This is a genomic window from Pleurocapsa minor HA4230-MV1 (assembly GCA_019359095.1).
Taxonomy (GTDB): Bacteria; Cyanobacteriota; Cyanobacteriia; order Cyanobacteriales; family Xenococcaceae; genus Waterburya; species Waterburya minor.
The window spans coordinates 1-57465 of sequence record JAHHHZ010000029.1 but is presented as its reverse complement, the minus strand read 5'-3'; the positions used below and the strand labels follow the sequence as shown (position 1 = coordinate 57465).

Below are 57465 nucleotides of genomic sequence, written 5' to 3'. Positions count from 1 at the left end.
GGTGTCGCTTAAAAGGGGCAGAATGACAGTGATAGAGATGACAGCCAAAAGGTTTAGCATCAAATTCGTACACTACTTCTTCTCCTGGCATGGCTTCTAGCGTCCCAGGAACGCCATCTTGTCTGGCAGAATGAATACCGTGAAAGTGAATGGTGTGGGGATGTCGGCTTTTATTGCGGAAATTAATCTTAACGCGATCGCCTTCGGTTACTCTAATGGTAGAACCAGGAACTCGACCGTTATACGTCCAGGCGGGATAAAACACTCCAGGGGCGATTTCAATTTCTCGTTCTTCAACAGCAATATCATATTCTCGCCAAGTCTGACCGTTAGGTAATTGAGAGACTTTTCCCCCGTCCCAATCGGTTAAAATGTCGCGGGGACTAAAACCATTACGGTCATTGTCCACATCACCTACCGTAGTGCTGCCACCGTGAACCGCGCTGCTAGTAAAGTGGTTGTCGTGCTGTTTGGGGTTTTGAGCTAATGCCTTACTGGGTAAAAATTTGCCTAGGATATTTCCCCCTCCGAGCAATCCCATTCCCAACAGCGAGCGCCTGGAAACATCAAATGTCATTTTTGCTACTTTTCATATTCTTCTCATAATCTTAGCAGAAGCTAGTAAATATAAGTTATTTGAGTCATCATTGTTATTTAGAAAACTTGGATTGGACAAATTTCTTCTTGACTTTAGAGTTAACTCTAAGGTTTAAGCTAAATCTAGAACTCCAATTTAAAGAGGAAAAAGAGATGACAAAACGATTAGTAGAAGTGTTTATAGCTGGCTGTCCTTTATGCGATGAAACCGTCAAGCTGGTGCGAGAATTGACCTGTTCCAATTGCGAGGTAAAAATCTACGATCTGCACCAAGAGAGTGCAGCAGAAAAAGAAAAAAGGACACAATATGGAATTTATCGCGTTCCTGCGGTAGTAGTAAATGGCAAACTAGCAGAGTGCTGTTCCTCTCAACAGCCTGTATTTCGCGAGATGCTTGTAGCTGCTGGTATTGGTCAAGGTTAAGGCAAAATGGCAGGTAAAGAAGGCTGGTTGATTGGCGAATTGAGCGATCTCGTAGGGATATCGGCTCATACCATCCGTTATTATGAACGCTTGGGATTACTTGAACCTCCCAGACGCACCGAATCACAATATCGCATCTATGGTCAAGAAAATGAAGAACGCTTGCGCTTCATTCAAAAAGCCAAGAGATTTGGACTTTCCCTAAATGAAATAAAACAACTAATTGCTATTAGAACTCAAGGAACACCTCCTTGTGCTAGCCTCAAAACAATGGTTAAGCAACGCTTAGACGATTTAAACCGCCAAATTGAGGAAATGATGTCTTTACGTCAAGAATTAGCCAGTCGGTACGAGGAAATTAGTAAATTATTACCCAATGCGTCTACTCTCCCGACTGAAGAAATCTGTCAGGGTAAAATCTGCGGGCTAATCGAATCTATTGAGTGATTCAGCTAAAAATGATGAACCCTAAAACCGCTCTCATCGTTAGTATAAGTGGCACAATTCTGGTGGCTCTTTGCTGCTTTACTCCGATTCCAGTTATTCTTTTAGGAGCAATTGATTTGAGTGCGCTAGTAGGTTATCTTGACTACGTTTTATTGCCAGCCTTGTTGATCATGCTTGCCTTAACTGTTCTTTCCTATAGTCGTTATCGTCGTTGCTATGAGCGTCAGGAATAATTCATCATGACTGAAACTTGTTGTTGCCCTCCCCAGCAAACTTCCTGGGATAAAACTTGTCCTAGAAATGGAATGAAGGGAAAGAGGGTTCAAACTATTACCTTAAAAAGTTTGCTCATCCCTTCAGCTTTAGAAAACCTCAATCCATAATGTTCGACAACTAGCGCAAAACTATGAACATTAATGAAGTTAAAGTCAAAACTCAATACGATCGCCTTGCTGATATTTACGATTTACGCTGGCGCAACTACATCGTCAACACACTTACCTTCCTGCATAATTGGGAGGAGATTGAACCACAGTCTACAATTCTAGATGTTGCTTGTGGTACAGGTGAATTTGAACGACTTTTGCTCAATCAAAATCCGACACAGAAAATTACAGGAATTGATATATCAGAGAAGATGTTGAATATAGCCAGGGAAAAATATCGGGCTTATCCTAGTGTTAAATTTCATCAAGCTTCAGTTCATTCACTGCCCTTTTCTAGTCAATCTTTTGATGTGGTGGTATCAGCTAATGCTTTTCATTATTTTGATCGACCTCAAGTAGCATTAGCAGAAATGAAAAGAGTGCTAAAACCCAATGGCAAGGTAATTATTCTCGACTGGAATAAAGATTATCCAGTATGTAGAATCTGCGACTGGCTCTTACAAATTTTCGATCCCGCCCATCAACAATGCTATACACAAGAGGAATTACATAAGTTATTGATATCTGCTGAATTTAAAATTCACCGTGCTACTAAAGTTCGTTTTGGAGTTATTTGGGGACTGATGGCTGTTACGGTTTTATCATCTAAAATTAGCTGATTTTTGACATTCGCGATCGCACTACTAAACATTAATCATCAAACTACCCATCATGCCCAAATCCTCGTGATCTAAAACGTGACAGTGATAGACAGTTTTACCTGTAAAATCGCGGAAAGGGATGCGAATGCAAACAGTTTCACCTCTAGGCACTAGCACCGTATCTCGCCAAGCCAGTAATGATTCTGGTCGATCATTGCGACTAATAACCTGAAAAGCATTATTGTGAACGTGGAAGGGATGATCCATCATTCCTGTATTGGTTATTTCCCAATCTTCTACTGTATCTAGTTGTACTTGAGTATCGAGGCGATCGTGATTATAAGCTTCACCATTGATTAGAAAAGCCATGCCCACGGCGGGATTCATGCCATGATTGAGTTCAAAGCTTCTTACTGTTTGAGGTTCTGGCAATGCCGTAATTGAAGCAAGCTGGGTGGGAATTGAAAGAGACTGTCCTGGGGCTTCGTAGTTAATCGTTGATAAAACTATGGGTTCATCGCGGTTATTTCTGCCCATCATTCCACCCCCCATCATTCCCATACCAACGCGATCGTAAGGTAAATTTAGTAAGCGGTATTGTCTAGGTTCTTTGTCGCCTTTTACCAAAACTTCGGCTCGTTGTCCTGGTGTCAGTAGCAATTCGTTAACTTCTATAGGTTCGTTTAACGCACCTCCGTCAGTAGCAATTTGATAAAAGGAATGATCTTCTAAAGCCAGTCGATAAAAACGGGAAGTAGACGCATTGAGAATCCGCAAGCGCAGTAATCCTTGTTCGGGCAAAGAAAGACCAGGATTTACTTGTCCGTTGGCTGTAATTATGTCTCCTTCTCTTCCCATCATCAGCGACATATGGGCTGAATTGATTAGTCTGCCATTATTATCTACAGCAAAGTCTTGCAGTACCAAAAACTCTTCTTTGGCTGCTTTGATTTCGGGAATTTCGTCTAACTCACCGCGCACGATAAACAACCCTGCCAAACCCCCAAACAATTGTTCGGCAACTAAACCATGCAAATGGGGATGATACCAAAATATTCCTGCTGGATGATTTGATGGTATCTGAAATTCGTAAGTTAGTTTTTCTCCTGGTTGGATATGAAGAAAAACATTATCTGCATTACCCGTAATGGGAATGTGCAAGGGGTTTGAGTAGCAACTGATACTGCTGACTAACTTAACAAATACCAGTAGAGCGATCGCTGCAAGTAACAAATAATCGAAGTTAATCAGGAGCTAATTGAGCAAAGGAAGAAACACGAGTTTTAGCCAAAGGTACGCCTTCAAACCAGGCAAAAAGGCGAATCACATTCATTGCCGTTGCTGTCAGTATATGTTGTAAATGAGTCTTGTTCAAACCAAGATAACGACATTTACGTAAATCAAAACCACGAACACCTTGAGAAATTGTGCCTTCAATTCCTGCACGTTGATTGTATTGTTTCAACCACGTTTTTGTTTGTTGTTGTTTTCGTCTTTTAACTATAGCAAGATGCTCCTCTTTAGGACGTATCGTCAGTTTTCTTGGTTCAGTAAGTGAGCTAGTACACAAAGAACGGTGGGAACAGTTAAGACAAGCAGCTTTGGGAAATTTAATATTAAAAACTTTGTTCCCCCAAGCATCAAGACGAGGAGACCATTTCCGATTACTCTTTTTACCTTCTGGACAAGTTACCTGCTGGGTTTTCCAGTTGATTTTGAATTTACTTAAATCATAAGCTTCGGGGTTTTGAGATTGCCAACTAACGTTTTCACGAATTGCTCCGATGAGTTCGATCTTGTGGTTTTGTAGACTCTCTACCAATAAAGTGCCATCAACATAACCCGCATCGACTAGATGTTTTGTGGGTAATAATTCTTTGTCAGCCAAAGATTGATGAATCGATTCAGTTTGGTCTACATCAGCTATATGAGCCTCTGTAGTCTTAACATTAGTAATCAGATGAACGCGGTTTTTGTCACAAGTTTCTGTCAGATGTATCTTGTAACCCAGCCAAGTGGTATGTCGTTTGTTACCGTAACGAGCTTCCGTATCGTAAGGGGAATTACTTCTGATTCCTGCTGGTGGTAAATCTTTGTGACTGCGCCAATTAAGTTGACCATTCTCATTAATCCAGTATTGATGTACCCAGGCAATTCTCAAGGTTTCAATGGCTGGAATTGCTCTTAGCCATTGAGGTGTAGTTGGCTGATCGTAAATAGCCTCTAAAATTTTCATGCCATCTCGTCCGATTATTTGGGCATATTCATTACGAGCTTCTGTACCTCTAGGTAATCGAGATTCTTCAACAGGTTTGCTGTAACGGTCGAACCAGTCAGGAGTAACTAAATTTGATAACCAATCTGAATAGGCTATGGTTAAAGCATTTAAAGCACAACGTAATGTTTCACCAACATATTCGAGACGATTGAGATTACGAATCGCAGCCAAGATATGAGTCGAATCAGTTCGAGCTTTTCCTTTAGCTTTTATCAGTTGAAGTTGCTGACAACGTTCTAGGAGTTTGTCCAATATCAGTTTTTCTAGGCCCCCATTAAGCAATCGAGAACGAAATAAGGTCAGCACAGAAGAATCAAAGCCAGGTTCTGTTAAATCCATTCCCAAAGCATATTTCCAATCAATACGAGCAGCGACAGCTTCTACTGCTTCTCTGTCGGATAAATTAGCTATATACTGCATGACACAGATCAAAGCTAAACGCCCAGGATGCAGTGCAGGTTGACCTTCAGATGAATAAAGTTCGGCAAAGTCATTATCGTCATAAAATGTCCCCAATTCATCTCTGAGGGTCATGTAAAGATTCCCTTTGGGGAAGGCTTTGTGGGCTATTTCTTTGGTCAGGGGCGGAATAGTTTTTATGCCATGCGAATGTAGAACCATACTCTCTATGACCTCCCAGAACTTTTATTTTTACCTGTAAGCTTAATTTAAGTCATTTTGCGACATAAAATTCTTCAATTTGGCGATCGCTCTAATGGTCTTATGTTAAGTTCGTCAGCAGTATCAGTTGCTACTCAAACCCCGCTTCTAAGTCTAATTCTAATAATCCATCACTACTTTGATAAACACCGAATACATTAACAGATGAAGAGGCTAAAGGTTGACTAGAAATATCTTGACGCAACCAATTACCTACTAAAGCTGTCCCTACACCAGCAGCACCTAATGCAATAAACTGGCGACGGTTAATTTTAACCATGATTAATTTAAACTACTTTGTCTTAGTAAGATTGATATTCCTTAAATATTTCGACTTCTCCCTTGTCGTTAAACGCCAAGACTTGAAATGGTTGCTTGATATTTTGTGATTCCATTCCTGGTGTTCCTATAGGCATTCCAGGTACGGCTAAACCAGCTAATTCGGGTTTTTGAGTGAGAAAACGTTTAATGTCATCGACGGGAATATGTCCTTCCATAACATACCCATCAATAATGGTTGTATGACAGGAGGCTATTTCGGTTGGAAGCTTGTATTTTTGCTTTAAAGCTTCCATATCCTCAGTTTTAATATCTTTAACTTTAAAACCATGCTGTTTCGCGTGTTCGATCCATCCTCCACAACAGCCACAAGAGGGACTGCGATACACGGTCATTTCTGTCGTTTCTGAATAAGCTGGTTCGGTTTCTTTGTCCCAAACGCTAGTGAGAGTAGCTGTATTGGTATCTTGAGCGATCGCACTATTGTTACTGACACTTTTATCTTGAGTCGAAGTTAAATAAATTGCTCCTCCAACCATAGAGGCAATGGCAATTGAAGTGATACTTAGTTTAGATAAGAGTTTTGACATGATGAATTAAGCTGATAAGCAATCGTGTATTAGATTTCAATTGTAAACTCTCCATTCAGCTGGAGAGTCCAGTAAATTTATGAAAAAGAACGACTAGCCCAATTTCAAGAACCATTCTCTCAAATAAAACCAATTTCATGCTGATTTCATTTTTATTATCAATAATTGGTAAGTATAAAAACTTCTTAGCTTTTCACAGGTTAAATATATGCATATTAATTCAAAGATAAAACTAATAGCAATGGCGATGTTAACGTCTGTAGCTGTAGGCATTGGTAATGGAATAGCTTCAGCAGAATCAACAAACCAAAATAATGGTGAATCCCAAATGAACCACGAACAAATGATAAATTCTGATGGGAAATCAAAACCCATGCAGGAATGTTCCAACAACTCGAATGTAGAGATGAATCACGAACAGATGAGTTCAGAAGAACACCAAATGTCAATGCAACAGTGTGACGATAACTCTAATACAGAGATGAATCACGAACAAATGATGAATTCTGGAGAGGATGAGATGCCAATGCCAAACAATTCGCCAATGCCAGCTAAATAGCCAAATGCAGTAAGTACCTAAACACAAATAATTACACATTTGATGTTCCTTTTCCCTTTTCCCTTTCCCCTACCTCAACCGTGAAATTAATTTTGTGCAGCTACTTACAGCTAAGATAGGGTATGAGTTCAATTTTAAAGATAGTCTACAACCCTTCACTCGAGAGCTTGCAGACTATCTTTAAGTAGGGAAAAGGCACTAACCAGCATAAAAACAACTACTAATAAACTAGCTGCCGTATCTGCCCAAAGACAATTTAAATAAAAAATAGCTAACGCTGCTATTAACAAACTAAACGAACTTACACCATCGGCGATCGCATGAAAAAATACGCCCCGCACGTTCAAGTTATGGTGGCTTTCTTCGTAAAGTAAACTGGCATTTATTACTTTAACGGTCAGTCCTAATGCTCCTATTGCCAACATCGGTAAACCAGCTTCAGAGGCAGAAGCTTGGAAATTATGCGTAATTCCCCAAAGAATCGATCCTGCCACTGCTAAGAGAATAAAGCTATTAACGCAGGCAGCTACAGCTTCAATTTGCTGAGGTTTTAGTAGTAACTTAGTTTGAGTAGAATCTTCAACTAACCAAGCAGCAACTAGAGCAATAGCGATCGCAATTAAATCGACAAAAAGATGACCAGATAAAGCGATTAGGGATAAACTATGTACTCGAAATCCCGTAATTAACTCAGCTAAAAATAATCCGCTTCGCAGACATAAAACAATCCATAATAATTTCAGCGTTTGAGTTTTAGATTCTTCTAAAGGTATTTTCTTATAGCGATCGCTCTTGATTGGTATCATTAGCTATTTTCGTAAGTCATCTAAAATAATTTTTATCTCTTCTACTTGCTTGGTATTACCCTGCTGTTTATAGAGGTTTAAAGCTTGTTGGAAGGCGGTAATGGCTTCTTGATTACGTTTTCTTTCTTTTAATGCCAGTCCGAGGTGATAATAAGACTTAGCATCCTTTGGGGCGAGGGAAATCACCTGACGATGTTCGACGATCGCCATTAGGTAATCTTGCTGTTCTAAAAGAATATCGGCGATCGCTTTTCTGGCTGCAACAAGATCGGGTTCTCGGCTTGCTGTTTTACGATACTCGGCTAACGCGGATTCTGTATTGCCTTCTAGCTGAAGAATTCTGCCAATCTGAAAATGAATCTTGCCATCTTCAGGATTAAACTCGGCAGCCCGTTCAAAAGCTGCTATGGCTTTAGGGATATTGTTTAGATTCAACCAAGCAATTCCCAATTCAAGTTGAATTGCACTGTTAGAGGGAGCAAGTTCGGCTGCTCGCTGTAAAACTTCGATCGCCTTAGTAAACTGTCCTTTCTGGAGTAGAATTGTTCCCATTGTGCGATAGACGAGGGTATTATCTGGTGCGAGGGTAGTTACTCTTACAAAAGCATCCAATGCATCATCGTAGTTTTGTTGGCGTAGCAGCACCACTGCCAAACCTAAATGAGCATTTACCAGATTCGGATTGAGTTTGATGGTTTGATTGTAAGCATTGGCAGCTTCAGCATGAGCTTGAGAACTAGCGAGGCTATAAGCCAGTCCGTAATAAAAATAAGCATTGTCACTTTCTAGAGCGATCGCTTTTTGGAAAGCACTTGCTGCTGCGGGAAATTTACCTCGAACCGCTTGTAAATAACCGATTGCCGAAAAGACCCGTGGATTTTCTCGTTCTAAACTAGCTGCGTGTTGGTAAGCACTCAATGCCTCAGCCAGTTTACCCCGATCTAGTAATCCTTTGCCTTGACTTAAAAGTTGATTAAATTCTCGATCTGCTTGCCATTGTTCTAATGTCTCATTAGGTGAATGAGCATTAACAGGTAAAATTACCCCGACTATTCCATTTAAGAGAACGAGCTTAAATATTAGTAGTTTCACCTGCATTAGTTGTTTTCGATTAACGAGGGATAATTTTAGAGGTAAAGGTAAAAGAGGATGCATAAGTGATTCAATCAATGTTATTTTTCGTCATAGCTGGACTCTGCGAAATTGGTGGGGGTTATTTGGTCTGGCTATGGTTGCGAGAGGGAAAGAGTATTTGGCTAGCCCTAATCGGAGTTGCGATCCTGGGTTTATATGGCGCAGTTCCAACACTACAACCCACTAACTTTGGACGTGCCTATGCAGCATATGGTGGTGTTTTTATTGTGCTGTCTATCTCATGGGGCTGGCTGATCGATCGGATTAGACCTGATAAATTCGATCTGCTGGGTGGTTGGATTATATTACTAGGAGTGTTAGTCATGATGTATGCTCCCAGAAACTAACGAAAGTTTATCAACAATCTAATGTCCCTCTTCGGAACTATTTTTAAAATGGCGCTCGCCCTGATAGCCAGATAAATCTGCTAACTCTGCTAAAGTTTTTTCTCCTTGATACATTTTTCCTTTAATTTCCCAGGTAGGAAAACCTTGAATATTCGCTTTCATACAAAGGTCAGTTTGGGAATTTTCTCCCTGGGGATGGCACTCAATATAATTCAATTGGGCTGCTGCATCTTTACCAAATAACTGTTTTTGATTCTGACAATGAGGACAGGTAAAAGCCCCATACATTTTTGCATCAATTTGCTTTAAATGTTGTGCTAGATCGAGTTCCGCAGCACCAGAAGTAGTAGAAATAGCATAGCCGTTGGTAGTTTCAACACGAGGATTATTGACATTGGCATAAACGCCTAGTGTTCCTACCAAAACTAAGATCGTTACCATAACTCCCGTAAACAAAAGTTGTCCGAGATCTTCCCAATCGCGACCAATAATGGACAAAATAAACAGACAAGCTGAAAACAAAGCCGAAGCAATACAGTAAATACAAAGAGCTTTGATGACAAAGGCAAGTAAATACATTAAATAACTACTAAACACTACCATTGCCGTTCCACCCAGAAACAGAAACCAACTCGTCCACCGCTTCAAACTGGCGCGTAGTTGCTTTTTCTCTGGAGAAGTGAGCAACAAAGGCGCAATGGCAAAGATAATCATGCTCAAATAGCCTAAAAAACCAAATAGAGTCAAGGGTAAACCAAAAACAGTGGCATAAGGACTCGATAGCACGACATCGCAACCTCCTGTAGGACAAGCTGCTGCTCCTTCGGTTAGTTTAACTACTGTTAAATAACCTGTTCCTACCGCACCAATAGTAGCTATTCCTGCCATAATTGGACGATAATAGCGATAAATCCAAGGAATAGAACGCTGATGACGACGTATCATATTGAAAAACCTCTAGATAGTGAATTGATTAAATTTGAGCGAGTTTTAAGATGATAGTTGCTAGAAAAACTATTTCAAAACCCGACTGGCATTAAGAATCGCTAACAGTGCTACTCCCACATCGGCAAACACCGCTTCCCAAAGAGTTGCTATGCCAACTGCTCCTAGTAAGATAAACAGGGCTTTGACTACCATTGCCAGAATGATATTCTGCCAGACAATCGAGTGAGTTTTACGAGCAACACCTATTGCTTCTGTTACTTTTGACGGGGCATCAGTCATTAGTACTACGTCAGCAGTTTCAATCGCTGCATCCGAACCTAAAGCACCCATCGCTATTCCCACATCGGCTCTAGCAATTACGGGTGCGTCATTAATCCCGTCTCCGACAAAAGCCACTTTACTTTTTTTATCTGACTTACGAAGATACTGCTCGATCGCTTCTACCTTTTCTTCTGGTAGTAATTCGGCTTTATAGGTATCCAAACCGAGTTTATCGGCAACATTTTGAGCCACAACTCGGTTATCTCCCGTCAGCATTACAGTTTGAGTTACCCCTACTTGTTTTAATTGGGCGATCGCTTCTTGAGCATCTTCCTTAATTCTGTCGGCAATTAAGATATATCCTGCATATTTACCGTCTATTGCCAAATGAACTACTGTACCTGACACATTGCAGGTGTCATGCTCGATATTGGCTCGATGCAAGAGGCGATCGTTTCCTGCTAAAACTGACATCTCTCTGACTTTGGCACTAATACCGTGTCCTGGTATTTCTTCATAATCAGTGACATCAGATTCGGCGATCGCACCATCGTAAGCCTCCATAATCGATCGCGCTACGGGGTGATTGGATTGAGATTCGGCGATCGCAGCAACAGTAAGTATTTCTGTTTTGCTATAGCCGTTATAAGGGGATATTTGAGTAACTTGAAAGACCCCTTCAGTTAAAGTTCCAGTTTTATCAAAAATAACCGTTTTAACATCGGTTAAAGCATCTAAAAAAGTCGAACCTTTAACCAAAATACCTCTTTTAGCTGCACCGCCAACGCCACCAAAGTAACCCAGGGGAATACTAATCACTAATCCGCAGGGACAAGAAATAACTAATAATACTAATGCTCGATAAACCCACTGTTCGCTGGTTGCACCAGGAATGAATAAGGGCGGTAAGATAGCAACTGCTAGAGAGAGGAAAACTACTATAGGGGTGTAATAACGGGCAAAGCGAGTAATAAATTTTTCTGTCGGGGCTTTTTTACTACTGGCGTTTTCTACCAAATCTAAAATTTTAGCGATGGAGGATTCGGCGAACAGCTTGGTAACTTTGACAGTTAAACTACCCGTTTGGTTAATCGCACCTGCTAAAATTGTCTCTCCTTCTCTTACCGTGCGGGGTACAGATTCCCCTGTAAGTGCGGAAGTATCTACTTGAGAACTTCCCGATAAAATCTCCCCATCTAAAGGTACTTTCTCTCCTGGTTTGATAATGATAGTATTTCCGACTTCTACTTTCTCTGGCGCAACTTCTCTAATTACCCCATCAATAACTAAATTTGCTTTATCTGGACGTACTTCTAACAATGACTTAATCGAACGACGCGATCGCCCAACCGCAAAACCTTGAAACAATTCTCCGATCTGGAAAAACAGCATTACCGCTACACCTTCGGGCAATTCGTGAATCGCGATCGCACCCAAGGTAGCAATGGTCATTAAGAAGTTTTCATCAAAGATTTTACCCCGCAGAATATTACGCCCCGCACTAGTTAAAACAGTCCAGCCACTGATTAAATAAGCAGGAATTAAAACTACATACTCCGCGATCGCTCCAGGTGTATCGTGCAAGGGTTGGTTGAAAATTAATCCAATGAGAAATAAAGCGACCGCAATACTTAAGGGTATAAGTTCTCGTCGTAAATCGAACCCCCCGTGTTCGTGGCTGTGGTCATGGCTTTCATGATGAGAGCAGCAACCAGAAGAATGTTTACCTGACATTATCCCAACAATTTTAAAATTATTTTAATTGAACAATTGAATAGTTGTTCAGATAATATCCCAAAAAAAGTAATCTGACAATGAATAGAAAGCAAGAATTAAACTTCGTCTAAATGCTCGGCTACTTCCCGATATAGATTGGCAATATGCGCGTCTGCTAAGCTGTAATAGACGTTACGACCTTCACGACGATGCTTAACCAGACGTAGATTTCGTAGCAGACGTAACTGGTGGGATACAGCAGATTCACTCATTTTAACTACTGCGGCTAAATCACAGACGCAAAGTTCAGCTTTGACTAACGCAGAAAGAAGTTTAAGCCGATGAGGGTCTGCCATTGCACCGAAAAACTGCGCCATTTGTTGTGCTTTTTCCGTTGTAACGATTTCAGATTGTACTTGACGCACTTGTTCTAGATGAACCAAAGAAGAATCACAAGTAGGTGCATCACCTTCTGGAGAAACTGTTTTTTTTGATTTGTCAACTTTGTTCATTGTTTATACTTTAAACCCTATCAGTTTAGTTGCTTAGACAATCCTGGGTTAATAGAGTTGTGAGTTTACTTCTTTGATAATGATACTCATTTTAAGCTTGAATGTCTATTCAGATGAACAAATACGATCTTTAACAGCTAAAAAATTGATTCAATCTCTCGATCGCTACTCTGGTTATGATGCGATCGCCAGTATGCAAAAACCACCATCTAGATTTATTAACTGCACCTCAGTAAAGCCAGCAGTTGTAAGCATTTCAGTCAATCCATGACTCGACTGCCCCGAATAGGGAGTAAAACCAAGCGCAATCTTGCCCTCAACCTTCTTAAGGACTCGCCGTATTTCCTGTAAAGCGATCGCGGCATCTGACCAGACTTGCATGGAGTTAACCGCCAGTGCCTTATCGAAGGTGTTGTCTTCAAAGGGCAAGCTTTCCACCGAGTCTTGCCGCAAATCGACCAAACCAGCCTCAATCTTTTTCAAATTCCTAGCTGTAGCTTGCTCGACCATTTCTTTAGAGTAATCGATACCTGCAATATATCCTTTTGATGCCAAATCAGCCAGACGCTGAATGCTTACTCCAGAGCCGAATCCAATTTCTAGCACTCGATCGTTCGGCTCAATGTCGAGCAAATCGATCACTGAATAGGTGAACTCTTTATTCATACGCGCCATAATGATACCACCGAACCTGCCCAGCATTCCTTTCGGACGACCGAACATATGCAGAAAAAGGCTATCTACGATGCTCATCAGTTATCGTTCGCCTCCGTAACGACTTGCCTCAATGCTATCAAACTAGATATTAAGGCTACTACTACCTTCGATAGAGACTAATTACTCTGTTGGCACTCATTTCGATAGATATTTAAATTTTTCTTTTCTACCCTCTTGACTCTCCAGTTGACTAGAGAGATCACAATAAAAGTAATTGATTGCAGAAGGAGAGAAATTATGACATTACAATTTAAAGTTCCCAACATGGCTTGTTCGGCTTGTGGAGATACCATTACTAAAGCAATTAAAGCAATCGATCCAGCCGCAACCGTACAAACCGATACCGATTCCAAGACTAAGCTTGTCGAAGTTGACACACAAGCATCAGAAGCTGCGATCGCACAAGCGATTACAGAAGCAGGTTATACCGTTGCCTGAACAATGCTTGGCATTATTTAAAATCAAGTCAGGAGGTATGAAGTGGAAAATACCAGTTTAAAATTACGAGGCATGAGTTGTGCTTCTTGTGCCAGGAATATTGAAGATTCAATTCGCTCGGTTCCAGGCGTAAACGAATGTAACGTCAATTTTGGTGCCGAACAAGCCACCGTTACTTATGACTCTAGGATAACTGATGTAGCAGCGATTCAGGATGCCGTCGATGCAGCTGGATACTCTGCCGTACCTATGCAAGACGATGTACTTGCTCCAGAAGATGATACCGAAAGACGAGAACGGCAAGTCGAAAATCGCCAACTGACTCGCAAGGTATGGGTTAGCGGGATTGTTAGTGCCATTCTGGTTATTGGTTCGCTGCCGATGATGACAGGATTGCCCATTCCTTTTATTCCTGCATGGATGCACAATTCCTGGCTGCAATTAGTACTGACTGCACCCGTACTATTTTGGTGCGGATCGTCCTTCTTTATTAATGCTGGGAAAGCCCTCAAACGCCATACAGCAACTATGGATACCCTAGTGGCGATCGGCACTGGTACGGCTTATATTTATTCCCTATTTCCCACCTTTTTTCCGCAGTGGTTTATCGCACAGGGACTTACACCCGACGTATATTTTGAAGCGGCATCAGTAATTATTGCCTTAATTTTGCTGGGGAGATTGCTAGAAAATCGAGCCAAGGGACAAACTTCAGAAGCGATTCGCAAGCTGATGGGTTTAGGTGCGAAAACAGCAAGGGTGATTCGGAACGATAGCGAGGTGGATATACCCATTGCTGAAGTAGTTCAGGGAGATATCATTTTAGTACGCCCAGGGGAGAAGATTCCCGTCGATGGCGAGATCGTTGAAGGTGCTTCTACTATCGATGAAGCGATGGTTACGGGTGAAAGCCTTCCTGTAAAAAAATATCCTGGTGATGAAGTTATTGGCGCGACGATTAATAAAACTGGTAGCTTTAAATTCAAAGCAACGAGAGTCGGTAAAGATACTTTTTTAGCGCAGATTGTCAAACTAGTGCAGCAAGCACAAGGGTCGAAAGCTCCAATTCAAAAGCTAGCTGACCAAGTTACGGGATGGTTTGTACCTGCTGTGATTGCCATTGCGATCGCTACTTTTATCCTCTGGTACAACATCATGGGGAATGTAACGATGGCGTTGATTACCACAGTTGGCGTGTTGATTATTGCTTGTCCCTGTGCGCTTGGTTTAGCAACCCCGACTTCAATTATGGTGGGAACGGGTAAAGGGGCAGAAAATGGCATTCTCATCAAAGGTGCAGAAAGTTTAGAAATGGCGCATAAATTAAGGGTGATCGTACTCGATAAAACGGGAACGATTACCCAAGGTGAACCGACTGTGACTGACTTTGTAACTGTCAATGGTATTGCCAACAGCAACGAGCTAAATTTATTGCATCTCGCTGCTTCAGTAGAACGAAATTCAGAACATCCTTTAGCCGAAGCTGTAGTCCAATATGCCCAGTCGCAAGGGGTAAAGTTAGATGATGCCAAGGAATTTGAAGCGATCGCAGGTAGTGGCGTACAAGGCTATGTTTTAAATCGATGGGTACAAATCGGAACTCATCGTTGGATAAATGAATTAAATATAGATACTAGCGACCTACAAAAAGATTGGGAGCGATTGGAATATCTTGGTAAAACCGTTATTTGGATTGCCGTAGATCGGAAAATAGAAGCCATTATGGGCATTGCCGATGCGGTAAAACCTTCTTCTGTTAATGCCATTCGAGCCTTACAGAAAATGGGTTTAGAAGTAGTGATGTTAACTGGAGACAATCGCCGTACTGCCGAAGTTATTGCTCGTGAAGTAGGAATCGAGCGCATTTTTGCTGAAGTACGTCCCGAACAGAAAGCCGCTACAGTTGAGACAATTCAGTCGGAAGGTGAGGGGCTGTGGTCGGAGGTCTCCTCCGACCTTTATACGCCCCGTAAAATAGTAGCAATGGTAGGGGATGGCATCAATGATGCACCCGCTCTAGCACAAGCCGACGTAGGAATAGCAATTGGCACGGGAACGGATGTGGCGATCGCTGCTAGCGATATTACCTTGATTTCAGGAGACTTACAGGGAATTGTAACAGCGATTCAACTTAGTCGCGCTACCATTCGTAATATTCGTCAAAATCTTTTCTTCGCTTTTATTTATAACGTCGCTGGTATTCCCATTGCGGCGGGAATTCTCTATCCCTTCTTTGGTTGGTTGCTCAGTCCCATTATTGCTGGTGCGGCGATGGCGTTTAGTTCTGTTTCGGTGGTGACAAATGCGCTGCGTTTGCGAAATTTTAAGCCAAAAACACTCGGTTAGAAGAATATCGATATGAAGACAATCATCTTTTTTGGAACACTAGCAGGATTTGGATTTCTGATTGGAGTAATTTCTGGGGCAATTGTATAGGAGGTTTGACAATGGTGAATAGAAAAGCGATCGCACGAAATCAAGTACGCGAAGCAATCGCAAGCGGGATCGTAGGTTTAGGAATGGTGTTGGGCATTGCTTCGGGTAAGGCAGTCGCCCAAATGCCTCACAATATGAATGAAATGCAACCATCTCAAAGGGAGCAAACGGGACAGTTTCAACCCATAGAACAACCGTTAAGCAATAAAATTATCGTTACGGTTGGTGGATTGGGATTAATTGGTTTAGAACTGTGGTGGTTCTTATTGAGTAAACCCAAATTGGCAAAAGCAACTACCCAAGGGGACATTCAAGAGATTACTGTCACCGTTGATGGTGGATATGAACCCAGTCAGATTGTAGTTCGAGCGGGTCAAAAAGTTAGGTTAAACTTCGATCGCCAAGATGCCAGTAGTTGTCTTGAGGAAGTTCGTTTTCCTGACTTTCATATCGCTCAAACATTACCTCTCGATCGAGTTACACCAATTGAGTTTACACCCAAAACCCCTGGTAGATACGAGTTTACCTGCGGTATGAATATGTTTCGGGGAGTCGTTGAGGTTTTATAATCATTAGGAGATTTAAGATGTTAACTCAAGAAAAACCAAAACTAATCGGTGCGATCGCATCTGAAAGTGGTATTCCCATTAGAACCATTCGCTATTACAATGATCTGGGTTTACTCAAGACTAATGGTAGAACCGAAGGCGGATATCGCATATTTGACTCGGATGTATTTGTTCGTTTGAAATTCATCAAACGCGCACAAAATTTAGGATTGAGTTTGTCGGAAATTAAAGAATTTTTGTCAGTACACGATCGAGGAAACTTACCTTGCGACCAGATTAAAGTAAAGCTGGAAGAAAAGCTTGAGGTGATCGAGCAGCACATTCAACAACTAAAAATTCTCAAGCAAGAGCTGAAGGGACTTTTATCTGGCTGGAAAAAGATTCCCGAACAGCCTGAAGAAACAATTTGTCCAATTATTGAGCGATCAAAAATTGTTTGAATAACAAAAGAAAAAGAGAACTCAACTCAAGATTTCATACCGATTTCATTTTGGTGTGAAAAACTTAGTGTGTAGTGTATGAGATGCACTTTCTAACCAACCATGTCAAAAATTAACCGTCGCCAGTTTCTCATCCTCACTGCTGCTGGTGCAATCGCCACATCAGCTACTAGCTGGGCAATTGGGAAAAACAAAATAACTCCGAATCAAACCAAAACCTTGCCTGCTAAACTTTACAAGAGTTCTAACGGTTTGCTAGAATTTAATCTTACAGCGAGTTCGACCCGCATCGATCTAGGAGGCAAGCCAGCCTATCTGTTAACCTACAACGGACAAATCCCCGCACCTCGCTTGGAAGCAAAAGCAGGCGATACCGTTCGCATTCGCTTCACCAACAATCTTTCTCAGCCTACTAACTTACACTATCACGGGCTACACGTTACTCCCACTGGCAATGCAGACAACGCTTTTCTGGATATTCCGTCAGGAGAGAGTTTAACTTATGAATTTACTCTTCCCAAAAATCACCCATCTGGAACATTCTGGTATCATCCCCATCGTCATAAATTTGTTGCCGAGCAAGTATTCGGTGGTTTAGCGGGTTTATTTATAATTCGCGGTGACTTGGATGAAATTCCCGAACTAAAAGCTGCCAAAGAAAAATTTTTGGTTTTACAAGATTTTGCTTTAGATGGTAGCGGACGGATTCAAGCTCCCAATCACATGGACATGATGAGGGGGCGCGAAGGGCAGCTAATGACAGTTAACGGTCAAGTCAATCCCCAATTAGCGATCGCCCGTGGTGGTTTGCTACGTCTACGAATCCTCAATGCTTCTCCCTCTCGCTTCTACCGACTCGCTTTGGAAAATCATCCTTTTTACTTAATTGCCACAGACGGAGGAGCAATAGGCACACCTATAGAACTCAAAGAACTACTGCTTTCACCTGGAGAAAGGGCAGAAGTTTTGGTACGAGGAGATAGAGAATCAGGACAGTATCGCCTCATGAATTTATTCTATGATCGAGGGGGAATGGAAATGATGGAAATGATGGGTGGTGGTATGGGCATGATGCAGGAAAATACCCAAACAAAGCCTCAAGTTTTGGCAACACTCACATATCAAGGTTCTGTTTCTCCTCTTCCTTTGCCCCAACAACTCATTTCTGTGGAGGAACTACCAAAACCAAAGACAGTAAGGCATATTGAATTATCAATGGAAGAAGAAATGACTCCAGGTATGGGTATGACTTTTACCTTTAACGGAGAAGCTTTCGATCCCAATCGAGTAGATACTCAAGTTCAACTCAATACAGTTGAAGACTGGGAATTAGTCAACGTTGATCCAGATGGTATGGCTCACCCTTTTCATCTGCACGTCAATCCCTTTCAAGTGGTATCTCGTAATGGGAAGCCAGAACCCTACCGCGCTTGGAAAGATACGGTGTTAGTCAAAGGGAATGAAACTGTCCGCATTCGCATTCGGTTCCGCGATTTTGCTGGCAAAGCTGTTTACCACTGTCACATTTTAGACCATGAAGATCTCGGCATGATGGGAATTGTTGAGATGAAAGGTTAACCTAAAAGCTATATATTTCATCTCGATTTCATATTCGTATGTAATTCTGAACTATTGAGTAATCATATTCGATTCTAATATCTATGCAAGCAATTTTGACTAAAACTAGATTAATAGCCTTAACATTTATCGGTGCAACTACCCTAACGGTTGCCTGTTCTCCAGCCATTTCTAACCAAACCCCAGCCTTAAATACTAATGCCACCGAAGCTAGTAACAAGCAAGACATGAAACAGAATGACGGTGGAATGTCGCACGATATGATGCAAGGTGATGGTGGGATGCAGCACGATATGTCGATGGACATAGGGCCTGCTGATGCGGACTACGATTTACGTTTCATCGACAGCATGGTTATGCACCATCAAGGGGCTATGAATATGGCTGAAGAAGCACTGCAAAAATCGCAGCGTCCTGAAATGAAAAAATTAGCCCAAGATATCATTGCTGCTCAGAAACAAGAAATAGCGCAAATGAAACAGTGGCGTACAAGTTGGTATCCTAATGCCGATCAAACTCCTATGGCTTGGAGTGCAGAGATGGGTCACATGATGGCAATGTCTGAAGATATGGAGCAAAGTATGATGATGAGCATGGATTTAGGGGAAGCCGATGCTGATTTTGATCTGCGTTTTATTGATGCCATGATTCCTCATCATGAAGGTGCGCTGATGATGGCGGAAGATGCTTTGAGTAAAACCAAGCGTCCTGAGATCGAGAAACTAGCTCAAGATATTTTAAGTTCTCAACAGCAAGAAATCGAGCAGATGAAACAATGGCGTAAGGATTGGTACAAACAATAAAAGCTGGCGATCGCTTTTGAAATAAAAGAGATACAGATAATTAGAATATTATCAGAAAAGAATCTACACTCAAACCAACGTTAGAAAGAATCTGAGCGTTTTCTAAGAGGTCATTCTCTGGCAATGCTTCATTAACCTGAGTGACTAACTCTATGTTGAAACATGTAACTTGACAAATATCACTTGGTTTGGTTTTGGTCACAAATTTTGACGGCAGGAGTTTCACAACTCAATTCTAGCTGCCTATCGCTAATGTACCAATACATCTTACAGATAATTTCTAAAATTCCTTATTCAAATTTCATCTTTATTTCATATAGCTGTGAAAAACTAGTCAATAAAGCAGTGTTTTTTGGCTAGTTAAAAACTTTTTTTAGTAATTACCATATATCTAAACTACAAAAAACTCAATACATATAATACAAATATTTTTGCGCTCGCCAATGTTAACCCGTTCGCTCATCACTTAAGGATCTTGACTATGACCATTACTCGTTATCTGTTTCGCTTGCCTAATTCCCTCACCCGTAGTACTGGAGTAATCTTGAGTTTAATTTTAATAACCGCTCCTACTTCTGTTCTGGCTCACGCCGGACATGGGAACGAATTTCAAGGCGGAGATTCTCAACAAGAAGCTTCAGATTCGATCCAAGTTGACGATCAAACCGCCAAAAGTTTGGGAATAAAAGTCGAACCAGTTACCAGTCAACGTCTTGACATTAGCATTAAAACGACTGGACAAATTGAAGCTCTACCCAGCCAACAAGTAGAAGTTACATCGCCAATTCCTGGAAAAGTAAACGAGTTATTAGTAGAACCTGGGGCATACGTAAAAGCAGGACAGCCTGTAGCGGTAATTGCCAGTCCTGACTTGATTGAGTTGCGCGTCAGTTCCCAAGAAAAACAAGCTCAAGCCAAAGCCGAATTACAACAAACACAAGCCGATTTAGATTTAGCCCAACAAAACTATCAACGTCAAGTTGAAATTGCCAAAGCCGAATTACAACAAGCGCAAACCCAAGTAGCAGTAGCACAAGAACAATACGATCGCGATCGAGAACTAGCAAACAAAGGAGTTATTCCCCGTCGGCAAATGCTCGAATCTCAAGCCAAGCTAGCAGAAACCAAAGCCCAACTTACCACAGCTTCGAGTCAAAGAGAAGTTTTGGCGGCTCAAAACCAACTCAAACGCTCTCAGTCGTCTCTTGAAGCAGCTAATTCTCTTCTACAGCTGAGCAATACTACTTATCAAGCTCGACTGCAACAACTAGGTACAGAAGCAAACGATCGAGGACTGGCGATAATAACAGCACCTATTTCTGGTCGAGTTAGCGATCGCGAAGTTACTTTAGGTCAAGCCTTTCAAGATGCAGGAGGCCAGCTGATGACAATTATCGATGACACCACCGTATTTGCCACGGCTAATATTTACGAACAAGATTTAGATAAAGTTAAACAGGGTCAACAAGTCAGAGCCAAAGTAGCTTCCTTGAGCGATCGCGCTTTTATCGGCAAGATTGCGGTAATTGGTTCGATAGTCGAAGGAGAAACTCGCGTTGTCCCAGTTAAAGCCCAATTAAGCAATAATAACGGTACTCTCAAACCAGGAATGTTTGCCGAATTAGAAGTAATGACTACTAAAGCAGATACAACAGCTACAGTCATTCCCAGTTCGGCAATAGTTGATGCAGAAGGTAAAAAACTAGTTTATTTGCAGAACGGCGACTCTTTTCAATCTGTCGAAGTCAATCTCGGTCAAACTTCTGGAGATTTGGTAGAAGTCAAAAGCGGTCTTTTTGAAGGAGATTTAGTAGTTACTCAGCGTGCGCCGCAGCTTTACGCTCAATCTCTACGAGGAGGCAGTAAAGAAGAAACAGCAACCAAGCCAGAGGGAGGGGCTGACGAAGCGAAAAAATCTCAAGAAAGTCAATCTAGCAGCACTACTTTAGAAGAGCAACTCCCTTTATGGTTGTTAGGCGCAACAGGAGGAGGCGTAATTGGTGTGAGTGCTTTCTTAGCAGGTGGTTATTTTACTAGTCGCCGCCATCGATCGCGCAAAGAAGATAAAGCAACGTCCTATGAAACAGAAATCTATCTAAACAATCATCATCAAACTTCAACTTTATCTTCCTCGATTGATTCTGCCGAAGAACACGAAGAGTTCCAAAAACCAAACTAAGAGTTTTTCTAGCTCTTAATTGATTAATAATATTGCCAAGTGGATAATCGCCGGTTAGTTATTATCGCTCGAAAGCGATCGCCTCGAGCGAGTTTTTTAGAAAAAAAGCGATCTCTATTATGTTTAGTTTTTAATCGATAATTTTCTACTAACTACCATTCAGCTAGAGTGCTGCATTTGGTTCATCTGTTTACAACAACCACATGGGCTGTTTTGGTCGGTATTGCGATCGGGCTGTCGATCTTGAGCCAAACTAGCACCAGCAGTTAGCATGAGAACCGCAACAGCTACACTAGCAGCTTTTAAAGCGGGTTGAGCAGATAATTTTTGAAACATGATTAAATCTCCTATTTATTTAATTAAAGTGGCGAAAATTTGCATGGAACGAGCGAATCGAGCCTAAACATCGCCTAAAGAACTGTATTCAGTGTAGGGTCTACAGCTAACTATAGAGTCAAGACTATTATTCATATTTTGGTAAAAAATATGACACAAACCGAAGTTAAAGCTTTACAAGAACAATTAATCAAAATAGGCGAATTAGCCAAACAAATGTAGTTTCTTCAGGGTAAAGCAGTCAGGTTAATGCTAGAATAAATTTCTATATGGATTAACTTACAGAAAAATCAGCACTTTGTTAATCAATATTCAATTACCCATAAATGCAGAAATTCTCCACGGTCAAGATCAAACGCTGAGTTGGGCGGGAATGACTTGGGCTGAGTATGAGAAATTTGATTCAGAAGAATACTTAGGTTATCGAGTTTCCTATTTTAACGGAGTAATTACTTTAGTGTCTCCCAGCAAAAATCACGAAAGAATTGCTGCCACAATTTCTATTCTCATCATCGCTTATTGTAGAAAATTAAACTTGCTTTATTTTCCCATGAGATCGACCAGGTTGAGCAATAAACCTGACGCGGGAAAAGAGCCAGATGTTAGCTTTGCTTTCGGTACAGATAAAGAGCTTCCAGATTTAGCGATCGAAGTCATTTTTTCTAGCGGTGGGATTGACGATCTTAAAAAGTATCAATCTATTGGCATTAAAGAAGTATGGTTTTGGCAAGATAACAAAATTGTTTTCTATCAATTAAACACTAATGGTTATACAGAGATATCTACTAGTATCTCTTTGCCCAACTTAGCTGCTGATACTTTGGAATCTTTTGTGAATCGAGGGTTTACCGAAAGTCCTTTAACTATCGAGTCAGATTTTATCAAACAGATAGCAAACAATTAACTAGAATTGATCGCCACATAAGGTGGATTTGTTTAATGTTTGTATGATGATATAAGCTTCAGTCCACAAAAAATTAAGGTTGAAGCTTAGAATGACAATAAAGAGATGAAAAAACTATTAATTGCTAGCTACATTTAGCAGCCTTTGCATCTGAGCAATTTCTTCACTTTGACTCTTAATAATATTTTGAGCTAGTTGACGAATTTCAGGTCGTTTTGCACTATTAACAACCATCCCAGCCATCATTGTCGCTGCTTGATGGTGACGTGTCATCTGACGCAAAAATTCTCGATCGAAATCTGATGCATTTCTTAGTGCATTTATCATATCTGCATTCATCATATCTCGCTTCTGCATAGACATCATCATTCCCTGCCCCATATTGCGATCGGGAACTGAAGTTCCATACCACTGTCTATACCATGCTTGCATCTGTTCGATTTCGCGATTTTGGTTTTTGACGATTGATTCAGCCAACTTTTTGATTTCAGGATTTTTGGCTTTGTTTAACGCCATCTGAGCCATTTCCATAGCTCCTCGATGATGGGGAATCATCATCTCAATAAATGTTTTATCTACTTCAGCATTCATTCCCATATTACGATCCATGGGACTTGTGTTTTCTGAAGGTGGAGTTTGCGTTAGCTTTTGTTCTTCTGCTTTGGCACTGTTGAGTACGCTGTTTGTTATCAACATTAGAAGAGCATAAATTGCTAATTTTTTCATTGTTTTATTTGCTAGTTTTTATTAACGAAGTTGTTAAAAATAGACGGCATTACCAAAAACCAAACAAGCTCAATATTCTAGCCACTAAATTCTTGCTTTAGTTGGGCAACCCAGGCTTTGATTCGTTTTTCGGTTAAATCGGATTGATTGTCTTCATCCAGAGCCAGACCGATAAATTTGCCATCGTGGAGGGCTTTAGAATCACTAAACTCATAACCCTCTGTAGACCAATAACCAACAGTTTCGCCACCGAGTTCTGAAATTTTCTCTTCTAAAATACCTATTGCATCCTGAAAAGTATCGGGATAGCCTACCTGGTCTCCTGCACCAAAATAAGCCACTTTTTTACCAGTTAAATCAATGTTATCTAACTCCTCGTAATAGTTATCCCAGTCATCTTGCAGTTCGCCAACATTCCAAGTTGGACAACCAATAATTATGTAGTCGTATGTGTTAAAATCACTTGCCTCTGCTCTAGAAATATCGATTAAATCTACAACACTATCGCCACCAAATTCTTTTTGGATTGTCTCAGCTTCGGTTTGAGTGTTACTAGTTTGAGTACCGTAAAATAAACCAACTTTAGCCATTTTTTCTCCTATTTATAATTTATAAGTAGCTTGTTAATCAAAGAGGATAAAGTCGGAACGCCAGAATGAATAAAGCCAATATCAAAGTAATTAGCATGACGCTCCGACTCAATTATTTTTACTCGCTCAAAGACATAAAAACGAGGATTATGCCATTGCTGCTGCCATTTGTCGGCAAGACTCGGCACAACGACGGCAAGATGTAGCACAACGTTTACAGTGTTCGTGGTCGTGTTTCTCACATTCAGCAGCACAGCGCGTGCAAGCTTCTGCACAAACTCCGCACAATTGGGCGTGAAGGTCGGAATTACGAGACATAAAGCGAGCGCAGATGTCGCAAGTATCAGCACAGTCCCGACACAGTTTGATACATTGAGCCATCATTTGTACCATATCGCTGTCTAAACAGGCAGTGGCACAATTTTCACAAGCGCGCAGGCAATCAAAACAAGCTTGAATACAAGTTTCAAGTTGGGATTGATGAGTTGCTGTCATGATTTAACTCCTATTAATTAAAGTAAAGTAATAAACACACATGATTCAGTTTTCATGTTGTCTGTGTTTACACTAATCAAATAGCAGTATCGATCCCTCTCTCTTCTGGCTTAATCTAGATTTCATTCCTTTGCCATACAAGCATTTCATCTCAATTTCATTTAGGCGTGCTAAGCGATTTTATTAATATTGATCGAGCTACGAAAATAGCATTGTTTTTAATAGTTATTCTGTAACTAAAATTAGTGATGACGTTGCTGATGAATTGGTTTTGACTGTTCCGAAGTACTACTGTAACCTCTAAGCTTATTGTAGTCATCAATTTGTTCTGGCTTAAGCAGAGGCTTAATTTGAAGATGAGCCATCAAATGAATCGCACGAAACTGACTATACAGCTTGCCTAACTCTTCTATATTTGTTTGCATCTCGGTTTCATTAATCTTATCACTGGCAAAAGCAGTACTAAGTTGTTTTTCGAGATTAACAATTTGTTGTCCAACTCCTTTAGCATCCGTTTGCATTTGCTTAAACACAGTCTCGATTTGGAGAATCTGATTAGAAGATAGCTTTAGTTCTCGATTTAGATCGAGGATATGACGAGGGCCTGGATAACCATTCAATTCTGCCATACGTGCGTAACCCGCACCTCGTCCGTTAAGTAGATCGTTGACTTCAAGAGTAGTTAATCCGCGAATTGGACTATCGAGTTGCGTTGCATAAGGCGAAAGATTTGATTGTTGAGGTTGAGTATAGCCAAAACGCGAACTAAGAACAACGAGCGACGCAACTAAGGAGAAAAATCCCAGGAAAAACAGTATTTTTTTGAACATGAACAGCCTATACTCCTAATTTGTTAATTGTTTTATTTACTAGCTTTTATTAACGAATTTAATTAAAGTTTAAACATTTTCAGTTGACCAAGAAACGATGCTAGCAATTACTAAAGGAATAATCACCAAACATAATTTTAAGATCCAAGGAGCGCAAAATAACGTCACCACAGAAAACGTTAACGACGTAAATCGTGTTGCAGCCCTAAATACATCATCTTGGATTTTATAACTAATGTATAAAGCGATCGCTGCGACTAATAAAGTTACTAATGAAAGAGCAAGCATTTGTTTTTTTCGCTTATTTTGCCTAAACTATGGTATTTGTAGCCATTTTTAATCATCGATTATTGCTTTAATCTTGATGTGTTTAAGTAGCTAAAGTGAATAAAGCTAATTTTGAGAATTAGAAGTTAGAAAATTGTAATTAATTTAAACATGATTCAGTTTAATTATGTTTGTCTGCTTACTAATTTTTCTAAATATTTAATTTGTTTTTTTTAATTCAAGAGATAAAGAGGAAAACATTGGATTTTGCTGAAGTAAGGTTGTTTTTAACTACTGCTCTATATTTGTCCAAGATTCTTCCTTAGTAATAACGCTAGTCTCGATAAAGTTTTTAATTTGCTAGTAAATCGGAATAAAGTCGGGATAATTAATGGAAGAAAAATTATTTTTATAAGTATAATACACATCAATTTGCATTAGCGAATCTTGACTTTTTTGTATAAAATTTGCAGGAAAATTAAAATGCCAAGATTCTTTTTCTCAACTACTGTAAGTTTGAGTTACAGTGGTTGAGCGATGATAAGAGTATTCTTGATTGGGATAAACTGCCAAAGTAATAGTTACTGAAGACAATTCAGTATTTTGTTGGATAATTTTTTGAGTTAAATAGTAGTTGACTATTTCCCAATAATCAGTTTCACTAGGATAATTTTGCAGTAGAGATTGTACTTGTTTAAATATACTTTTTTATAAGAAATTAAACTAGTTTTTTCTAAAAAAGAACTATATTGAATACTGATGTCTAAGATATTAATTCCTTGATGTCTAATTAAATAATTTTCGAAGGTAAATTTAGTATTTGTTTGAGACGAATGATTTTTTGCTAAAATTGCAGTCTTCTCTAATACAAAATTTCTATATTCAAAAGTAATGTTTTGTGCTGCTAATACATCAATGCTGAAAAGATTTATAATAATTACAAAAAATAAAAACTTGCTAGTTTTAATTATTCTCATAAACATCAGATCGACTGGATTGTATTTGACTATATCTAAATTCTTATTGTTTCAATCGCCGATAAAATCAAAATGAAATTTCGTGCCGTTTTTAAATCTAAATTTGATAAATTAAATTAATTAAATCTCTTAATAACTGTAAAGCTAGCGGATGTTAAACTTTTTCGCGAACAAATTTTCTTATAAAATTTTGTGCAGAAACAAGAGCGAATTTTAAACAAGATTAAGTATTTTCGTGCCAACAATCAAACTTCAGTTAGAATTTCATCTTCATTTCATCTTGGAATGTCATTCTAAGTAGAGTCAGTCGTAAATTAAATTTTTCATGCTCAACTCTATTCTCAAATGGTCGATAATCCAACGCTGGCTGGTAGTTATAGGAGCCATTGTCGTCACAATCTGGAGTTCGTATAATCTCACCAAAATGCCTTTAGATGTCTTTCCTGACTTTGCCCCTCCACAGGTAGAAATCCAAACAGAAGCCCCAGGACTCGCTCCTGAAGAGGTTGAATCGCTAATTACTCTGCCGATTGAAAGTACGGTCAATGGTACGCCTGGCGTAGAAACAGTGCGTTCTTCTTCTGCGGTGGGCATCTCCGTGGTCAAAGTAATCTTCAAGTGGGGGACAAATATTTATCAAGCACGTCAGTTGGTAACGGAGCGATTGCAACAGATAGTGCAAAAATTACCAGAAGGCGTTGAAAATCCGCAAATTTCCCCTATTTCTTCTCCGATTGGTACAGTCGTTCAGTACGCCTTCACGGCTCAAACGACTCCACTCATGGAGGTGCGACGCTTAATTGATCGCGATGTAACTAATCGATTGCTAGCTATACCAGGGATTTCTCAAATCATTGCCTATGGGGGAGATGTGCGCCAATATCAGGTATTGGTCGATCCAGCTAAGTTAAAAGCTTTTAATATTACCTTAGATGAAGTAACCACAGCAGCTAGAGGAGCTAATGTTAATGCAGCAGGCGGTTTTTTGATTAATCCCGACCAAGAAATTATTATTCGTGGCATGGGACGCATTGAGTCAATCGAGCAATTGGTAAATTCGGCGATAACCGCTCGTAATGGCACACCCGTGTTACTTAAAGATATAGCAGACGTGAAAATTGGAGCTGCTTTGAAGCGTGGGGATGGCAGTTTAAATGGTCAGTCAGCTATTGTTGTGATGATTAATAAACAACCTCAATACGATACTCCTACCGTTACCAGAGAGATTGAAATGGCGATAGAAGAGGTCAAAGCTGGACTACCCAAAGATGTAACAGTAACGGAAACTTTTCGTCAGGAAAATTTTATTGAATTTGCAATCGAAAACGTTACTGGTTCTCTGCGTGACGGAATTATTATTGTTTCGATTATCCTATTATTATTTTTGATGAACTGGCGCACTGCCATTATTACCCTCAGCGCAATTCCTTTATCGGTTTTGATTGGAATGCTGATTTTAAGCTGGTTCGGTCAGGGAATTAATACTATGACTTTAGGTGGTTTAGCAGTGGCAATTGGTTCGGTAGTAGATGACTCGATTGTCGATATGGAAAATGCTTATCGAGGTTTGCGAAAGAATCAGTTGGCAGAAAATCCCGTGCATCCTTTTCAAGTGGTTTACGACACCTCAGTAGAAGTACGAGTCAGCGTTATTTTTTCCACAGTCATTATTGCGGTTGTCTTTGCACCTATTTTTTCGCTGACGGGAGTAGAAGGTCGCATTTTTGCGCCGATGGGTGTTGCTTACTTAGTATCAATTTTTGCTTCTACCCTGGTGGCAATGACCCTATCTCCAGCACTGTGCGCGATTTTGCTAACCAAGCGACCTTTGCCATCGGATGATACTTGGGTTAGTGCTTTATCGCAACGAATTTATCGACCTCTGCTTAATTTTGCTACCCGTTCCCCCAACATTATTTTAGTAGTAGCAGGAGCTTCTTTAGTCGCTTCTTTGGCAATTCTGCCAAGTTTAGGACGGGTATTTTTACCAGAATTTGAAGAACCATCATTGGTGAATACGATGCTGCTTTATCCAGGAAGTTCTTTGGAAGCGACAAATCAGGCTGGAATAGTAATGCAGGATGCCCTCAAAGAAGATAAGCGATTCAAAACTGTACAGCTAAGGGCTGGACGCGCCTCAGGGGATGCTGATGCAGGCGGAGTCAACCTGGGTCATTTAGATGTAGAATTGAGCGAAGAGGGATTGAAAGATAGAGAAGGGAGTATTGACAAGTTACGAGAGGAATTTGCGAGAATTCCTGGAGTCGCTCCTAACATTGGCGGATTTATTTCCCACCGCATGGATGAAGTATTGTCTGGAGTCAGAAGTGCGATCGCAATTAAAGTTTTTGGTCCTGATTTGAAAGAATTACGTCGTTTGGGTTCTGAGGTAGAAGAAACTGTACAAGATATTGAGGGGCTGGTAGATTTACAACTTGAACCCCAAGTACCTATCAAACAGGTACAAATTCAATTTAACCGAGAAGCAGCTGCACGCTACGGATTAAGCGTCGGTAATCTAGCTGAGATGGTGGAAACAGCACTCAATGGAACAGTCGTCTCTCAAGTTCTCCAAGAACAGCAATTGTTTGACTTGGTGGTTTGGTTGCGTGAAGAAGCTCGCAACAACTTAGACGTAATCCGTAATTTATTAATCGATACACCTACAGGTCAAAAAATTCCCCTCGCTCAAGTTGCCAACATTGATTATGGAACGGGACCTAACACAATTAATCGAGAAAATGTTTCTCGTTTAATCGTTGTTTCTGCCAATGTATCGGGTCGAGACTTAGGTTCAGTCGTAGACGAAATTCAAGAGCGTGTAGGTCAGTCGGTGCAGTTGCCTACAGGCTATTTTATTCAATACGGCGGTCAATTTGAATCGGAACAACGAGCAAGTCAGAATTTATTAATCTATGGGGGACTAGCACTTATCGTAATCGCAGTTTTAATGTATTTCGCTGTAAAATCTTTGGGAGCTATGCTGATGATTATGATTAACCTGCCTCTGGCATTAGTAGGAGGGATATTTTCTATTGCCATAGGAGGAGGAATAATATCTGTAGCCTCGCTAGTGGGATTTATTACTTTATTCGGAGTGGCAACACGCAACGGATTGCTGCTGGTGGATAACTATAACAATAAACTAGCAGGGGGAATGCCTTTACGGCAGGTCATTTTTGAGGGTTCTATGGAACGTTTAGTAGCTATTTTGATGACAGCGTTGACTTCTGCTTTGGGAATGATTCCGTTGGTTATCGGCACGGGTGCGGGAAAAGAAATTTTGCGACCTCTAGCTGTCGTGGTACTGGGAGGGTTGGTTACTTCTACTGCATTAACTTTGTTAGTCTTACCCGCCTTGTACGCTAAGTTTGGCAAGTTCTTGATACCCAAGCCGAATACGTCGGTCGTTGAGGATGGTAAGGTAATTTCGGAGGTAATTAAAATCTAAAAATTCTGGTTTCATTAATAACGTAGAAGCTTCGCTAACGCAATTGCATATCTTCGCGCAAATGATAAAACTTCTGCTAAAATTTCATCTTCATTTCATTTTGGAATGTCATTCTAAGTAGAATCTGTTGTAAATTCAATTTTCTAAATAAGGAGGAAGTAACTTGAAATTATCTAGATTAATTTTAATTAGTTTAAGTATTTTCGGAATTTCATTAGTCTATAGTAACGTCGCTCAAGGTAAAGATTTAAATAACTCTTCTACAAATTCTTTATCCCAAGTTGATACTTCAATTATTGCCAATAGTAATAAAGATGATAGTGGTGAATCTCTTGGAGGACAAGTAGTCGAATCAGGTCCTTATCATTTAGAATTTGTACCTGAGAAAGAGTCAAATGGAACTCACTTAGACTTGTACTTACAAAAAGGTGATACTCACGAAGCTATTCCTAATGCGAAAGTAACGGCTCTAGTTCAGTCACCTGATGGCAAACAACAAAGTCTAAATCTCACTTATGATGCTGAAGAAAAACATTACACGGTTTTATTTCCTGGTACGACAATTGGTCAATATCAAGTTAAAATAACCGCAGATGCTAGTGGAGAAAACGTAAACGGTCGTTTTAGTTTTCAGCAATGATATTTTCTTAGCTGAAAATGTCAGCGCTCAAGATAATTCAATGGCAATGCCAGAGTTATAATTGATACTTTTTGAATTAACTTTCCATGAAAGCTAATATATATTTAAAACTAATAGTTTAATTAATAGCTAAGTTGGTATTTTTTACACCTTTGTAACGAACCCGTTTTTAATAATGAGATTAAAACGGGGTTTTCTTTTTAGTAAAAACCCTATTTTCAAATAAGTAAGTCTTAAGAGAAAAATTAAATCTTTAGGTAAAAAATCTAAATTTCATCTTGATTTCATTTTCATCAGTCAATTTAGTAGATCTAAAGATTCATGAAATAAACGTGAATCTAAAGTAAAAAATCTTTACTTCTTAAGACTCAAGATGAAAAAACAACTTATTTTTACTATAGCTACAACTGTTGCTTTTACAGTTTTAAGCTCTGCTACTTTTGCCTATTCAACTAGAGAAAAATCAACCGTTCCTTATCTTGTAGGCTCTACTCAATCTCCTCAAACAAGATGGTCAAATGTGAGACATACCTTTAGAATTCAAATTCCTGAAACTAGTTCTGCTGTTTCTCAAGTAAAAGTTATTTTATCTCCAGGAGTTACTGTCAAAAACGATATTACAGTACATGATCGATCTGGGAAAGAGATAGCAACTAACTCTAATGTTGGTGATGATGCAGTAATTATTAATTTTACTGAACCACTTAAGTCAACAAACGAGATTGAAATTGACATGAATAAAGTAATTCTTTCAAGACTTCATCGCAACTCTTGGAGCTATCGAATCAAAACAAAGCTTGCCGATACCGAAACAGAATTAGATCTTGGCGTTACCCAAATTCGTAATTTTCAACGCTAAAAAACATACAAAAAACTGAAATTTCACTTCGATTTCATTTAGCTTTGTCAAACTAATAAATAAGAACCAATAAAGTTAATTATTTCAAGGAATAAATCATGAAAAAGCTAATTTCTACTGTTGCATTTACCTTAATTGCCATATCTTTACCAGCTACAGCTTGGGCAAGCGGAAAGTCAGATTATCCTGATGCTAACCATCTTTTTGATAGTGCAGCAATTCCCAGTAATGCTCGTATTCAAAACGCTACTCATAACTTTAAAGTTCATGTTCAAAAAACCCCTATTTCGGAGCTTTCGATCTATTTACCAGAAAAAGTAAGTCTTTCTAAAGATATTGAAGTAACAGATGTAACTGGTCAAAAAATTGATGCTCAAGCTTCTATTAATAGCGGAAAAGCAACTATCGCTTTTACTCAAGCAGTTGCTCCTGATACGGTTCTAAAAGTTAATTTACGTGGTGTTAGAACTACAGGTTTCGATCAAAGTTTGCTGTATAGAGTTTATAGCAAACCAGTAGGGTTGACAGCAGAAATTCCACTCGGAACGGCTGAAGTTCGTACTTACTCATCAAATTAAAATTTACTTATGAAAAAAGTAAAGTAAATTATCCTTATCGATTATTGTTTTCAGACTCTAACTTGTAGTTAGGGTCTAATTTTGTGGAAATTTCATCTCGATTTCATCTAATTATGTCAATCTGTCTAATTAGAGGGGAATTTAAGCACTTAATTACTTTCCTTAACTTAAAAAAATTTCATTTCAATAGTCGCTCGAAAGTTTATGTCTTTGTCTCGAAAGTTAATTATTATAGGTGTTGGTGTAGGAATTAGTTTTAGTCAATTAGAATCAGTTTTTGCTCAAAGCAAATCTCCTTCGGAAGCTGACTCTCAAGAACAGCAGCAGAAAAATAATTCTCTACAACTTCCGACTTCCCCTAATCAGGTAAAAATTCAACAAGTGCGATCGCTTAGTCTCAAACAAGCACTAGAACTAGCAGCACAAAATAATCGAGATTTACAGATTGCTGCCTTAACCTTGGAGCGATCGCGTTCGGCTCTACAACAAGCTCAAGCAGCTTTACTGCCAACTTTCGGAGTAAACGGAGAACTCAGACAGGTTGGCGACCAAGAAAGACCTGGAGACATAATTTTCGAGCCAGAATCTGCTTCCCCTACTTTTTTGAGCGGTACAGTAGAAGCTAATTACAACCTGTTTACTTTGGGCAAGCGATCGGCACAAATTAATGCTGCTCAGGAACAAGTAAAATTCGAGCAGTTAGAATTAACAAGAATTCGCCAACAAACTAGACTAGACGTTGCCAACGCCTATTACGATTTGCAGGAAGCCGACGAACAAGTAAAAATCAACCAAGCTGCTGTGGAAAACGCTCGAATCGGTCTGCGTGATGCCCAATTGTTAGAAGAAGGAGGAACGGGAAGTAAACTAGATACGATTAGGGCTTCAGTGCAGTTGAAAAATGCCGAACAAGACTTAACTCAAGCTCAAACCGATCGAGATTTAGCCACCGATAAGCTAACCAGAATTTTAGGTTTGCCTGAAACAATTGATGTTGCTGCTGCCGAGCCAGTACAAACAGCAGGTCAATGGAATCGCTCTTTAGAAGAAAGTATTATTCTAGCTTTTCAAAATCGAGCAGAATTAAAACAGCAGTCAATACAGCGCAATATTAGCTCTCAACAACGACAAATAGCTTTAGCTGAGGTCAGACCAACTGTGAGTTTATTTGCCAATTATCAAGCATTAAGCGAACTAAGTAATAAAGATGCAGATGGCTATGCAGCAGGGGCTAGAGTCGCCTGGAATTTCTTTGATGGTGGAACGGCATCAGCAGCAGCAAAACAGGAAGATGCTAACGTTAGGATTGCCGAAACTCTCTTTGCCGATACCCGTAGCCAAATTCGTTGGGAAATCGAACAAGCTTACAAAAATCTGATGGCGAATGCTAAGAATATTGAAACGGCAACTGCTGCTCTAGAACAAGCACAAGAAGCACTGGAGTTAATTAGCTTTGGCTATCGTCGAGGTGCAACTACTCAATTAGAAGTAAACACAGCACAAAATGAATTGACCAACGCTGCTGGCAATAGAGTAAAAGCAATTTTGAACTACAATCGCTCTTTGACCTCGCTAAAAAGAGCAATTAACGATTTATAGCCGAATTTACCGTAATAAGATGAGAATTTTACTAGTTGAAGACGAACCAAACTTAGGTGCTGCCATCGAACGCACTTTAAAACATCATAAATACATAGTCGATTGGGTAAAAAATGGTAATGACGCTTGGAGTTACCTAGAAAGTAATTGGACGCAATACACCTTAGCGATTTTCGATTGGTTGGTGCCAGGTTTGTCGGGAATCGAACTGCTTAAAAAGTTGCGTGCTAAAAATAATCCCTTACCAGTCTTAATGCTCACCGCTAGAGATCGCATGGAGGATAAGGTGACTGGATTAGATGCGGGTGCAGACGATTATCTAATCAAACCTTTTGGTATGGCAGAATTATTGGCACGTTTGCGAGCATTACAGAGGCGATCGCCCCAAATTCAGCCTCAACACTTAGAATTAGGAAAATTGAGCCTAGATTATGGCAGCCAGACTGTTTATCATTTGACACCAAAAGGCGATAAAGAAAAGGTTTTGTTAACCAATAAGGAGTTTCAATTACTAGAGTATTTCATGAAACGTCCGAATCAAATTGTCACTAGCGACCAGATTCGTAATCAACTGTGGTCAATGGATGCAGAATCTTTTAGCAATGTTGTAGCCGCTCAAGTGCGCTTACTTAGACGTAAGTTAGAAGCAGTCTCTTGCTCCAATTTAATTGAAACTTTACGCGGTTTGGGATACAGGTTTAACCTAGACAAATGATGAGACAAAATAAGCTGTTTAATAATACTCGTACTTCTCTAGCTCTCTGGTATGCAGGAGTAATGGGATTGATTTTGAGTCTGCTGGGAATGGGAGTTTACAAAGCTATCTCTCACGCTCATTGGGTAGCCCTCGACAACGAATTAGAATCTGTAGCGGGAACTCTGCACGATAGTCTGGAGCTAAAATTGAAGCAGCCAGGACAAATCGAACCAATTATCAAAGAACTTTTACCCAATCTTTGTATAGTGGGAACTAGTTGTATAACCGATCGTTTTAACTCGCAACGTCATATTCTTTCTGCTGTTGATCGAGGTAATTACTATGCTCGCTTGTACGATACGTCAGGACGCTTAATCGCTATTGCTGGAGATTATCCAGAAGGTTTGCCCCAATCGTTAAACACAGAATCCTGGCAAACTCTTAGCGATCGCACCAATAATATTTATCACCAAATTTCTCTCTCGCTACATACTCAAATAAGAGAAGATTGGGGATATTTTCAAGTTGGACGCAGCTTGAAAGATTTTGAAGATTATCTCGATCAAGTAAAATTAGTTCTGCTATTAGGATTACCAACTTCATTAATTCTCGTAGCTATTGCTAGCTGGTGGCTAGCTGGTTTAGCAATGCAACCAATTTACCGCTCTTATCAACAGATTGAACAGTTTACAGCAGATGCTGCACATGAACTGAGAACCCCTTTAGCCGCCACGCAAGCAACGGTAGAATCAGCACTGTTAGTCGATTTAGATCCACAAGAAACTAAAGACATTTTAACTACGATCGAGCGAGAAAATAAAAGATTGATTCAACTGGTTGGAGATCTGCTAATGTTAGCTCGGATGGACAGAAAAGCAATTCCTTTACGCCGTCAACTTTTTTGTTTAAACGATTTGGTTAGTGATTTAGTAGAGGAATTAGAACCATTGGCGATCGCTAATCAAATAACGCTGACGAATGAATTTAGGGTGAAAAAATCTTTAAACGTAAGTGGTGACTGCGACCAGTTATATCGCCTAGTTTATAATTTGATCGTCAATGCTATTCAACACACCCCTTCCGATGGTCGAGTTACGGTTATTTTAGAGCGCGATGCCTCTGATGCTCTAATTAAAGTTAAAGATACGGGAATTGGTATTGCCCCAGAACATCAAAAAAAGATTTTCGATCGCTTCTATCGGATACAGAGCGATCGCTCTCGTAACACTGGTGGTTCGGGGTTGGGGTTGGCGCTCGCACAATCCATAGCGCGAGCGCATTCCTTTGAGTTAAGTGTCCGCAGCGAACTGGGTCAAGGCAGTACCTTCATTTTTCAACTTCCTCTAGCTGTAGCGTGTAACTTTCAGAAATAAGTGGCGTAATATCTGCTTAGCAAAATTATTAAACACAATTAAGACAAAAGATCTTGCTATCTTCTACTCTATTCGCACCCATACCCCTATTCATAAGTGATAAATATTAAAAAACAACCCTATTGGAAGGTTTTCTATGCAGCTACAGCAAAAAAATGGACAGCCTAACGTAGATATCAAAGCAAGAATGGCATTACTGCAAATGTCCAGCGGTTACTGGATTACGCAGTAGCTTTACGCTGCTGCTAAATTAGGGATTGCCGATTTACTCAAAGATGGTGCGCAAAATTGCGATCGCTTAGCCAATCTTACCAACACTGATGCCCGCGCCCTATATCGATTGATGCGCGCCCTAGCTAGTGTGGGAGTTTTCGCCGAATCAGAATCTGGAGACTTTAGTTTAACTCCCATCGCTCAAGGACTCCGTAGCGATATTCCTGGCTCAATGAGGGACTCGATTTTGCTGGGAGGAGGGGAATATTATCAAGCTTGGGGGAACTTACTTCATAGCCTGGAAACTGGTGAGAACGGATTTGAGCAAGAATATGGAATGCCTGTTTTTGACTACTATGGTCAGAATGCCGAATCGGGTGAAGTATTTGATCGCGCCATGAAAAATATTTCTGGAGCAATTAAACCTGCAATTGTTAACGGCTATGATTTTTCGGGAATTACCAAGTTAGTCGATGTTGGTGGTGGTAACGGCAGTCTAATTGCCGCAATCTTGAAAGCTAATCCCCAACTTCAGGGTATCCTATTCGATCAACCTAGTGCGATCGCCACTGCTAAATCAGTATTAGAGGCTGATGGGGTAAGCGATCGCACGGAGATAATTGGGGGTAATTTCTTCGAGTCCGTGCCTAGTGGTGCAGATGCTTACTTTTTAAAATACGTGCTGCATAATTGGGATGACCAAGAGGCGATCGCTATTCTCCATAACTGTCATCGTGCCATGTCAGAAGACGGCAGGCTATTAATTGTAGAACAGGTCATTCCCCCTGGTAACGAGCCATTTTCAGGCAAGTTAATCGATCTACATATGCTAGTAACGTTGGGTGGCCGTGAGCGTACCGCAGCAGAATATCAATCGTTATTTGAAGCTGCTGGCTTTAGCTTGAATAAAATTATTCCTACTCGCTCCAACGTCAGCATTATTGAAGGTATGCGGATGTAACACTAACCAGTAATTATACCAATTTCCAAAAGTAATGAGAGACTTGGTAAAATAACTAAAATACAAAATGTTTCTCTATGTCTGGAGTACCTAAGATAGAAATAATAGAATCAGTAGAAGAACTAAAATTACTGATGAAGCAGCAAAAAACTAGTTTAGGGTATGCCAAAGTACAAAGTCTCTATCTTTTAAAGATTAAATTAGTAGAAAATATCAACTATTTAGCAGTAATAATAGGTCGAGGAGAATCAACTATTCATCGCTGGCTACAATTATACAAGCAGGGAGGATTAGATTCACTTTTAGAAGAACCGCCAAAAACAGGAAGACCTAAAAAACTAAATATCGAAACTGTAGCTAAAATTCAACAAGAGCTATCTGAACCCGAAGGATTTATTAGTTATCAAGAGATACAATTGTGGCTTTTAGCTTGTCAAGATCTAGAAATAAGTTATTCTACAATACATAGAATCGTCAGATACGAATTGCAGAGCAAGTTAAAACTACCACGTCCGACTCATGAGAAACAAGCTTTTGGAGTCGTCGAAGCATTTAAACAGTTTTTACCTAAAAGAATTGAAGGGATAGTTAGAGATATTAGAGATACATGGCTTGAGCGACGAGAAATAGCCTATTGGTGTCAAGACGAAACGAGAATCGGTTTTAGAACTGAATCGGGTAAGAAAATTACTTTGAAGGGAGTAAAACCGCAGCAAACTCTTCAATGGCATTACGACTATTATTATGTTTATGGACTAATTGAGCCAATTAGCGGCAGAAGTTTTTTCTACGAGTTTTCTCATTTTAATTCAGATTGCATGGAAATATTTCTAGAAAAGTTTCAACAAGAAAATCAAGAGAAGATACATATTATTCAATTGGACAATGCACCGATTCATACAGCCAAAAAATTAAACGTACCAGATAATGTTATTTTATTATTTCAGCCTCCCTATTCTCCAGAGGTAAATCCAATTGAAAGAGTGTGGCAATATATTAAATATCGTTTGCGATCGCTCTGGTTTATTAATCTAGATGATGTTAAGGAAAAAGTGGCTAACATCTTGAAGTCTTTAGACCTAGAAGTGGTTGTTTCTTTAGCTAACTGGAAATGTTTTACTGATGCCTTATCTCTCTAGCTACTTTTGAAAATTGGTATTAGTCTAGGAATTCGGCGATCGACCGAGCTAATTACTGGTATTTAAAAGCAAAGCGACTTACCTCTAAATAAAGGGTAGTGTTGCAAAAACTTGAAGCAAAAATGTAGTAATTTTTAATTACTGTGTGTTGTGACTGTTTGATAAATTCAAAACAACCTACAGGACTTACAGGGTGCGGACGCATCTTAAAGCAGTCACTTATGGGGGAAACCACGGGGCTTATGAACGCCTGGGGCAACCCCAGGCGACAGTTCCTCTTCAAATGCCGACACTTTTTACCTGAAATTATTTGGCTTTGGTGATTTTATGTATGACTTACAAAATGTTTCTGTTCGTGCCTTTAAGCTTTTTTAATTTCACTAAACATCTTAAAATTAAGAAATCAGACTTTGATTCGTCAACGCCACATGCAAGAATAGCGATTGTTTGATTGATTTCTAATTCTAAGCAATTTCAGAGAAAAATCAAGTGGTACAGATTACCTAGTAACTTTTATCAAAGATAATTACCATTATCAGTGTTTGACTAAAATTAGACGAAAAAAGTAAATTAAGACAGATCGAGCTTTTCTTCTACCGCTGCGCCTGGATTATGTTCCCAGCGATCGCCGACGTGAGCATAGATGGAAGTAGTCCTGGGATCGGCATGACCCAGCAAATCCTGCACCTGTCTCAAGTCCGAACCAGTTCTCAACGCCAACGTACCAGCAGTATGTCTGAGGCTATGAGCCGAGAGAGTCCGTCCATCTGTATGCTTCAAATTACATTCAACTAAATAGCGATCGATTATCGCTCTAATGCTGCGTCTCGATAGCTGCTGGTTCTTGCTGTTATTGCTTAGAGAGACGAAGACAAAATCTTCAGGTTTTATCTTTCGTCTCAAAACTTTCCTTCTCATTTGAAGATATTCATCCAGCCAAAGGGCTAGGTTATCGGTTAATGGCACGATTCTACTGGCTCTTTTCGCTGATACCTGTAGTCCAGTTTTAATGCCTTGCCTAACAATATCTGACACTTTAAGCTGGTGCATCTCTACCGTCCTGCATCCTTCTAAACTCATAATGCCAACCAAGACGCGATCGCGCAGCAATACCAATTTTTGTTTATTAGTTTTGGCTTCGTTCAGTTGAGATTGAATATAGTCAAGTAAAAACTTTAATTCCTCTGCCTCCATAAAGGTAATTCTGGCAGCAGGGTCTTTCCTATCTTTAGGTGCTTTAACTTTGGCTGCGGGATTACTGGTAATTAATCCATAAGCCTGTGCTGCTTTATAGAAAATTCTGACGATATTAAGCTTAGTGGCAATTGTCGAGTTAGCATATCCCGACTCTACCAGATGTTGACGGTAGAGCTTGATATCCTCTGGTTCTGCCTCCACAGGTGAGAGTAAATTATCTCGGCACCATTCCAAATACTGTTTGGTTACGGATAGATACGAACGTATGGTATCAGAGGACGCTGCACCATCTCCTACTTCCAGTTGAAGAAACTTGGCAAATATATCTTCTAGAGTAACTACTTCTGGCTGGACAACTTCAACCGCTTCTTGAAGCGATGGCTGCGCGGGCGAATGCCCGCTAGTCGTCGTGGGGAAGAGCCGAGATCAATGTAAAATAGTGCAAGATGGGTGATAAAGCTATATACAGCAGTGGTTTCAGCAATTAAGATATTTTTTTGATTTTGGCGATCTTTAACAACGAAATAATGGGCTTTTCAGGCTTCAATATTGGCAACAGATAATTTGTTATATTTGTCTACTTCAAAAAACATTGCCGAAAAAGAACGTTGAGTAGGTTGATTCTTCAAAGCTAAAACCATTGATAAATCCTGCTTCTGAGGTTAAGACTTTGCCGAGAAGGATGTGTTTTAGGCAATGTTTGAAAGGTCAAGATATGACCTTTTTGCATAACTAATTCTGAAAGCTATGTATAGCATGGGATAGAGGTCTATCTTGCACTATTTTACATTGATCTCGGCTTGCGCCCGTCGTAAGACGACGATCTAGATCTACGCTACGCGCTGCGGGGAAACCCCCAAGACCGCCTCGCTCCGCTTGCTCGACTACGATTGGAGATGAAATCGATTCTGCCACGGGAACAATTTCTATTTTCACAACTTAAATTCTCGTTTAATAGTTTTCAATGGTAGAAACAGGGATAGGGGACTATTTTCAAAAGGGATGAATTCATGCTTGAGATAGAATCGCTTTGCGTTCTCATCGATCGCATCTACCCTGACAGCATAAATCCCGATTTCTGATGAGGCTCTAACTATCCGAAGCAAAGCATCGACCAATAACTCAGTTCCCAATCCCTCTCCCTGACAGGAAACATCTACAGCTAGTCTGCCTATTAATGCTGCTGGGACTGGATAGGCTGGCAACTTTTGAGCGTGGGCTACATCTCCAGGTAATGATAAGAAATCTATGACGCTAGAGCTTATAGTATAGTAGCCATCAATTATAAGAGGCTTATCTGGTTGAGTAGCAACAAAAGCTTTGTTAATTCCCTTAGCATCGTTTTGTCGCGCATACCTACTCAAATATTGATTCAGTTCATCGTTGCCACAGTCAAATTCAGATCGCTTATGCTTTTTTTGGATTGGTACGAAGTCCCAGCGACTAGTCTCCATACTTCTCTTTGTAATTAGCTATAGCTGACTTCAACTTTCCTTTTAGTTTTGGTGGGTTTTCCAAAGCAGAAAGAAATAAGTCGCGATCGCGATTAGAAAGCGTCAATTTCTCTTGATTTTTAATATCTTGTTGGGCAAGAGGTAACAAATGAAGAAGAGTATAGGCACTTAATGAAACTCCTTTAATTGAAGCGGCCTGTTCTAGCAGTGCTTTTTGTTCTCCTGTAACTCTTAGATCGATACGGCTATCCTTGGCTATTGGTGTTTCACTCATAACTGAACTATTTATAAGTCTTTGCTAATACAGTTTATCATAGACACGGAAGAAATACGTACATTTAACTTTACCTCCGATTATTTCACTAATAAGAAGTAAAATAAAACGGTAGTGCTATGTATCTCAAAACTTACAGTGTTTTGAGAGATTTTTATTTTAGACAAGAGTAAATTGATATGCAATTGATACGCTATTATTGAGATTCTTATAAGATGAGACTATGTTATTATAATGATTGTTATAATTCAATAAATTTATGTATACGCTTAAGTTAACAACGATAGGCTCCTCAACAGGGGTAGTAATTCCAGTAGAAATGCTTAAAAGTATGAAATTAGAGAAAGGGGATTCTTTGTATGCAGTTGAGACACCTGAAGGATACATAGTAAGTCCATATAATCCATTCGTAGAGAATCAGATAAAACAGGGTCGTGCCTTCATCAAGCAGAATCGAGAAGTTTTCAAAGCTTTAGCTGAGTGAGTGGGCCTATTTGGATCGATGCGAATGCTTTGCGTTTGCTACATGGAGAAAGTCTTGCCGAATTCGGTGGGCTTTCAGGCATGAGAGATGAGGGTTTGTTTTTGTCTGCTTTAGCTCGTCCGCAAAATCTTTTTGCTTATGAGGAGGTGACAAACACTTCTAGGTTAGCTGCGGCATATGCTTATGGTCTTGCCAGAAATCATCCTTTTAATGATGGTAATAAACGTGTCGCTTTTTTGGCTATTGGTATGTTTTTGGCGATTAATGGTTTCTTATTAAAAGTAGAGCCAACAGAAGCAGTAAATACAATGCTGGCTTTGGCTACTGGAGATTTAACAGAATTAGATCTTGCCAGTTGGATTGAAAAATTTATCGTCAAAGCTTGAGTCAAAGCTTGAGTGTAGTGTTGGTTGACTCGTGATAATTTTTCCTTTCATGTACGTTTTCAAGTTAACTAGCATATTTTGCTCTTTTGTTTTTTGCCCTTACCCTGGTTAGTCAACGTTTAATTCAAAATAGTCAAGCCTGTTTGATGTTAGTTTCAATCAAACAGGCTCGAAATATTAAATTTGGAAGCAAGATCAATTTGGAATAACGTTTACCGCACAGGGCCCTTTCTTGCCTTGTCCGACCTCGTATTCTACTTTCTGTCCCTCATTGAGAGTAGTATCGCGATCGCCTTGAATTTCCGAAGCATGAACAAAAAGATCTTTGCCTCCGTCATCTTGAAGTATAAAACCAAAGCCTTTTTCCTCATTGAAGAACTTTACAGTACCCGTACTCATACAGTTTTCTCTTTACTAAATAAATAATCCAGTAGCTCGAAGTGTATCGCAAAAACAACTAGCATGTTCTTTCATTGCACCGCACAAGACAAAGAGCTAGTAGCCGAAATCAATTAATTTACAGGGTTTAAGCGTATATTGATTTAATCATTGCTATTTTGCTATAATTATTGATATCAAAAAATACATCATTTTAAACATCAATGCGTACTACTATTACTATTCCAGATGCTCTAGTGGCTGAAGCTGACGCTCTAGTTGGTAGCGGAGGAATTGCTACCCGTAATCAGCTTATAATTGAGGCTCTGCAAAATTGGGTTGAACTGAGAAAGGAAGAATTAATCGATAATGAGTTTACAATGATGGCAAGCGATTCAGATTATATAGCCGAGACGTTGGCGATTGAATCAGAGTTTACCCGAAGCGACCTGGAAGTAGCGGCCTCCAACGATGATTAGAGGAGATATTTATCAGGCAGATTTAGATCCAACTCAAGATTCAGAGCAAGCTGGTAGGCGACCTGTCCTAAAGGATACCGCTTCGCATATAGTAATAGTTAGTCGAGATGTAATTAACCGCAGCTCTCCTGTTGTAGTAGTTGTACCAATTACTAAATTTACCCCAGAAAAAAAGATTTATCCTAGCCACCATTTAGTCAAAGCAACGGATGGTAACGGTTTGACTCAAGACAGTATGATCAAGTGCGAACAAATTAGAGCGCTCGCTAAATCTCGTCTGTCACGCAAATGGGGTAGTTTGAGTGAAGAGGATTTAGCAAAGGTAGATGCTGCTCTAAAAATAGTTTTGTCTTTAAAGTGAATGATATCGATCCTGAATCTGAGTGATGGGCAAAAAACCTAACCCAACTTGTCTTTACTGCGCCAAGAATTACCGTACAGAGGCAGAAGCTAAAGAAAAACATCCTGAATGCTATGTCGGTCATAACTGTCGAATCAAGCGAGGTCGTTTAAGAAATCCTGGAAAGGTTAATGCTAAACGTCGCCAAAACAATGCTAGGAAAAAAGGTATTACTACTATAGAGCCGATATTGCCCGAAGCATATCGAGCCGAACTTGAGATTTATGGCAAGCAGAATCAGTTTGTTCACGCGATTAGCCTAAAAATTTATCAAGGCAACAAGCTATCCCATCAGATGTTACCGCAGCACACTCAAGGATTGAGGCAGCTAGAGCTGGAAGAATATATTAAAAAGCTTCTAAATTATCTAGAGACTGAGTATGGGGTTGATTGTTATGGACTGATCTATTGGCTAAGTCCTGCTGATTGCCCCGAATGCAAGATCAATGTGCCTAGCAACAAGACCGCGAACAAAGCATGATGGATTATTCTTTCAACAATATAATTAAGCAAGTCAATTTGATTGATTCATCACACTTAAGAGATGAAATCAAATTGCGACGGTCGGGTGAACTGTTTTATCAGGGAAGTGTGACTCTTCTGGCGCAAGCAGAAGCAGCTTTAGAAAATGCCCAACAAGATAATGTAGATCTAACGGATACTCTTATAGACAATAGCTTTTGTCAATTTTTAGCTTCTCTGACTCAACAAAGTATTAGCACTACTTTTCTCCAAAAATATTTGAAACCTCACAGTAGAGTCAAGTACGAGCGAGAAACATTTCATAAAATTCAATCTTTAACCTCGTCTGAAGCAGTAAGTTTATTCGACCTCGATCTAATCAAATCTGAAGTTATATCTATAGCGAGTGACGAAGATATCAATGCTTGGACCCGGCGAGTAACAAAATGTCTTGAAAGTAATGTAAAAATCAGTACTCTACCTCAGATCGCCAAAGCAACTAATTTGTCTATAGCTCAAGTATTTATTTCACTACTGTTCGGTGATTTTGAACTCGTACAGTCAGGGGATTTTTATGAGGGATTTGCGATCGAAGTAAAATTGGCAATCTGAAATATTGTGTTGATTAAAGGAGCTATGCTCCTGGCTATAAGCTATAAGCCATAAGCCATAAGCACGGGGCTTACATGGTAGGGGATTTAACCCCCAAAGTAGTCTTATCCCACTTAAATTCGTGGGGGAATTAAACTGCGCGGAAGCTTGAATTCAATTCAAGCTGCCCGCCGTCCTAAAGGACGACGCGAAGCTAGTGCCGTGGTATACCGCTCCGAGACCGTAGGGAATCCTTTAGGGCATATGCAGTCGTTGACCAGGCTTAAAGCTATTGCCTTTTGTTAAAGCTGATGATAAAAGTACCTAAATGTAGCCCAACAGTTAAAAGTGGGTCTGTTTATCGCTAGAGCATAATCTACACAATTTTTAGTTCCACCTTTTTCTGAATGCCACAACGCCATTAGTCGATCGCAATGATTGACAATCCATTGATTCCTTAGCTGCATTGCTTCTGGGCTGTAGTCACCAGGAGAGATAACTTCGATTTGAGCGGCTTTATTTAATAGCCTTCGATATCTAGTTTGACTAGTCTGAGACCACCTAGAGGCTTGAGACTCAAATGGAATTGCTGCAATCAAACCGACACCGCGATTTATGGCACACTGAGCTACAGCGATATCCCAACCCAAAGCCATACCTGATATAACTTTTTCAGGTTTATACTTAGTCAAAATAAAATCAGCAGTACTTAGCAAAGCTCGATCGGTATGTTGCGAATAATTACCTGGCAAGGAAGCAGGTCTATGTCCTGTAAAACCTAAAATCATTAACTCAAATTTGGTAAAATTTCATTCACTCCAGCCTGACAAGGCTACAATCACGCTAAATCAGAACAGGCTCCGCCTTAAGAAGTCTGACCGAAAGACTCAAGTATGAAATTTGGTAAGCAAGTATTTTACAAGAGCAACTGGTATCTAGTCTCCGATTGGGAACATAAAATAGATTTTCTCTAACAGATGATTTTGTTTGATAGGAAAGCCCTAAAGGATTAACTTCGTGTCGCGAAGCGGTATACCATTTGCCCTAAAGGATTCCCTACGGTCACGAAGGTGTATCCTTTAGGACAAGGGTATATCCGAAGGTGTATCCTTTAGGACAATGTGCTTTAGCATTTGCGAAGCTTATCCTTTAGGACTAGCTCCGCGTCGCGATCGCGACTGGATACCCAGCATTAAGCATACTCAAAAGTCAGCTTTTCAAGATCTTCATTCACTAATGATGAAGTTTGTATTTCTATTTCTTGAGCGCCATAAACAAATGTTCCTTCTCTTAATTGGAATATTTTTTTTAGTTCGAGGACATCATTTGTATCCCCAAAATATATCAGTCCTGAAATTCCTGAAGAATCAAATATATAATTAATAGCCTTTCTATAGCTTTCTTGAGTTATTTCCTGTCTACCCCGATCTAACTGAGATATGATGTTGGCTTTAAAATTATTCTGTTTGCAGTATTGCTCAACCTTACGGCGTACAGTTTCTTCTTGTTCTTTAGTGGTGCAGCGCAAATAGACAAAGATCGACTGTTTTTTTAAAGAGCGATAGACTGGAGAAGACTTAAATTCTTGGACAGTATTTTTATTAAATACTCTTTTGCCATTAGTTCCAATTCGATTAAAACTGATATGTCCATCGTTAACTAGCTTGTTTACGGCTGATTCCGACAAACCAAGTAAATCCATTACTCCCCTTAAATAAAGTCCTCTTTCCATCGTTTTGCTCTTAGAACTACATAAAATTAAATAAATCAACCTATTTCCCATTCTTGCTCTTTTGGCTTAGTCTGTTCGGAGTTAGGTTCGGGCTTGGTGTGAATAGTTGTTCTTGTTTCTGATTGAGCTTCTTTTGCTATATGTGATTCCCGCTCGCCAAAGGTTTGGTCTAGCATTTGCTTCATCTTCTTCGGAATATAATTTCGTATATTGATCATATTCCAACTAACATCTAGCTTTGGCTCTAATTCAACTATTTCATCACGATTAGCCATCGAAATTGCATCGGAATCCCGTTCGGGATCGAAACTTACCCTGTGTGACAGAAGCTTAGGTAGACTTGCATTATGCAGTTTACATCCCCTCACTTGAAAATTTTGCAGCTTATAGCTAATTCCTTTGACTACGTTATTTTCAATCCGAAACTTGGGGTCAATCTGTAACCTTTGCAAACGAGCTATGAATATTGACAAGCTAGGGTTATCATGGCTAGCTAAGTCAATACCTGATTGAATTTTGATCGTGTAAGGCACTTTTGGTCTTTCTTCTCTTTCTTGTTTTTGGTATTCTTCAATCTCTCGCATCATCCGCTGTACTTGTCCTGTAGAGACTGCCTTATATTCTCGTTGGTCTGAAGAAGGTACAAGGGTCAAATTATGATCGATCTCTTTTTCTCTTAAAATCTTTTCTAGCTTTTTTCGCTCAAAACTATCCCTAACTCTGCGACCTTCAAAATCAATCATATTAATCAAAATATGAAAATGATCGTGATTATGAGTGCGATCGTGTCCTGGGTCAATGCGATCGTGACGTACTACCATAAACTGATTATCACCGTAACCAAGTTCTTCTCTAATCTTGTCAGCTACATCTTTTACCGTCCAATAATCCTGTTCTCCATCTTCAGGAGCAAAAGCAACTGAAATATGTTTGACTGGTTTTTGGCATCTATAATTCTGTTCGGCACAAAGCTTGAGTTCGGCAATCATCTCGCAGCGGTCGAATCCAGCTAAATTAGTATCGATAAGTATTGGAGTCTTTGTTGGATCGAGGAGATAGTCAACTATACCCCAAAAATCTCTACCTGTAGTAATGTTGCCTATCATTTTTTGTCCTTATCTACCATTAACAATCGAAGCATATTCAACTCTTTATTGACATTGCTGATATAGGTGCTAATGGCGCTTAATTCTTTTGGTAAAGGATAGTGAGCAGGAACAGCACCACCTTCTAGACGTTTTATATGCAAAGCTTTGGCTATTTGGTTAATGTTATTGCCGATTTGATTTAGTTCTCTTGAAACCTGACCCATAACTCGATAGGTCTGCCAGTTAACCTTAAATATATGATTTTTCTCAATAGGACTATCCAAGACACATCTGGCTATGTATTCGGTTCTAGTCAAATTAAACTCTTTGGCTTGGCGATCGATCTTAACTAAGTCTGAAGGATACCACTTAATTAAAGTTTGTTTAGTTTTATATTCACCTTTCTGGTTAGGATAATGAGCCATGATCATTTTTGGAAAAACTTAATTTTTTATTTTCCTTTACGCTTAAAGAAATGACTGTGATTTGAACCGATTAAAATAAGTATTTCTGTGCAGAATTGTGTAAGTTTCATGATTTAATCTAAAATAACCACTTATATTCAAGCTATAGTCTTAACTACTTAATTTGGGTTAAATTTCCGTCAAGCGGCAAGTATTCTTTTTGTGGTACTAAAGTACCAAGAATATATCTACTTGCACTGCTTGCTCTCCAAGCATTCACAGCCCCATTGCAGTCTTAATTCGAGTCGGTTATCAACTAAGAGTATTGCAAGAAATAAATGATCCACAATGGTGGGATACTAAATAAACAATTACTGTGCAGTCTATTCAATGTTTTCAGAATCCTTCATCCAACTAAGCGACAGCCTTAAATCCCTTTATATCAAAACAGCTCAAAAATTAACAGGAAGTGATCGACGACAATTTATGGCAGAAGTAGTTAAAAGTTTAGGAAGAGGAGGACAAATAACCGCAGAAAGGGAATTGGGCTGGAATAGACGTACTATTCGTAAAGGAATGCAAGAATTAAAACATGGAATGTCGATTGCTGATTCATTTAAGCTAAGGGGACGTAAGCGCATTGAAGAAAACTTACCTTCGTTATTGACGGACATCGTGTCAATTGTAGAGCCACACAGCCAAACAGACCCCAGTTTCAAGAGTAGGAAGTTATATACTCGCCTCTCGGCAGCAGAGGTTCGTCGCCAGTTGATCGAACTCAAAGATTATCTTGATGAAGAACTACCTTCACAGGAGGTAATTCGACAACGATTAAACCAATTGGGCTATAGCTTAAAGCGAGTTGCTAAAACCAAACCGCTCAAAGAGATACCAGAAACTGGAGCTATCTTTAAAGAAGTTAATCGCCTCAATCGGCAAGCGGATGATGACCCCACAACACTCAGAATTTCTATGGATGCAAAGGTCGGAATAAAAGTTGGGGAATTTGACAGAGGCGGAAAAACTCGTGTCCCTACTGTCGCTTTAGACCATGATTTTTCAGATTGCCTGACTTTAACTCCTTACGGTATTTTTCTCCCTGAAGGAGGGGAGCTATTTTTATTCTTCGTTCAGTCCAAACTGACTGCTGATTGTATCGTTGACCTACTTGAAGATTGGTGGTTGCTTGTCAAAGACCGTTTTGCTGGCATCCGCAAAATAGTTATCAACCAAGACAATGGGCCAGAAAATAATTCTCGGCGAACTCAATTTATGTTTCGTATTTTGGAATTTGCCCAGAAGTTTCAACTGACAGTCCAATTAGCTTATTATCCACCCTACCACAGCAAATACAACCCCATTGAACGAGCATTTGGATGGCTTGAACAACATTGGAGCGGTAGTTTATTAGATAGTGTTGATACTGTACTTAAATTTGCTTCAACCCTAACTTTTAAAGGTAAAAATCCTCTGGTTACTTTGGTTGATCGAGTTTATTCTACAGGAGTCAAATTAACCACACAGGCAATGGCACAAGTTGAAACACAAATTCAACGTTTACCAAATTTGAAGAAGTGGTTTGTTGAAATCTTTAGTGGCTCTGATTAATTTCTGGATCATTTTTTAATTGGAATATTCTAAAGAGAAATTAGTAGTAACTTTTTGACTCAAATTTACGCTAGTTAGCGCAAATCTACGCAATTTTGCTCGCCTCTTCAACCAGCTGATGATGCTTTTTTTAACCATTTAAGGACAGGTACAGACTGATATTGCGACTCTAGTTTTACGCAAATCGACCTTAAGTAGCGTAGAATTCGGCTAGGTAGCGTCAAATAGCGTCGATTAATTTTTAAGCTCAATACAAAAATTAAAGGTTAGATAAACTTACAGCTCTATGATCCAGCAGTTATCTGGCAGGAATGAAATTGTATTTTTGACTGACAACCAGGACAAACCGCCACAACCGCAGCCAGGACGAGTTAGAACAAAGGTGCAGTCAGGTCGAAAGCTAGCTAATTCAGCTAGAGTCCGAGCAGAAGCAACGATCAAATTCATATCCGAGGGATGCCTCCAGTCATGCTTGGTGGGAAAGGACAAAAGATGAGTTTTATCATGAGTCAATAGGTAATGTACTTGATTGCCAATAAGCGCAAGTTTCTGACCTAAGATTACAGGAGTTTGAGGAAACCTATCGCGACAAGCCTTTGCTACTCCTGCGCCCATTACAGCCATGCCGTTAGCTCTGACGTTGCCGTTAGTGGTAATGCACAGTGCAACTTCTTGAGTAAAGGGCTGGCAAGACCAGGATTGGCGGTCGAAAATGTTGCCAGTAATTTCGAGCATAAACAATTTGCAGATCAATTTTGCCTACTCCAGAGAGATCGCTTATAGAAAAGAAATAACTTCTACCAGTGACGAGTAGAAGTCAACACCTTGCCACGCCTATCGATCATATTGTTATTTGATTATTTGCTTATCTATTGACCGTGTCAAGGCTCTTAAAGATATAGCACCAGAGCGCAAACATTATTAATCGGATAAAATGTGGGAAATTTACTTGTTAATAGTTTTAAAAATCGACAAATATAAATAAACGTAAAATAGCTGTGAACTCAAAGAAAAATTATAAATCAATTCACTATAAGCTTTGTTCTGAAGGATCTCCTGATGTAGAATCTTTGATTACATATATGCAGGAATATAAGCCTCATGTAAGTACCCAGCAAAAAATAACGCAAGCTATTTCCAATCAGTATCTGGGTTTAGCAATTCCCAAAGACCATAAATACTTTAATCAAATAGTTTGGGAAGCTATGACTAATCATTATGCAGCAATAGGTATACTGGAAAATCGTTCGGGTATGAGCTTTAGATCGACTAATATAAGTAGTGTTCAGTCCAGTCCAATCTATCTACCCAGTGCTACTTATTCTCCTGTTGCCCAACCAGCACCTCAACCAGTTCCTGTCTTTACTTCATCTATCCAAGAAGCTGTAGAATCTGCTCCCACCGAATCAGAGCTACCCAAACTAACTCCATTGGAAGAATTAGAAGCTGCTATAAACGAGTTCTCTCAACAATGGAAAAGCGGTGCTGACACTCTGAGTATCCTAAATTCCTTAATTGAAATGCAGCCAGACAATGAAGATGATTGGACAGAAACAATGTGGGATATGTATGAGGAATTTCGTAAGCAGCTAACTAATGCAAGATACGAAACAACATACGATCCTCAGCAAAATTTTAAATAAATGACTACTAGACAAGCCATAAAACCCGATTTTATTTCTAGTACTCCGATTAAAGTCCCTACTTTAACTTTAGTGTTAGACGCTGGTACAAGCTGCATCAAAACTATTTACTTTAAAGGTAGACGAGGCAAGCCTAAACATTTAGTCAGCAGTTCGGTAATTTGTCCTACCAACATTGAGCCTAGTGCAGCAGAATCCTATATTAAACTGACCAAAGACGAAAATTTTTATTTAGTAGGAGATTCTGCCGTTCAAGCCAAAGTCCAAACCAGTATCAAACAGCTTAAGTCCGAATCATTAATTCCCAAGGTCTTAGGAGTTATTGGTCAAATAGCTAAAAATGAATCATTATCTAATCAATTTAAGCTGGATACGACATTGCTGTTGCCGATGTCGGAGATGAACGATCGAGACTTCATCAAATCAGAGCTAACCGAGGCTTTGTCTAATTTTGAGTATAGCGGACAGTCTTATCAAGTAGACATCTGCGGAGTCAAATTCAAACCAGAAGGAAATGGAGTTTACACTTATTTATCCCGTTCTCTTTCTCAGGACAAAAAAAATCATCAAAAGAGTGCCTACTTGATGTTTGGCTATCGCAATACTAGTCTACTCTTGATTGAAAATGACAAGTTTAATTATAGTCATTCCCACTCAACCGATTTGGGATTCTACAACTACCTAGATTTAGTCGTTAAATACAGTAGTGGTCTTTATCGAGATGATATCCAAAGGGCGATCGTGACTGAGGCTGTCTACGGTGTTAATGGTCAATCTCAACAGATTATCAAGGACTTCACCAGTCGTATTCGTATTGAAGATTTAATTCGTAGCAGCAATCCCCAACACAGAGAACGGGAACGTACCTCTATTTCAGCCGCAATCGAGCGAGCCGACACCGAATATTGGCAGCTATTGAGTAGATGGTTAATTGAAAAACTACCTCCCCTAAATCAATTAGACCAGGTAATCTACTGCGGCGGTTCTACTTCCTTTATTGAAGCCCCAATCAATGATTTTTTTAAGGATTGGCAGGGTAAACTTATGAATACCAATGCTATGAGTATTAAAATGCTTGAGAAACTAGAGCTGACTCCAACCTCTAGTAAAAAATTCATCGAGCAGTACTTACCAGTCCGCTTGGCTGATGCTTGGGGAGAATTTGTAGATTTGTCTGGCATAAAAATCTAAAATAAAACAATTTCTACAGCCAATCAGGAAGTTATCCTTGAGTATATCCATCAAAACTGTCCCAGTTGCGGTCAGAAGATGTGGAGTGACTACGACAACTTTAGAACCATCAGAACTTTGTCAGGAGTAGTCCGAATAACTTTGAAGGTCAGGCGTTGCTCCCATCGGCAGTGTAAACGCTATCATCAATAGGTAGTAGGGTTAACTCATAAGTCGCGTCTTTCGCGTCGCAATTGGCGAAGCCACGCCTTTGGCGATCGCGCATTTGAGTAGATAATCGTTTAAATACATACTGCGTTCATAAGAATCTGATAAATCGTGGTAAGAATCTGAAAGAAATTGAGTACTGAAACTCATTACCCTTGAAATAAATAGGACATGGTTAGCAACTTTAAGCATAAACCATTGTAGCTTCCTTGCCCTTTCTGTAATTTCGCTCGAATTCGAGGATACATCATGTTCTTTAAAGCAATTTTAGCTGTGATAACCACAGTGCTAATTATTACAACCTCGTCTATTTCTGCGGGGATGGCTACCGATCAAACTGCCAAAGCTCAAGTACCAGGTGTCTACTCTTTTAGGTTAGGCGAATTCACGATTACGGCACTTAGCGATGGTACAGTACCACAAGATCTTGATCGGGTACTAACTAATGCCAACTCGACAGAGGTTGACCAACTCCTCCATCACAACTTTCTGACGAATCCTGTTGAAACTTCAGTCAATGCCTTTTTGGTCGATACCAAAGATCGACAAGTGTTAGTAGATACTGGGACAGGACAATTGTTTGGCCCTGGGCTAGCTGGCAAGCTGCAACTGTCGATAAAGGCAGCAGGATATGCACCAGATGAGATTGACACGATCCTTCTGACCCATATCCATGCCGATCATAGCGGTGGTCTAGTCGAAAATGGACAACTGATGTTTCCGACTGCTACAGTTTACGTTGGCAAGCCCGATCTTGATCTATGGCTCGATCCCACGAATGCAGAGCGATTGAATCTCGAGCGCAGATATTTCAATGAAGCAGTCAAGACGGTTAAGCCGTATCTCGATGCAGGTAAGCTGAAATCATTTTCTGGTGAGACAGCCATTTTACCAGGAATTACCGCCTACCCCACCCCAGGACATACGCCAGGACACAGTTTCTATCTTGTGGAAAGCGGAGACGAGAGCATTGAGTTTTGCGGTGATCTTATTCACTTCGGTTCGCTTCAATTTGCCAATCCTGAGATCGCAGTTGTCTACGATGTCGATGCCAAGGCAGCAGCAGAACAACGGACGAAACAGTTTGCCCGTCTAGAAAAATCACGTCGCTTAATCGCAACTGCACATTTGCCTTTTCCAGGAGTAGGGCATATCCGTGCAGAAGATCGAAGTTATACCTGGGTGCCTGTAGATTATCGCTGGCGCGATTAACGAGCGGAGTGCTGCCTGATTGAGCCACCGCATTCACCATAAGAATCTAATAAATCGTGATAAGAATCTGAAAGAAGTTGAGAGTTATTAATTATTACACTCAAATCAATACAACTATTTTCACAAAATAAGGTAAATACAATGATGCTTAAAAATAAAGTTGCTTTAGTGACTGGAGGAACTTCAGGAATTGGCAAAGCCACGGCACTTGCGCTCGGTGTTGCTGGGGCAAAAGTGGTGTTCTCAGGTAGATGCGATGCAGAAGGAGAAAAAACTGCCAAATTGATTCGCGAAACGGGTGCTGAATGCTTATATGTCCCTTCAGATGCCTCTAATGAGGAAGAAATTAAAGCGTTAGTGCAAAAGACAGTCGAAACCTATGGACGACTCGACTGTGCTTTCAATAATGTAGGTAATGAGGGAGTCATTAAACCTTTACACTCTCAATCGAGCGAAGAGTTTGACAAACTGATGGCGATTAATGTGCGCGGACTGTTTCTGTGCATGAAATATGAAATCCAGCAGATGTTATCTCAAGGATCTGGCGCAATCGTTAATAACTCCTCAATTGCGGGTTTGGTTGGATTTTCAAGAGGTTCTCCTTACAGCGCGAGTAAACATGCCGTTATGGGGCTAACGAGATCGGCTGCCCTTGACTATGCCAAGCAAGGCATTCGGATTAATGCGGTGAATCCTGGAAATATTGCGACTGAGGGGCTAGATCGTGTCTTTAAGAAAATGAGCATTACGGCTGATGATGTTACAGCTATGATTCCGATGGAGCGCATTGCTCAGGCAGAAGAAGTCGCTCAAACCGTTGTGTTTCTTTGTTCTGATGCTGCCAGCTACATCACTGGACAACCTTTGGTTATTGATGGTGGATACACAACAAGCTAATGAGCGATCGCCTTTTTTGCCGTCGATCATCAAATTCTTTTAAGGAAGAGTACCCGAAGGGCTAATAGCTAATAGTTGAAAGCTAAAAAAGTAATGTATTCCGCTAAATGACAACACGCACTTAGAAATTAATTATTGGAGTTATGCAATGTATATTAAACGAATGGGCTTCTTGTACAAGCTCTACTTTATAGGCTGGAGAAATGGCTCTCTGAAGCACCTTCCACCTCTTCAACACTGGTTGCTCAGTATTTTTCTTTACTACCGAAGAGGTTATAACGAAGGTTTTCAGTGGAGGCAGTATAACCTTACACCGAAACAAGTTCGCCCTTCTCCATGAGAAATTGATCGCCTATTTCATTAACTCATTTTTTGCTTTATGAAAAACCAAGAATCAACTATTGTTTTTGACCAAGAACGCGCTTCTAAACATGACAAGCAATTCGCTAAATTGGCTCCGATGCGCAATGGACTCGATCTGTCGATCTGCATGGTGCTTTCTGAACTTCCTGACGACGCACGAATTCTCTGTGTCGGTGTGGGAACAGGCAGGGAATTGATTTACCTGGCTCAACATTTTTCGCAGTGGCAGTTTACTGCGGTAGAGCCTGCAACACCGATGCTAGATATTTGCCGTCAGAAAGCCGAGGAGTATGGGATTGCATCACGTTGCACGTTCCACGAAGGTTATCTCGATTCCCTTCCCTTATCCGACGCTTTCGATGCAGCAACCTGTATTTGGGTTTCTCATTTCATAACGCAGCCAGAAGAGCGACGCAACTTTTTCCGTCAGATCGGCGCACGACTCCGCCCGAATGGATATTTAGTGAGTTCCGATCTGGTTTCCGATATGTCTACTCACACTTACCAAAGCCTTTTGGCAGTCACTCGGCGGATGTTTCAATACTCTGAGATGCCTGCTGAAGAAATTGAAAAGATCATCGGCGCATACGGGCAGGATGTTGCCATACTACCAACCCAGGAAGTTGAGTCTATCATTGCATCAAGCGGATTCGATACACCTGTATTGTTTTTCCAGACCTTTCTCATTCATGCTTGGTACGCTAAGCGAACTCTCTGATGAGAAGTCCCTGACAGCCGAGACGCTGCACTCAAAAATCTACATGTCTCCAAAATTCCTGAATATTCCAAACTTCTGCGGGAGATTGCACCATCACCACCTCATTATAATATCACTAAACCCTTAATGTTTTTACCTCAGCAGGAAATTCATAGCGATGGCACATCTATTGCATATTGATTCAAGTCCACGGGGCGATCGCTCTAAATCTCGCCAATTGGCAAAAAAGTTTATAGTTGCCTGGCAAGACTTACATCCTGATGACGCGATCGCCTATCGCGATCTAAGACAAACGCCAGTTCCTCACGTCACCGAAGACTGGATTGCAGCTGTTTTTACGCCTCCAGAAGCACTGACTCCAGAAATGGCTGAAGTGCTGAAGTTTTCTGATGAGTTAGTGGATGAGTTTCTGGCAGCCGAGCGGTATGTTTTCAGTGTGCCAATGTACAACTTCAGCATTCCGTCCAACTTCAAAGCCTACATCGACCAGATTGTTCGTGTGGGTCGCACATTCACGGAGGAAGATGGTCAAGTCAAAGGACTGGCGAACGGTAAAAAGGTTTTGTTCATCACATCACGAGGCGTTGAGTATGGAGCAGGTTCTCCTTACGAAGGATGGGATTGTCAAGAACCTGCACTCCGTTATGCTTTTCAATTCATGGGTGTGACTGATATTCAGTTCATTCATGCCAATGGTTTAGACATGGGAGACGAGGCACGGAAACGAGGGCTAGACGAAGCAGAATCTAAAATTCAAGCATTAGTAGGCGGTTGGTAACGCCATGAAGCGGGTAGTTGAGAGATTTTGGTGGAATGAATAGGAATACCTTTCAATGGCTGTTTTTGCCTTTCTTATATGAATTTTAATTGGTTCGATATCGCATACCTATGTGGCGGAAATGAATCTCAAAAAGTCACATTTCAAATCTTGCAAAAATTACAACTCTTCGAGCACCTTAAAGCATTTTCGCCTGTTCTGGTAGGAAGCATTCCACTTGGTATTAATATACAGGACAGCGATATCGATGTTATTTGCGAAGTGTACGACTTTCCAAGTTTTCTTCAGAGAGTTCAATGTATTGATAAACTACAGCCACATACTCCATCCATAAATCAGTATTTGATTAATAATATTGAATCTATCATCATCAACTATCAGACAACTAATTTTTCCCTTGAAATTTTTGGGCAACCACAACCTGTTTTTCAACAACATGCTTATCGTCATCTTCTGGTTGAACATCGCTTACTCAAAATTGGGGATAATGCAACATTTCAGGCTATTCGGAATCTCAAGCAAGCAGGATTCAAAACAGAACCTGCATTTGCAAAATACTTTAATCTTGCTGGAAATCCCTATAATGCCCTTTTAGATTTGGAAATGCTGGATGAAGAGCAACTTGCACTTCGCATTGCCTCTGGTATCACCGATCCACATGCTTCCTATAGATAGCGACCGTAAAGTGAAGCCTTAACCCGCTGCAATGACTCGTTGTTTGACTGTAGGAGAATTCACAAGTCTCAGCAATACGCCTAAAGGCGTTAAGCTTCGCTTATCGCAGATATTGTTTTAAAAGTCGGTTTTTCCAGTCAAAGTCACCTGACGCAACAGTTTAAGCGATTTACGGGAATGACACTAAAGCAGGTTCGCCCTTCACCATAAGAATCTGATAAATCATCGTAAGAATCTGAAAGAAATCGAGTGTGGGAACTCATTACACTGAAGTTAAATCAGACAAGGAGAATCCAATGCAGCCAATACCAAATGTAGAACAACAAACAATCTCTCAAATATTTTCCACTTTTTTATCACTGATGAGCCAAGATGTTCGAGCCTTACTCGATCTGTGTGCTGAAGATGCAGTCGTTGAATTTCCATACGCTGCCAATACACCAAGACGATTATTCGGTAAGGAAA

General features: G+C 40.0%; 62 protein-coding genes and 4 pseudogenes (1 of these 66 only partly in view). 39 read left to right on the top strand and 27 right to left on the bottom strand.

Annotation, left to right across the window (positions count from 1 at the left end; genetic code table 11):
• On the bottom strand, positions 1–577 hold the 5' portion of the coding sequence (locus KME09_20875; protein ID MBW4536391.1) for a multicopper oxidase domain-containing protein. It extends 503 nt beyond the left edge of the window; 577 of the gene's 1080 nt are visible here — the first part of the coding sequence; the start codon lies at positions 575–577; its stop codon lies off the left edge, out of view.
• Positions 578–750: 173 nt separating this feature from the next.
• On the opposite strand from KME09_20875, the gene KME09_20870 reads away from it, so the two are divergent.
• From KME09_20870 to KME09_20850, 5 genes and pseudogenes are all read left to right on the top strand, one after another.
• Positions 751–1020: a thioredoxin family protein gene (locus tag KME09_20870; protein MBW4536390.1), complete on the top strand. Its 270-nt coding sequence runs from the start codon at positions 751–753 to the stop codon at positions 1018–1020.
• Between the two features lie 6 nt (positions 1021–1026).
• Positions 1027–1467, top strand: coding sequence for a heavy metal-responsive transcriptional regulator (locus tag KME09_20865; protein ID MBW4536389.1), 441 nt, complete (start codon positions 1027–1029; stop codon positions 1465–1467).
• A gap of 14 nt (positions 1468–1481) precedes the next feature.
• Complete coding sequence (gene merF / locus KME09_20860; GenBank protein ID MBW4536388.1) at positions 1482–1700, top strand: mercury resistance system transport protein MerF; 219 nt, start codon at positions 1482–1484, stop codon at positions 1698–1700.
• 6 nt (positions 1701–1706) lie between these two features.
• Positions 1707–1847 (top strand): annotated as a pseudogene (locus KME09_20855) ((2Fe-2S)-binding protein).
• Positions 1848–1873: 26 nt separating this feature from the next.
• Positions 1874–2512 (top strand): class I SAM-dependent methyltransferase, encoded by a 639-nt coding sequence (locus tag KME09_20850; GenBank protein ID MBW4536387.1) that lies wholly within the window; start codon positions 1874–1876, stop codon positions 2510–2512.
• A 24-nt stretch (positions 2513–2536) separates the two neighbouring features.
• On the opposite strand, the pseudogene KME09_20845 reads toward KME09_20850, so the two are convergent.
• From KME09_20845 to KME09_20830, 4 genes and pseudogenes are all read right to left on the bottom strand, one after another.
• A pseudogene (locus KME09_20845) lies at positions 2537–3655 on the bottom strand (multicopper oxidase family protein).
• 82 nt (positions 3656–3737) lie between these two features.
• Positions 3738–5393 (bottom strand): IS1182 family transposase, encoded by a 1656-nt coding sequence (locus tag KME09_20840; protein ID MBW4536386.1) that lies wholly within the window; start codon positions 5391–5393, stop codon positions 3738–3740.
• Between the two features lie 142 nt (positions 5394–5535).
• Positions 5536–5712: pseudogene (locus KME09_20835) on the bottom strand (twin-arginine translocation signal domain-containing protein).
• A gap of 22 nt (positions 5713–5734) precedes the next feature.
• A complete protein-coding gene (locus KME09_20830) occupies positions 5735–6301 on the bottom strand; it encodes a DUF411 domain-containing protein (GenBank protein MBW4536385.1) in 567 nt (188 codons plus the stop codon).
• A gap of 208 nt (positions 6302–6509) precedes the next feature.
• Here KME09_20830 and KME09_20825 point away from each other — a divergent pair, with 208 nt between their 5' ends.
• Positions 6510–6860, top strand: coding sequence for a hypothetical protein (locus KME09_20825; protein MBW4536384.1), 351 nt, complete (start codon positions 6510–6512; stop codon positions 6858–6860).
• 155 nt (positions 6861–7015) lie between these two features.
• Here KME09_20825 and KME09_20820 read toward each other — a convergent pair whose 3' ends face one another.
• Both KME09_20820 and KME09_20815 read right to left on the bottom strand, forming a co-directional pair.
• Positions 7016–7666: a cation diffusion facilitator family transporter gene (locus tag KME09_20820; protein ID MBW4536383.1), complete on the bottom strand. Its 651-nt coding sequence runs from the start codon at positions 7664–7666 to the stop codon at positions 7016–7018.
• Positions 7667–7669: 3 nt separating this feature from the next.
• Complete coding sequence (locus KME09_20815; GenBank protein ID MBW4536382.1) at positions 7670–8821, bottom strand: tetratricopeptide repeat protein; 1152 nt, start codon at positions 8819–8821, stop codon at positions 7670–7672.
• A gap of 14 nt (positions 8822–8835) precedes the next feature.
• Between KME09_20815 and KME09_20810 the strand changes: the two genes are divergently transcribed.
• A complete protein-coding gene (locus KME09_20810) occupies positions 8836–9147 on the top strand; it encodes a YnfA family protein (protein ID MBW4536381.1) in 312 nt (103 codons plus the stop codon).
• A gap of 18 nt (positions 9148–9165) precedes the next feature.
• Here KME09_20810 and KME09_20805 read toward each other — a convergent pair whose 3' ends face one another.
• From KME09_20805 to KME09_20790, 4 genes are all read right to left on the bottom strand, one after another.
• Positions 9166–10092 carry a vitamin K epoxide reductase family protein gene (locus tag KME09_20805; GenBank protein ID MBW4536380.1) on the bottom strand — a complete coding sequence of 309 codons (927 nt, stop codon included), beginning with the start codon at positions 10090–10092 and terminating at the stop codon, positions 9166–9168.
• 69 nt (positions 10093–10161) lie between these two features.
• A complete protein-coding gene (gene cadA, locus KME09_20800) occupies positions 10162–12090 on the bottom strand; it encodes a cadmium-translocating P-type ATPase (GenBank protein ID MBW4536379.1) in 1929 nt (642 codons plus the stop codon).
• A 98-nt stretch (positions 12091–12188) separates the two neighbouring features.
• Positions 12189–12584 carry a metalloregulator ArsR/SmtB family transcription factor gene (locus KME09_20795; protein MBW4536378.1) on the bottom strand — a complete coding sequence of 132 codons (396 nt, stop codon included), beginning with the start codon at positions 12582–12584 and terminating at the stop codon, positions 12189–12191.
• 174 nt (positions 12585–12758) lie between these two features.
• Complete coding sequence (locus KME09_20790) at positions 12759–13307, bottom strand: class I SAM-dependent methyltransferase (GenBank protein MBW4536377.1); 549 nt, start codon at positions 13305–13307, stop codon at positions 12759–12761.
• 231 nt (positions 13308–13538) lie between these two features.
• Here KME09_20790 and KME09_20785 point away from each other — a divergent pair.
• The 6 genes and pseudogenes from KME09_20785 (at position 13539) to KME09_20760 (ending at position 21744) form a co-directional block, all read left to right on the top strand.
• Positions 13539–16085, top strand: a pseudogene (locus tag KME09_20785) (heavy metal translocating P-type ATPase).
• Between the two features lie 101 nt (positions 16086–16186).
• Positions 16187–16744 carry a cupredoxin domain-containing protein gene (locus tag KME09_20780; protein MBW4536376.1) on the top strand — a complete coding sequence of 186 codons (558 nt, stop codon included), beginning with the start codon at positions 16187–16189 and terminating at the stop codon, positions 16742–16744.
• A 17-nt stretch (positions 16745–16761) separates the two neighbouring features.
• Positions 16762–17184, top strand: coding sequence for a heavy metal-responsive transcriptional regulator (locus KME09_20775; protein ID MBW4536375.1), 423 nt, complete (start codon positions 16762–16764; stop codon positions 17182–17184).
• A gap of 102 nt (positions 17185–17286) precedes the next feature.
• The gene (locus KME09_20770; GenBank protein ID MBW4536374.1) at positions 17287–18762 is read left to right on the top strand and encodes a multicopper oxidase family protein; all 1476 of its coding nucleotides are present in this window, start codon (positions 17287–17289) and stop codon (positions 18760–18762) included.
• A 227-nt stretch (positions 18763–18989) separates the two neighbouring features.
• Positions 18990–19565 carry a DUF305 domain-containing protein gene (locus tag KME09_20765; protein ID MBW4536373.1) on the top strand — a complete coding sequence of 192 codons (576 nt, stop codon included), beginning with the start codon at positions 18990–18992 and terminating at the stop codon, positions 19563–19565.
• Between the two features lie 481 nt (positions 19566–20046).
• On the top strand, positions 20047–21744 hold the full coding sequence (locus KME09_20760) for an efflux RND transporter periplasmic adaptor subunit (GenBank protein MBW4536372.1): 1698 nt from the start codon (positions 20047–20049) through the stop codon (positions 21742–21744).
• 159 nt (positions 21745–21903) lie between these two features.
• Here KME09_20760 and KME09_20755 read toward each other — a convergent pair whose 3' ends face one another.
• Positions 21904–22080, bottom strand: a complete 177-nt coding sequence (locus tag KME09_20755; GenBank protein MBW4536371.1) for a hypothetical protein — start codon at positions 22078–22080, stop codon at positions 21904–21906.
• 298 nt (positions 22081–22378) lie between these two features.
• Between KME09_20755 and KME09_20750 the strand changes: the two genes are divergently transcribed.
• Positions 22379–22984, top strand: coding sequence for a Uma2 family endonuclease (locus KME09_20750; protein MBW4536370.1), 606 nt, complete (start codon positions 22379–22381; stop codon positions 22982–22984).
• A gap of 117 nt (positions 22985–23101) precedes the next feature.
• On the opposite strand, the gene KME09_20745 is transcribed toward KME09_20750, so the two are convergent.
• From KME09_20745 to KME09_20725, 5 genes are all read right to left on the bottom strand, one after another.
• Positions 23102–23680, bottom strand: coding sequence for a DUF305 domain-containing protein (locus tag KME09_20745; protein MBW4536369.1), 579 nt, complete (start codon positions 23678–23680; stop codon positions 23102–23104).
• A gap of 107 nt (positions 23681–23787) precedes the next feature.
• The gene (gene fldA / locus KME09_20740; protein MBW4536368.1) at positions 23788–24300 is read right to left on the bottom strand and encodes a flavodoxin FldA; all 513 of its coding nucleotides are present in this window, start codon (positions 24298–24300) and stop codon (positions 23788–23790) included.
• A 147-nt stretch (positions 24301–24447) separates the two neighbouring features.
• Positions 24448–24795, bottom strand: a complete 348-nt coding sequence (locus KME09_20735) for a four-helix bundle copper-binding protein (protein MBW4536367.1) — start codon at positions 24793–24795, stop codon at positions 24448–24450.
• Positions 24796–25037: 242 nt separating this feature from the next.
• The gene (locus KME09_20730) at positions 25038–25625 is read right to left on the bottom strand and encodes a hypothetical protein (GenBank protein MBW4536366.1); all 588 of its coding nucleotides are present in this window, start codon (positions 25623–25625) and stop codon (positions 25038–25040) included.
• Positions 25626–25694: 69 nt separating this feature from the next.
• Positions 25695–25913 (bottom strand): hypothetical protein, encoded by a 219-nt coding sequence (locus KME09_20725; GenBank protein ID MBW4536365.1) that lies wholly within the window; start codon positions 25911–25913, stop codon positions 25695–25697.
• A gap of 1281 nt (positions 25914–27194) precedes the next feature.
• Here KME09_20725 and KME09_20720 point away from each other — a divergent pair.
• The 9 genes from KME09_20720 to KME09_20680 all read left to right on the top strand — a co-directional run bounded on the left by KME09_20720 (position 27195) and on the right by KME09_20680 (position 38379).
• Positions 27195–30320: an efflux RND transporter permease subunit gene (locus tag KME09_20720; GenBank protein ID MBW4536364.1), complete on the top strand. Its 3126-nt coding sequence runs from the start codon at positions 27195–27197 to the stop codon at positions 30318–30320.
• 163 nt (positions 30321–30483) lie between these two features.
• Positions 30484–30960 carry a hypothetical protein gene (locus tag KME09_20715; protein ID MBW4536363.1) on the top strand — a complete coding sequence of 159 codons (477 nt, stop codon included), beginning with the start codon at positions 30484–30486 and terminating at the stop codon, positions 30958–30960.
• Between the two features lie 373 nt (positions 30961–31333).
• The gene (locus KME09_20710; protein MBW4536362.1) at positions 31334–31819 is read left to right on the top strand and encodes a hypothetical protein; all 486 of its coding nucleotides are present in this window, start codon (positions 31334–31336) and stop codon (positions 31817–31819) included.
• Between the two features lie 98 nt (positions 31820–31917).
• Positions 31918–32397: a hypothetical protein gene (locus KME09_20705; GenBank protein ID MBW4536361.1), complete on the top strand. Its 480-nt coding sequence runs from the start codon at positions 31918–31920 to the stop codon at positions 32395–32397.
• Positions 32398–32601: 204 nt separating this feature from the next.
• Entirely contained in the window at positions 32602–33996 is a 1395-nt protein-coding gene (locus KME09_20700) for a TolC family protein (protein ID MBW4536360.1), read from the top strand.
• Between the two features lie 19 nt (positions 33997–34015).
• Positions 34016–34711 carry a response regulator transcription factor gene (locus tag KME09_20695; GenBank protein ID MBW4536359.1) on the top strand — a complete coding sequence of 232 codons (696 nt, stop codon included), beginning with the start codon at positions 34016–34018 and terminating at the stop codon, positions 34709–34711.
• The gene (locus KME09_20690; GenBank protein MBW4536358.1) at positions 34711–36066 is read left to right on the top strand and encodes a HAMP domain-containing histidine kinase; all 1356 of its coding nucleotides are present in this window, start codon (positions 34711–34713) and stop codon (positions 36064–36066) included. Before KME09_20695 ends, KME09_20690 begins: the two co-directional genes overlap by 1 nt.
• Positions 36067–36409: 343 nt before the next feature.
• Complete coding sequence (locus KME09_20685) at positions 36410–37240, top strand: methyltransferase (protein ID MBW4536357.1); 831 nt, start codon at positions 36410–36412, stop codon at positions 37238–37240.
• Positions 37241–37317: 77 nt separating this feature from the next.
• Positions 37318–38379 carry an IS630 family transposase gene (locus KME09_20680; GenBank protein ID MBW4536356.1) on the top strand — a complete coding sequence of 354 codons (1062 nt, stop codon included), beginning with the start codon at positions 37318–37320 and terminating at the stop codon, positions 38377–38379.
• Positions 38380–38949: 570 nt separating this feature from the next.
• On the opposite strand, the gene KME09_20675 is transcribed toward KME09_20680, so the two are convergent.
• The 4 genes from KME09_20675 to KME09_20660 form a co-directional block, all read right to left on the bottom strand.
• Positions 38950–39900 (bottom strand): tyrosine-type recombinase/integrase, encoded by a 951-nt coding sequence (locus KME09_20675; GenBank protein ID MBW4536355.1) that lies wholly within the window; start codon positions 39898–39900, stop codon positions 38950–38952.
• A gap of 408 nt (positions 39901–40308) precedes the next feature.
• Positions 40309–40512: a hypothetical protein gene (locus KME09_20670; protein MBW4536354.1), complete on the bottom strand. Its 204-nt coding sequence runs from the start codon at positions 40510–40512 to the stop codon at positions 40309–40311.
• Entirely contained in the window at positions 40509–41030 is a 522-nt protein-coding gene (locus tag KME09_20665; protein ID MBW4536353.1) for a GNAT family N-acetyltransferase, read from the bottom strand. The genes KME09_20670 and KME09_20665 overlap by 4 nt, the downstream gene beginning before the upstream one ends.
• Positions 41020–41304 (bottom strand): DUF1778 domain-containing protein, encoded by a 285-nt coding sequence (locus KME09_20660; protein ID MBW4536352.1) that lies wholly within the window; start codon positions 41302–41304, stop codon positions 41020–41022. The genes KME09_20665 and KME09_20660 overlap by 11 nt, the downstream gene beginning before the upstream one ends.
• Positions 41305–41563: 259 nt before the next feature.
• On the opposite strand from KME09_20660, the gene KME09_20655 reads away from it, so the two are divergent.
• Together KME09_20655 and KME09_20650 are read left to right on the top strand one after the other, a co-directional pair.
• Positions 41564–41788 (top strand): AbrB/MazE/SpoVT family DNA-binding domain-containing protein, encoded by a 225-nt coding sequence (locus KME09_20655; protein MBW4536351.1) that lies wholly within the window; start codon positions 41564–41566, stop codon positions 41786–41788.
• Positions 41785–42174: a type II toxin-antitoxin system death-on-curing family toxin gene (locus tag KME09_20650; protein MBW4536350.1), complete on the top strand. Its 390-nt coding sequence runs from the start codon at positions 41785–41787 to the stop codon at positions 42172–42174. The genes KME09_20655 and KME09_20650 overlap by 4 nt, the downstream gene beginning before the upstream one ends.
• 195 nt (positions 42175–42369) lie before the next feature.
• On the opposite strand, the gene KME09_20645 is transcribed toward KME09_20650, so the two are convergent.
• Positions 42370–42573, bottom strand: a complete 204-nt coding sequence (locus KME09_20645) for a cold-shock protein (protein MBW4536349.1) — start codon at positions 42571–42573, stop codon at positions 42370–42372.
• 203 nt (positions 42574–42776) lie between these two features.
• Here KME09_20645 and KME09_20640 point away from each other — a divergent pair, with 203 nt between their 5' ends.
• From KME09_20640 to KME09_20620, 5 genes are all read left to right on the top strand, one after another.
• A complete protein-coding gene (locus KME09_20640; GenBank protein ID MBW4536348.1) occupies positions 42777–43031 on the top strand; it encodes a ribbon-helix-helix domain-containing protein in 255 nt (84 codons plus the stop codon).
• A complete protein-coding gene (locus KME09_20635) occupies positions 43024–43392 on the top strand; it encodes a type II toxin-antitoxin system PemK/MazF family toxin (GenBank protein MBW4536347.1) in 369 nt (122 codons plus the stop codon). The genes KME09_20640 and KME09_20635 overlap by 8 nt, the downstream gene beginning before the upstream one ends.
• Before the next feature lie 25 nt (positions 43393–43417).
• Complete coding sequence (locus tag KME09_20630) at positions 43418–43912, top strand: hypothetical protein (GenBank protein ID MBW4536346.1); 495 nt, start codon at positions 43418–43420, stop codon at positions 43910–43912.
• Positions 43909–44505 carry an enoyl-CoA hydratase/isomerase family protein gene (locus KME09_20625; protein ID MBW4536345.1) on the top strand — a complete coding sequence of 199 codons (597 nt, stop codon included), beginning with the start codon at positions 43909–43911 and terminating at the stop codon, positions 44503–44505. The genes KME09_20630 and KME09_20625 overlap by 4 nt, the downstream gene beginning before the upstream one ends.
• A gap of 147 nt (positions 44506–44652) precedes the next feature.
• On the top strand, positions 44653–44790 hold the full coding sequence (locus KME09_20620) for a hypothetical protein (GenBank protein MBW4536344.1): 138 nt from the start codon (positions 44653–44655) through the stop codon (positions 44788–44790).
• Here the strand turns inward: KME09_20620 and KME09_20615 are convergent.
• The 4 genes from KME09_20615 to KME09_20600 form a co-directional block, all read right to left on the bottom strand.
• Positions 44787–45272: a DUF1273 family protein gene (locus tag KME09_20615; protein MBW4536343.1), complete on the bottom strand. Its 486-nt coding sequence runs from the start codon at positions 45270–45272 to the stop codon at positions 44787–44789. The genes KME09_20620 and KME09_20615 overlap by 4 nt on opposite strands.
• A 404-nt stretch (positions 45273–45676) precedes the next feature.
• Positions 45677–46216, bottom strand: a complete 540-nt coding sequence (locus KME09_20610; protein MBW4536342.1) for a hypothetical protein — start codon at positions 46214–46216, stop codon at positions 45677–45679.
• Positions 46217–46251: 35 nt separating this feature from the next.
• Positions 46252–47322 carry a relaxase/mobilization nuclease domain-containing protein gene (locus tag KME09_20605; protein MBW4536341.1) on the bottom strand — a complete coding sequence of 357 codons (1071 nt, stop codon included), beginning with the start codon at positions 47320–47322 and terminating at the stop codon, positions 46252–46254.
• Positions 47319–47729: a MobC family plasmid mobilization relaxosome protein gene (locus KME09_20600; GenBank protein ID MBW4536340.1), complete on the bottom strand. Its 411-nt coding sequence runs from the start codon at positions 47727–47729 to the stop codon at positions 47319–47321. The genes KME09_20605 and KME09_20600 overlap by 4 nt, the downstream gene beginning before the upstream one ends.
• Before the next feature lie 387 nt (positions 47730–48116).
• On the opposite strand from KME09_20600, the gene KME09_20595 reads away from it, so the two are divergent.
• Positions 48117–49316, top strand: coding sequence for an ISAzo13 family transposase (locus tag KME09_20595; GenBank protein ID MBW4536339.1), 1200 nt, complete (start codon positions 48117–48119; stop codon positions 49314–49316).
• Positions 49317–49592: 276 nt separating this feature from the next.
• Here KME09_20595 and KME09_20590 read toward each other — a convergent pair whose 3' ends face one another.
• The gene (locus tag KME09_20590) at positions 49593–50051 is read right to left on the bottom strand and encodes a hypothetical protein (protein MBW4536338.1); all 459 of its coding nucleotides are present in this window, start codon (positions 50049–50051) and stop codon (positions 49593–49595) included.
• Between the two features lie 263 nt (positions 50052–50314).
• Between KME09_20590 and KME09_20585 the strand changes: the two genes are divergently transcribed.
• The 8 genes from KME09_20585 (at position 50315) to KME09_20550 (ending at position 57210) form a co-directional block, all read left to right on the top strand.
• Positions 50315–50959 carry a hypothetical protein gene (locus KME09_20585; GenBank protein MBW4536337.1) on the top strand — a complete coding sequence of 215 codons (645 nt, stop codon included), beginning with the start codon at positions 50315–50317 and terminating at the stop codon, positions 50957–50959.
• Positions 50960–52150: a ParM/StbA family protein gene (locus KME09_20580; GenBank protein MBW4536336.1), complete on the top strand. Its 1191-nt coding sequence runs from the start codon at positions 50960–50962 to the stop codon at positions 52148–52150.
• A 456-nt stretch (positions 52151–52606) separates the two neighbouring features.
• On the top strand, positions 52607–53569 hold the full coding sequence (locus KME09_20575) for an MBL fold metallo-hydrolase (protein ID MBW4536335.1): 963 nt from the start codon (positions 52607–52609) through the stop codon (positions 53567–53569).
• A 141-nt stretch (positions 53570–53710) separates the two neighbouring features.
• Positions 53711–54466 carry a glucose 1-dehydrogenase gene (locus tag KME09_20570; protein MBW4536334.1) on the top strand — a complete coding sequence of 252 codons (756 nt, stop codon included), beginning with the start codon at positions 53711–53713 and terminating at the stop codon, positions 54464–54466.
• Positions 54467–54845: 379 nt separating this feature from the next.
• Positions 54846–55547 carry a class I SAM-dependent methyltransferase gene (locus KME09_20565; GenBank protein ID MBW4536333.1) on the top strand — a complete coding sequence of 234 codons (702 nt, stop codon included), beginning with the start codon at positions 54846–54848 and terminating at the stop codon, positions 55545–55547.
• 157 nt (positions 55548–55704) lie between these two features.
• The gene (locus KME09_20560; protein MBW4536332.1) at positions 55705–56325 is read left to right on the top strand and encodes an FMN-dependent NADH-azoreductase; all 621 of its coding nucleotides are present in this window, start codon (positions 55705–55707) and stop codon (positions 56323–56325) included.
• A gap of 78 nt (positions 56326–56403) precedes the next feature.
• On the top strand, positions 56404–57000 hold the full coding sequence (locus KME09_20555; GenBank protein ID MBW4536331.1) for a DUF4269 domain-containing protein: 597 nt from the start codon (positions 56404–56406) through the stop codon (positions 56998–57000).
• A gap of 102 nt (positions 57001–57102) precedes the next feature.
• Positions 57103–57210, top strand: coding sequence for an AraC family transcriptional regulator (locus tag KME09_20550; protein ID MBW4536330.1), 108 nt, complete (start codon positions 57103–57105; stop codon positions 57208–57210).
• The last annotated feature ends 255 nt before the right edge of the window (positions 57211–57465 follow it).

Bases quoted from the DNA above. Each gene is read 5' to 3' on its own strand.
- KME09_20825 (MBW4536384.1), top strand. From the start codon at position 6,510: ATGCATATTAATTCAAAGATAAAACTAATAGCAATGGCGATGTTAACG.
- KME09_20660 (MBW4536352.1), bottom strand. From the start codon at position 41,304: ATGAGTGAAACACCAATAGCCAAGGATAGCCGTATCGATCTAAGAGTT.
- KME09_20560 (MBW4536332.1), top strand. From the start codon at position 55,705: ATGGCACATCTATTGCATATTGATTCAAGTCCACGGGGCGATCGCTCT.
- KME09_20795 (MBW4536378.1), bottom strand. From the start codon at position 12,584: ATGAACAAAGTTGACAAATCAAAAAAAACAGTTTCTCCAGAAGGTGAT.
- KME09_20645 (MBW4536349.1), bottom strand. From the start codon at position 42,573: ATGAGTACGGGTACTGTAAAGTTCTTCAATGAGGAAAAAGGCTTTGGT.
- KME09_20720 (MBW4536364.1), top strand. From the start codon at position 27,195: ATGCTCAACTCTATTCTCAAATGGTCGATAATCCAACGCTGGCTGGTA.
- KME09_20840 (MBW4536386.1), bottom strand. From the start codon at position 5,393: ATGGTTCTACATTCGCATGGCATAAAAACTATTCCGCCCCTGACCAAA.
- KME09_20600 (MBW4536340.1), bottom strand. From the start codon at position 47,729: ATGGCTCATTATCCTAACCAGAAAGGTGAATATAAAACTAAACAAACT.
- KME09_20775 (MBW4536375.1), top strand. From the start codon at position 16,762: ATGTTAACTCAAGAAAAACCAAAACTAATCGGTGCGATCGCATCTGAA.
- KME09_20610 (MBW4536342.1), bottom strand. From the start codon at position 46,216: ATGGAAAGAGGACTTTATTTAAGGGGAGTAATGGATTTACTTGGTTTG.
- KME09_20555 (MBW4536331.1), top strand. From the start codon at position 56,404: ATGAATTTTAATTGGTTCGATATCGCATACCTATGTGGCGGAAATGAA.
- KME09_20820 (MBW4536383.1), bottom strand. From the start codon at position 7,666: ATGATACCAATCAAGAGCGATCGCTATAAGAAAATACCTTTAGAAGAA.
- KME09_20770 (MBW4536374.1), top strand. From the start codon at position 17,287: ATGTCAAAAATTAACCGTCGCCAGTTTCTCATCCTCACTGCTGCTGGT.
- KME09_20735 (MBW4536367.1), bottom strand. From the start codon at position 24,795: ATGACAGCAACTCATCAATCCCAACTTGAAACTTGTATTCAAGCTTGT.
- KME09_20730 (MBW4536366.1), bottom strand. From the start codon at position 25,625: ATGTTCAAAAAAATACTGTTTTTCCTGGGATTTTTCTCCTTAGTTGCG.
- KME09_20865 (MBW4536389.1), top strand. From the start codon at position 1,027: ATGGCAGGTAAAGAAGGCTGGTTGATTGGCGAATTGAGCGATCTCGTA.
- KME09_20590 (MBW4536338.1), bottom strand. From the start codon at position 50,051: ATGCTCGAAATTACTGGCAACATTTTCGACCGCCAATCCTGGTCTTGC.
- KME09_20565 (MBW4536333.1), top strand. From the start codon at position 54,846: ATGAAAAACCAAGAATCAACTATTGTTTTTGACCAAGAACGCGCTTCT.
- merF (MBW4536388.1), top strand. From the start codon at position 1,482: ATGAACCCTAAAACCGCTCTCATCGTTAGTATAAGTGGCACAATTCTG.
- KME09_20700 (MBW4536360.1), top strand. From the start codon at position 32,602: ATGTCTTTGTCTCGAAAGTTAATTATTATAGGTGTTGGTGTAGGAATT.
- KME09_20780 (MBW4536376.1), top strand. From the start codon at position 16,187: ATGGTGAATAGAAAAGCGATCGCACGAAATCAAGTACGCGAAGCAATC.
- KME09_20655 (MBW4536351.1), top strand. From the start codon at position 41,564: ATGTATACGCTTAAGTTAACAACGATAGGCTCCTCAACAGGGGTAGTA.
- KME09_20690 (MBW4536358.1), top strand. From the start codon at position 34,711: ATGAGACAAAATAAGCTGTTTAATAATACTCGTACTTCTCTAGCTCTC.
- KME09_20765 (MBW4536373.1), top strand. From the start codon at position 18,990: ATGAAACAGAATGACGGTGGAATGTCGCACGATATGATGCAAGGTGAT.
- KME09_20745 (MBW4536369.1), bottom strand. From the start codon at position 23,680: ATGTTGATAACAAACAGCGTACTCAACAGTGCCAAAGCAGAAGAACAA.
- KME09_20760 (MBW4536372.1), top strand. From the start codon at position 20,047: ATGACCATTACTCGTTATCTGTTTCGCTTGCCTAATTCCCTCACCCGT.
- KME09_20625 (MBW4536345.1), top strand. From the start codon at position 43,909: ATGATGGATTATTCTTTCAACAATATAATTAAGCAAGTCAATTTGATT.
- KME09_20850 (MBW4536387.1), top strand. From the start codon at position 1,874: ATGAACATTAATGAAGTTAAAGTCAAAACTCAATACGATCGCCTTGCT.
- KME09_20570 (MBW4536334.1), top strand. From the start codon at position 53,711: ATGATGCTTAAAAATAAAGTTGCTTTAGTGACTGGAGGAACTTCAGGA.
- cadA (MBW4536379.1), bottom strand. From the start codon at position 12,090: ATGTCAGGTAAACATTCTTCTGGTTGCTGCTCTCATCATGAAAGCCAT.
- KME09_20695 (MBW4536359.1), top strand. From the start codon at position 34,016: ATGAGAATTTTACTAGTTGAAGACGAACCAAACTTAGGTGCTGCCATC.
- KME09_20605 (MBW4536341.1), bottom strand. From the start codon at position 47,322: ATGATAGGCAACATTACTACAGGTAGAGATTTTTGGGGTATAGTTGAC.
- KME09_20680 (MBW4536356.1), top strand. From the start codon at position 37,318: ATGTCTGGAGTACCTAAGATAGAAATAATAGAATCAGTAGAAGAACTA.
- KME09_20640 (MBW4536348.1), top strand. From the start codon at position 42,777: ATGCGTACTACTATTACTATTCCAGATGCTCTAGTGGCTGAAGCTGAC.
- KME09_20810 (MBW4536381.1), top strand. From the start codon at position 8,836: ATGTTATTTTTCGTCATAGCTGGACTCTGCGAAATTGGTGGGGGTTAT.
- KME09_20755 (MBW4536371.1), bottom strand. From the start codon at position 22,080: ATGTTTCAAAAATTATCTGCTCAACCCGCTTTAAAAGCTGCTAGTGTA.
- KME09_20830 (MBW4536385.1), bottom strand. From the start codon at position 6,301: ATGTCAAAACTCTTATCTAAACTAAGTATCACTTCAATTGCCATTGCC.
- KME09_20725 (MBW4536365.1), bottom strand. From the start codon at position 25,913: ATGCTTGCTCTTTCATTAGTAACTTTATTAGTCGCAGCGATCGCTTTA.
- fldA (MBW4536368.1), bottom strand. From the start codon at position 24,300: ATGGCTAAAGTTGGTTTATTTTACGGTACTCAAACTAGTAACACTCAA.
- KME09_20665 (MBW4536353.1), bottom strand. From the start codon at position 41,030: ATGGAGACTAGTCGCTGGGACTTCGTACCAATCCAAAAAAAGCATAAG.
- KME09_20575 (MBW4536335.1), top strand. From the start codon at position 52,607: ATGTTCTTTAAAGCAATTTTAGCTGTGATAACCACAGTGCTAATTATT.
- KME09_20805 (MBW4536380.1), bottom strand. From the start codon at position 10,092: ATGATACGTCGTCATCAGCGTTCTATTCCTTGGATTTATCGCTATTAT.
- KME09_20815 (MBW4536382.1), bottom strand. From the start codon at position 8,821: ATGCATCCTCTTTTACCTTTACCTCTAAAATTATCCCTCGTTAATCGA.
- KME09_20635 (MBW4536347.1), top strand. From the start codon at position 43,024: ATGATTAGAGGAGATATTTATCAGGCAGATTTAGATCCAACTCAAGAT.
- KME09_20870 (MBW4536390.1), top strand. From the start codon at position 751: ATGACAAAACGATTAGTAGAAGTGTTTATAGCTGGCTGTCCTTTATGC.
- KME09_20710 (MBW4536362.1), top strand. From the start codon at position 31,334: ATGAAAAAACAACTTATTTTTACTATAGCTACAACTGTTGCTTTTACA.
- KME09_20790 (MBW4536377.1), bottom strand. From the start codon at position 13,307: ATGTTCGGTCGTCCGAAAGGAATGCTGGGCAGGTTCGGTGGTATCATT.
- KME09_20615 (MBW4536343.1), bottom strand. From the start codon at position 45,272: ATGATTTTAGGTTTTACAGGACATAGACCTGCTTCCTTGCCAGGTAAT.
- KME09_20705 (MBW4536361.1), top strand. From the start codon at position 31,918: ATGAAAAAGCTAATTTCTACTGTTGCATTTACCTTAATTGCCATATCT.
- KME09_20630 (MBW4536346.1), top strand. From the start codon at position 43,418: ATGGGCAAAAAACCTAACCCAACTTGTCTTTACTGCGCCAAGAATTAC.
- KME09_20580 (MBW4536336.1), top strand. From the start codon at position 50,960: ATGACTACTAGACAAGCCATAAAACCCGATTTTATTTCTAGTACTCCG.
- KME09_20685 (MBW4536357.1), top strand. From the start codon at position 36,410: ATGCGCGCCCTAGCTAGTGTGGGAGTTTTCGCCGAATCAGAATCTGGA.